This is a genomic window from Oceanibaculum pacificum (genome assembly GCF_001618175.1).
Lineage (GTDB): Bacteria > Pseudomonadota > Alphaproteobacteria > Oceanibaculales > Oceanibaculaceae > Oceanibaculum > Oceanibaculum pacificum.
Window position 1 is genome coordinate 1 of the sequence record NZ_LPXN01000002.1, and the last position, 57,671, is coordinate 57,671.

General features: G+C 65.6%; 46 protein-coding genes and 1 tRNA gene (1 of these 47 running past the window's edge). 25 read left to right on the top strand and 22 right to left on the bottom strand.

The genetic code is table 11. The features are described 5' to 3' along the window. Positions 1-55 precede the first annotated feature (55 nt). From AUP43_RS00920 to AUP43_RS00940, 5 genes are all read right to left on the bottom strand, one after another. Positions 56-1,720: an ABC transporter substrate-binding protein gene (locus tag AUP43_RS00920; protein WP_067551323.1), complete on the bottom strand. Its 1,665-nt coding sequence runs from the start codon at positions 1,718-1,720 to the stop codon at positions 56-58. A 375-nt stretch (positions 1,721-2,095) separates the two neighbouring features. Next, the gene (locus tag AUP43_RS00925; protein ID WP_067551326.1) at positions 2,096-2,602 is read right to left on the bottom strand and encodes a hypothetical protein; all 507 of its coding nucleotides are present in this window, start codon (positions 2,600-2,602) and stop codon (positions 2,096-2,098) included. A gap of 154 nt (positions 2,603-2,756) precedes the next feature. Then, on the bottom strand, positions 2,757-3,785 hold the full coding sequence (locus AUP43_RS00930; RefSeq protein ID WP_067551329.1) for an MBL fold metallo-hydrolase: 1,029 nt from the start codon (positions 3,783-3,785) through the stop codon (positions 2,757-2,759). Positions 3,786-3,886: 101 nt separating this feature from the next. Beyond that, positions 3,887-6,304, bottom strand: a complete 2,418-nt coding sequence (locus AUP43_RS00935; protein WP_067551332.1) for a DUF1217 domain-containing protein — start codon at positions 6,302-6,304, stop codon at positions 3,887-3,889. A gap of 145 nt (positions 6,305-6,449) precedes the next feature. Further along, positions 6,450-7,235 carry a competence/damage-inducible protein A gene (locus AUP43_RS00940; protein ID WP_067551335.1) on the bottom strand — a complete coding sequence of 262 codons (786 nt, stop codon included), beginning with the start codon at positions 7,233-7,235 and terminating at the stop codon, positions 6,450-6,452. Between the two features lie 87 nt (positions 7,236-7,322). Here AUP43_RS00940 and AUP43_RS00945 point away from each other — a divergent pair, with 87 nt between their 5' ends. The 14 genes from AUP43_RS00945 to AUP43_RS01010 all read left to right on the top strand — a co-directional run bounded on the left by AUP43_RS00945 (position 7,323) and on the right by AUP43_RS01010 (position 23,666). Beyond that, positions 7,323-7,868 carry a PAS domain-containing protein gene (locus AUP43_RS00945; RefSeq protein ID WP_067551338.1) on the top strand — a complete coding sequence of 182 codons (546 nt, stop codon included), beginning with the start codon at positions 7,323-7,325 and terminating at the stop codon, positions 7,866-7,868. Positions 7,869-8,029: 161 nt separating this feature from the next. Next, a complete protein-coding gene (gene map / locus AUP43_RS00950; protein ID WP_067551434.1) occupies positions 8,030-8,833 on the top strand; it encodes a type I methionyl aminopeptidase in 804 nt (267 codons plus the stop codon). A gap of 79 nt (positions 8,834-8,912) precedes the next feature. Beyond that, positions 8,913-9,656 carry an amidase family protein gene (locus AUP43_RS00955; RefSeq protein WP_232314842.1) on the top strand — a complete coding sequence of 248 codons (744 nt, stop codon included), beginning with the start codon at positions 8,913-8,915 and terminating at the stop codon, positions 9,654-9,656. A gap of 50 nt (positions 9,657-9,706) precedes the next feature. Then, positions 9,707-10,723: a flagellar motor switch protein FliG gene (fliG, locus tag AUP43_RS00960; RefSeq protein WP_067551341.1), complete on the top strand. Its 1,017-nt coding sequence runs from the start codon at positions 9,707-9,709 to the stop codon at positions 10,721-10,723. A gap of 23 nt (positions 10,724-10,746) precedes the next feature. Further along, positions 10,747-11,484, top strand: coding sequence for a FliH/SctL family protein (locus AUP43_RS00965; RefSeq protein WP_157089172.1), 738 nt, complete (start codon positions 10,747-10,749; stop codon positions 11,482-11,484). 19 nt (positions 11,485-11,503) lie between these two features. Further along, positions 11,504-11,854 carry a flagellar motor switch protein FliN gene (gene fliN / locus AUP43_RS00970; RefSeq protein ID WP_067551347.1) on the top strand — a complete coding sequence of 117 codons (351 nt, stop codon included), beginning with the start codon at positions 11,504-11,506 and terminating at the stop codon, positions 11,852-11,854. Positions 11,855-11,880: 26 nt separating this feature from the next. Continuing rightward, positions 11,881-12,759, top strand: a complete 879-nt coding sequence (locus AUP43_RS00975; RefSeq protein WP_084462390.1) for a motility protein A — start codon at positions 11,881-11,883, stop codon at positions 12,757-12,759. A 37-nt stretch (positions 12,760-12,796) separates the two neighbouring features. Next, complete coding sequence (flbD, locus tag AUP43_RS00980; protein ID WP_067551350.1) at positions 12,797-14,146, top strand: sigma-54-dependent transcriptional regulator FlbD; 1,350 nt, start codon at positions 12,797-12,799, stop codon at positions 14,144-14,146. 17 nt (positions 14,147-14,163) lie between these two features. Beyond that, positions 14,164-16,284, top strand: a complete 2,121-nt coding sequence (gene flhA / locus AUP43_RS00985) for a flagellar biosynthesis protein FlhA (protein ID WP_067551353.1) — start codon at positions 14,164-14,166, stop codon at positions 16,282-16,284. Between the two features lie 52 nt (positions 16,285-16,336). Then, entirely contained in the window at positions 16,337-17,320 is a 984-nt protein-coding gene (locus tag AUP43_RS00990; RefSeq protein ID WP_067551356.1) for a flagellar biosynthesis protein FlhF, read from the top strand. Further along, positions 17,317-18,132 carry a MinD/ParA family protein gene (locus tag AUP43_RS00995; RefSeq protein WP_084462392.1) on the top strand — a complete coding sequence of 272 codons (816 nt, stop codon included), beginning with the start codon at positions 17,317-17,319 and terminating at the stop codon, positions 18,130-18,132. Before AUP43_RS00990 ends, AUP43_RS00995 begins: the two co-directional genes overlap by 4 nt. Further along, positions 18,129-20,126 (top strand): RAD23 family protein, encoded by a 1,998-nt coding sequence (locus AUP43_RS18815; RefSeq protein ID WP_157089173.1) that lies wholly within the window; start codon positions 18,129-18,131, stop codon positions 20,124-20,126. The genes AUP43_RS00995 and AUP43_RS18815 overlap by 4 nt, the downstream gene beginning before the upstream one ends. 107 nt (positions 20,127-20,233) lie before the next feature. Continuing rightward, on the top strand, positions 20,234-22,624 hold the full coding sequence (locus AUP43_RS01005; protein WP_067551364.1) for a transketolase-like TK C-terminal-containing protein: 2,391 nt from the start codon (positions 20,234-20,236) through the stop codon (positions 22,622-22,624). 124 nt (positions 22,625-22,748) lie between these two features. Then, complete coding sequence (locus AUP43_RS01010) at positions 22,749-23,666, top strand: DMT family transporter (RefSeq protein WP_232314843.1); 918 nt, start codon at positions 22,749-22,751, stop codon at positions 23,664-23,666. A gap of 7 nt (positions 23,667-23,673) precedes the next feature. Here AUP43_RS01010 and AUP43_RS01015 read toward each other — a convergent pair whose 3' ends face one another. Then, complete coding sequence (locus AUP43_RS01015) at positions 23,674-24,630, bottom strand: M14 family metallopeptidase (protein WP_067551367.1); 957 nt, start codon at positions 24,628-24,630, stop codon at positions 23,674-23,676. Positions 24,631-25,036: 406 nt separating this feature from the next. On the opposite strand from AUP43_RS01015, the gene AUP43_RS01020 reads away from it, so the two are divergent. Genes AUP43_RS01020 through AUP43_RS01040 form a run of 5 tightly spaced genes read left to right on the top strand, consistent with a single transcriptional unit; the run spans position 25,037 to position 29,608 of the window. After that, on the top strand, positions 25,037-25,795 hold the full coding sequence (locus AUP43_RS01020) for an ABC transporter ATP-binding protein (protein WP_067551370.1): 759 nt from the start codon (positions 25,037-25,039) through the stop codon (positions 25,793-25,795). Beyond that, positions 25,788-26,492 carry an ABC transporter ATP-binding protein gene (locus AUP43_RS01025; RefSeq protein ID WP_067551373.1) on the top strand — a complete coding sequence of 235 codons (705 nt, stop codon included), beginning with the start codon at positions 25,788-25,790 and terminating at the stop codon, positions 26,490-26,492. The genes AUP43_RS01020 and AUP43_RS01025 overlap by 8 nt, the downstream gene beginning before the upstream one ends. 18 nt (positions 26,493-26,510) lie before the next feature. Then, positions 26,511-27,722 carry an ABC transporter substrate-binding protein gene (locus tag AUP43_RS01030; protein ID WP_067551375.1) on the top strand — a complete coding sequence of 404 codons (1,212 nt, stop codon included), beginning with the start codon at positions 26,511-26,513 and terminating at the stop codon, positions 27,720-27,722. Positions 27,723-27,759: 37 nt separating this feature from the next. Then, the gene (locus AUP43_RS01035; RefSeq protein ID WP_067551378.1) at positions 27,760-28,647 is read left to right on the top strand and encodes a branched-chain amino acid ABC transporter permease; all 888 of its coding nucleotides are present in this window, start codon (positions 27,760-27,762) and stop codon (positions 28,645-28,647) included. Positions 28,648-28,660: 13 nt separating this feature from the next. Then, the gene (locus AUP43_RS01040) at positions 28,661-29,608 is read left to right on the top strand and encodes a branched-chain amino acid ABC transporter permease (protein ID WP_067551381.1); all 948 of its coding nucleotides are present in this window, start codon (positions 28,661-28,663) and stop codon (positions 29,606-29,608) included. A 71-nt stretch (positions 29,609-29,679) separates the two neighbouring features. On the opposite strand, the gene AUP43_RS01045 is transcribed toward AUP43_RS01040, so the two are convergent. Continuing rightward, positions 29,680-30,048, bottom strand: a complete 369-nt coding sequence (locus AUP43_RS01045) for a hypothetical protein (RefSeq protein ID WP_067551384.1) — start codon at positions 30,046-30,048, stop codon at positions 29,680-29,682. 189 nt (positions 30,049-30,237) lie between these two features. Between AUP43_RS01045 and AUP43_RS01050 the strand changes: the two genes are divergently transcribed. Continuing rightward, positions 30,238-30,432 carry a hypothetical protein gene (locus tag AUP43_RS01050; RefSeq protein ID WP_067551387.1) on the top strand — a complete coding sequence of 65 codons (195 nt, stop codon included), beginning with the start codon at positions 30,238-30,240 and terminating at the stop codon, positions 30,430-30,432. Here AUP43_RS01050 and AUP43_RS01055 read toward each other — a convergent pair. The 10 genes from AUP43_RS01055 to AUP43_RS01100 all read right to left on the bottom strand — a co-directional run bounded on the left by AUP43_RS01055 (position 30,429) and on the right by AUP43_RS01100 (position 49,187). Then, positions 30,429-30,761 carry a DUF2934 domain-containing protein gene (locus tag AUP43_RS01055; RefSeq protein ID WP_067551442.1) on the bottom strand — a complete coding sequence of 111 codons (333 nt, stop codon included), beginning with the start codon at positions 30,759-30,761 and terminating at the stop codon, positions 30,429-30,431. The genes AUP43_RS01050 and AUP43_RS01055 overlap by 4 nt on opposite strands. 35 nt (positions 30,762-30,796) lie before the next feature. Then, complete coding sequence (gene treY / locus AUP43_RS01060; protein ID WP_067551391.1) at positions 30,797-33,298, bottom strand: malto-oligosyltrehalose synthase; 2,502 nt, start codon at positions 33,296-33,298, stop codon at positions 30,797-30,799. Further along, on the bottom strand, positions 33,295-35,115 hold the full coding sequence (gene malQ, locus AUP43_RS01065; protein ID WP_067551394.1) for a 4-alpha-glucanotransferase: 1,821 nt from the start codon (positions 35,113-35,115) through the stop codon (positions 33,295-33,297). The genes treY and malQ overlap by 4 nt, the downstream gene beginning before the upstream one ends. After that, positions 35,112-36,932, bottom strand: coding sequence for a malto-oligosyltrehalose trehalohydrolase (treZ, locus tag AUP43_RS01070; protein WP_067551397.1), 1,821 nt, complete (start codon positions 36,930-36,932; stop codon positions 35,112-35,114). The genes malQ and treZ overlap by 4 nt, the downstream gene beginning before the upstream one ends. Then, positions 36,929-39,019: a glycogen debranching protein GlgX gene (glgX, locus tag AUP43_RS01075; RefSeq protein WP_067551400.1), complete on the bottom strand. Its 2,091-nt coding sequence runs from the start codon at positions 39,017-39,019 to the stop codon at positions 36,929-36,931. Before glgX ends, treZ begins: the two co-directional genes overlap by 4 nt. Positions 39,020-39,038: 19 nt before the next feature. Next, the gene (glgB, locus tag AUP43_RS01080) at positions 39,039-41,243 is read right to left on the bottom strand and encodes a 1,4-alpha-glucan branching protein GlgB (RefSeq protein WP_067551403.1); all 2,205 of its coding nucleotides are present in this window, start codon (positions 41,241-41,243) and stop codon (positions 39,039-39,041) included. Continuing rightward, the gene (gene treS / locus AUP43_RS01085) at positions 41,240-44,584 is read right to left on the bottom strand and encodes a maltose alpha-D-glucosyltransferase (protein ID WP_084462394.1); all 3,345 of its coding nucleotides are present in this window, start codon (positions 44,582-44,584) and stop codon (positions 41,240-41,242) included. Before treS ends, glgB begins: the two co-directional genes overlap by 4 nt. Continuing rightward, positions 44,581-46,575, bottom strand: coding sequence for an alpha-1,4-glucan--maltose-1-phosphate maltosyltransferase (locus tag AUP43_RS01090; protein WP_067551406.1), 1,995 nt, complete (start codon positions 46,573-46,575; stop codon positions 44,581-44,583). Before AUP43_RS01090 ends, treS begins: the two co-directional genes overlap by 4 nt. 70 nt (positions 46,576-46,645) lie before the next feature. Next, on the bottom strand, positions 46,646-48,127 hold the full coding sequence (otsA, locus tag AUP43_RS01095; RefSeq protein ID WP_084462396.1) for an alpha,alpha-trehalose-phosphate synthase (UDP-forming): 1,482 nt from the start codon (positions 48,125-48,127) through the stop codon (positions 46,646-46,648). Positions 48,128-48,335: 208 nt separating this feature from the next. Then, positions 48,336-49,187: an SDR family oxidoreductase gene (locus tag AUP43_RS01100; RefSeq protein ID WP_067551409.1), complete on the bottom strand. Its 852-nt coding sequence runs from the start codon at positions 49,185-49,187 to the stop codon at positions 48,336-48,338. A 139-nt stretch (positions 49,188-49,326) separates the two neighbouring features. Between AUP43_RS01100 and AUP43_RS18820 the strand changes: the two genes are divergently transcribed. Beyond that, positions 49,327-49,518 carry a hypothetical protein gene (locus AUP43_RS18820; protein ID WP_157089175.1) on the top strand — a complete coding sequence of 64 codons (192 nt, stop codon included), beginning with the start codon at positions 49,327-49,329 and terminating at the stop codon, positions 49,516-49,518. 97 nt (positions 49,519-49,615) lie between these two features. Further along, the gene (locus AUP43_RS01105; protein WP_067551412.1) at positions 49,616-51,085 is read left to right on the top strand and encodes a phospholipase D-like domain-containing protein; all 1,470 of its coding nucleotides are present in this window, start codon (positions 49,616-49,618) and stop codon (positions 51,083-51,085) included. On the opposite strand, the gene AUP43_RS01110 is transcribed toward AUP43_RS01105, so the two are convergent. Then, positions 51,082-52,038, bottom strand: coding sequence for a lysylphosphatidylglycerol synthase domain-containing protein (locus AUP43_RS01110; RefSeq protein WP_198154774.1), 957 nt, complete (start codon positions 52,036-52,038; stop codon positions 51,082-51,084). The two genes, AUP43_RS01105 and AUP43_RS01110, sit on opposite strands and share 4 nt — an antisense overlap. A gap of 121 nt (positions 52,039-52,159) precedes the next feature. Beyond that, positions 52,160-52,234 (bottom strand) — tRNA-Val (locus tag AUP43_RS01115). A gap of 146 nt (positions 52,235-52,380) precedes the next feature. Between AUP43_RS01115 and AUP43_RS01120 the strand changes: the two genes are divergently transcribed. From AUP43_RS01120 to AUP43_RS01130, 3 genes are all read left to right on the top strand, one after another. After that, a complete protein-coding gene (locus tag AUP43_RS01120; RefSeq protein ID WP_084462398.1) occupies positions 52,381-53,331 on the top strand; it encodes an N-formylglutamate amidohydrolase in 951 nt (316 codons plus the stop codon). Next, positions 53,328-53,861, top strand: coding sequence for a GNAT family N-acetyltransferase (locus AUP43_RS01125; RefSeq protein WP_067551418.1), 534 nt, complete (start codon positions 53,328-53,330; stop codon positions 53,859-53,861). The genes AUP43_RS01120 and AUP43_RS01125 overlap by 4 nt, the downstream gene beginning before the upstream one ends. A 602-nt stretch (positions 53,862-54,463) precedes the next feature. Then, positions 54,464-55,624, top strand: coding sequence for a sensor histidine kinase (locus AUP43_RS01130; RefSeq protein ID WP_198154775.1), 1,161 nt, complete (start codon positions 54,464-54,466; stop codon positions 55,622-55,624). Here the strand turns inward: AUP43_RS01130 and AUP43_RS01135 are convergent. The 3 genes in view from AUP43_RS01135 to AUP43_RS01145 are tightly spaced (each overlapping or abutting the next) and all read right to left on the bottom strand, a layout consistent with a single transcriptional unit that may run on beyond the window. Next, positions 55,621-56,475: an FAS1-like dehydratase domain-containing protein gene (locus AUP43_RS01135; protein WP_067551424.1), complete on the bottom strand. Its 855-nt coding sequence runs from the start codon at positions 56,473-56,475 to the stop codon at positions 55,621-55,623. The genes AUP43_RS01130 and AUP43_RS01135 overlap by 4 nt on opposite strands. Continuing rightward, positions 56,472-57,587 (bottom strand): CaiB/BaiF CoA transferase family protein, encoded by a 1,116-nt coding sequence (locus AUP43_RS01140; protein WP_067551427.1) that lies wholly within the window; start codon positions 57,585-57,587, stop codon positions 56,472-56,474. The genes AUP43_RS01135 and AUP43_RS01140 overlap by 4 nt, the downstream gene beginning before the upstream one ends. Continuing rightward, positions 57,587-57,671: the final stretch of an acyl-CoA dehydrogenase family protein gene (locus AUP43_RS01145; protein WP_067551430.1), read on the bottom strand. The gene runs 1,076 nt beyond the window's last position; 85 of the gene's 1,161 nt are visible here — the last part of the coding sequence; its start codon lies off the right edge, out of view — the gene reads right to left on this strand; the stop codon is at positions 57,587-57,589. The genes AUP43_RS01140 and AUP43_RS01145 overlap by 1 nt, the downstream gene beginning before the upstream one ends.

The following is a 57,671-nucleotide window of genomic DNA, read 5'->3' on the forward strand; positions in this document are numbered from 1 at the left end:
CTCCCCCTTGAGGGGGGAGGGTTGGGGTGGGGGTGGCACACCGGCCTTTGCCCGATCAAGCGTCGAGCCAGACCTTGTTCAGGTGCATCTCCTCGGCGGGCTGGATTTGGAAACCCTGCACCTTCTTGCTGGCGGCGGTAAAGACCGAGCGCCAGTAAGGCTGGATGATGACGGCGTCCTGCTGCAGCAGCTTTTCCACCGGCACCATCTTTTCCTTGCGCTTGGCCGGGTCGAGCACGCCCATCGCCGCGTCCAGCAGCTTGTCGAACTCCGGATTGGCATAGGAGCTTTCGTTCCAGGCCACGCCGGAGCGATAGGCCAGGTTCAGCACCTGCACGCCCAGCGGGCGATGGGTCCAGGAGGTGAAGCCGAAGGGCGTCGTCGTCCAGCGGTCCCAATAGGTGCCGCCGGGCAGGATGTTGACCTTCAGGTTGATGCCGGCCGGCTTCAGCATCTCGGCCAGCGCCAGGCAGGTATTGGCCTCCCAGGCCGGCTGCGTCACGCAGTCGATGGCGATGTCCAGGCCATTGCCGTGGCCGGCTTCGGCCAGCAGCTTCTTGGCCTTGGCGTAATCCTGCTTCAGCTTCGGGATTTCCGCATATTCCGGATGCACCGGGCTGACATGATGATCCTCGCCCGGCACGCCGAGGCCCTGATAGGCCACGTCGAGCAGACGCTGATGATCGATGCAGGCCTGGATCGCCTGACGCACGCGGATATCGTCGAACGGCTTTTCGGTCACCTTCATCCGGGCCACGCCGGTCTGGCCGGTGACGGTCTCGAACATTTGCAGATGCGGCATCTGCTTGATGGCCGGCACGTTCTGCGCGATCAGGCGGTACAACAAATCGACCTGGTTGGACGCCAGCGCCGACAGCCAGGCGGAGTGATCGTCGCCATGGTCGATATAGGTGATGCCGTCCAGATAGACGTCGCCGCCCCAATAAGCGCCCTCGCGGCGCTCGAACACCGCCGTCTCACCGACGCGGAACTGCTTCAGCGCGAAGGGGCTGGTGCCGACCGGGCTCTCGGCCAGATTGCCGCCCTGCTTGGTGAAGCCGCGATGCACGATCAGCGCCGGATAATCGCCCATCGATTCCGGCAGCGCGATATCGGCGGTCTGCAAATTGAAGCGCACGGTGTGGGCGTCGACCTTCTCGATGGCGTTCGGCGCCATCTTCTTCTTCCCGCCCTCCTCGACCGTCATCGAGCTGAAGCGGCCGAGATTGGACGAACCGGTGGCGGGGTCGAGCCAGCGCTCGAAATTGAAGATCACGTCATCGGCGATGAAATCGTCGCCATTCGACCATTTCACGCCCTTGCGCAGGCGGAAGGTCCAGGTCTTCAGATCGTCGGAGGCCTCCCAGCTTTCCGCCAGATGCGGGCGGGTGACATTGTCCGAGCCGACCTGGGTCAGGGATTCGACGATGTGCCGGCCGATATTGCCCTTCTCCGACCAATCGTAAATGGCGGGATCGCTGATCTCCTTCACATTCATCGAAACCCGCAGCGTGCCGCCCTTCTTCGGGGTGGCGGTCTGCGCCAGCGCGGCGGACGAGGTGCCCATGATCTTGTCGGCCATGCCATAGGCGACAGTGGCGGAGACGCCCAGCAGGCCGGCGGTGCGCAGGAAATCGCGCCGGCCGACACGGCCCTCGCCCAGCTGCTTGGCCAGCGTCGGAATATACGGATGCATGTCCTTGCGTGACTTATCGCTCATAGTCGGTTCCCCCGGATTTACGGTGAGACGAAGCGCGGTGGCATAAAGTCAATTTTTACACTCAATACCAAGCAAGCAATTTTGCTGTAACGCGACGCCAATACAGAAGAGTCAAAGCTGCCATTGGCGCGTGTAATCACGGCACAAGACAGAAAAATCCTCATTCTTAGTTGATTCGGCAAAGCCCCTAATCTTCGGGGCAACTCCCGCAGGTGAGCGATAATGATTATGGCGAATGGCCCGCGTGTCAACCGCTAAGCCGCAACACTATACATATACTATTGAAATTAAAGAAAAACTGCTGAAAAGAAAACGGGCGCGACCGCCGAAGCGACCGCACCCGCAAGGCTGGGCACCAGGGAAAACGGGAAAAGGCTACGGACGATCCATGCCGGGAATGGCGATCTCGCCATTGTTGAGGGCGAGCTTCAGCTCGTCGATGCCGCGCATCGCCTCCTCATACATTTCGCGGCAGCGCTGAATTTCCTTCATCTGGGTCTCGCTGACCGCGACGCGGCCATGCCCGGCGGCGTCCAGCAGCTTGGCGAGATAGCGCCCGCGCAGCTTGGCGGCCAGGGCGACGACGCCCTCCACCTCGCGCGAGGACACGTCCATCACGATCTTGCGGGTCTCGGTGGAGAATTGCTGGCGCTGAAAGCTGTCCAGTTCGCGCAGATATTGCGGCACGCTGACGCCGGCCTTCGGCAGGCTGCTGGGGGCCAGCCAGGCGGCCTGCTGCGGGCCCTTGGTGGAATGCGGCGTGGCGACAGGCGCGTCGGGGATGGCACGCAGCACCGGGCGGCGCGGGGCCGCCGCCGCGGGTTCCTCGGCAATCGGCTTGTCCTTCTTCGGCGCGAAGCGCGTAACGGTCATCAGCGACATATCTGCCTCCCGGCATGGGTGTTGAGCCATGCCGGGAGAAGAGCAATCGCCGTGCCAGTCGGAAAATCCAGCAAATCCGCCATTTCCAGAATCCCGCCCGGCCGCTTGGGCAGGATTTGCCGGGCGCGATCGGCCACCCGGCAGAAATGGCTCCTCAGGCCAGCGTGTAGCGGTCGACGCCGTCGGGGCCGAGAGTGCGCGCCAGCGTGCCGCGCCGCCACAGCAGGTTCAGATGCGCCAGCGCCTCGCCGATGGCGAAGCCCAGTTGCAGCGAATCCAGCTCGCGCGTGAACATCGCCTGCATGACCGACAGGCCGGTCTGCGGCGCGCCAGCGCAGGCCTCCAGGATCAGGTCCAGCCGGTGCTTGTGATGCTCCCGCAGATTGTCGATGCGGGCATGCAGGCCGGTGAAGGGCGTGTCGTGCGAGGGCAGCACCAGCGTATCTTCCGGCAGATGGCCGAACCGGCCGAGGCAGTCCAGATAGCGGCTGAGCGGGTCGCCATCCGGCTCCTGCGGGAACAGCGAGATATTCGGGCTGATGCGCGGCAGCACGATGTCGCCGCTGATCAACAGCTTATCCTCCGGGCAGGCCAGGCAGGCATGTTCCGGGCAATGCCCCTCGCCGATGATGACCTGCCAGTTCCGCGTGCCGATGCGGATTTCCTCGCCGCCGAAGATGCGGCGATAGCTGGCGGGCACCGGCTCCACCCCTTCGCGGTAGCGCCCGAAGCGCTGCAGCAGCGCCGGCAACTGCGCCTCCGGCACGCCGGCGCGGCGGTAGAACGCCTGGCCCGCCTCCATGCGGCCGGCCAGATCCTTGGAATGCTGATGGCGGGCATAGAGCCATTCCGCCTGGGTCATCCAGATCGGCGCGTTCCAGCGGCCGGTCAGCCAGCCGGCCTGGCCCATATGGTCGGGATGGAAATGGGTGACCAGGATGCGGGTGATCGGCCGGCCAGCCAGCGTGCCCTCGAACACCTGCTCCCACAGCGCGCGCACCTTCTCGCCGCCGATGCCGGTATCGACCATGGTCCAGCCATCGCCATCCTCCAGCAGCCACAGATTGATGTGGTTCAGCGCAAAGGGCAGCGGCATGCGCACCCAATAGACTCCGTCGGCCACGCGCATGGCGCTGCCATCGCCCGGCAGATCGGCAAATGTGTAGGTGACCTCAGGCTTCATACGCCGCTTCCTCCTGGATTGATGCCCAGGAGCCTACACGAGGCCAGGCGCGCGAAACCAGCCAAAGAGGCGCATGGCAGGCCAGCCGGGCGGCTGGACGCTCAGACGTCGAAGTTGAAATTGATCGGCTGGACCAGGTTCAGCACATAGGCGTTCTTGGCGTTGCTAAGGCCGAGATTGGTGCTGATCGCCTCGGAATCCTTCAGCGTCAGATAGCGCTTCACGAAGTCGATGGCCGATTGGGAGATGTTGGCATAGGGATCGGCGAATTCCCGCTCCGCCACCACCGATTCCTGCTGGGCGATGAAGCCGTCCACGACCTTCTTTTCCGAGTTCTGCGCGATCAGATCGTTGTTCAGCTCGCCACGGAGGCGGTTGATCGAGAAAAGCGCGGTATCCAGCGCCGCGATGGCGCCGGACGAATCGCCGCCGTCGCTGGGCAGGCCGGCGACCGCGTCGCGCAGGATGGCGCCGAACGCGCCATCGAGGTCGATGGCGTCGATGGTCAAGTTCCGGCCCGTCGTCTCCACCCGGTAGCGTACATCGCTCTGGCTGGCGGACAAAAGGTTGCGGTCGCCCACGGCGGCCGCGCCGATGATGTCCTCCAGGGTCGAGGCCAGGCGGGAATAGGCGCTGTCGACGCCGGAACGCGGGTCCAGCTTCTCCGAGGCCAGGTTGAACACGCTGGCGTCGGTGGCGATTTCGCGGAAGGCGTCGCCGGTGGCCGTGCCGATCTCCTTGTCCAGCGCGCCCAGCAATTCCTGCGCATTGCCCAGCGAGGAGACGTCCCGGCCGGCCAGTTCCCCCAGAATGCTGGCGTTGAAATCGCGGCCGCGCGCCTCAAGGTTGAAGCCGTCGAGCAATTCATAGCTCTGGTTGCCGCCAGCCAGCAGATTGGCCAGCCCCGGCGTGCCAGTCGTGTTGATGACATCGGACAGGCGGTTGACGATGTCGTCATACTGCGTCTGCAGCGCGCTGCGGTCGGCATCGACGGCCAGGCCGGTCGACTTCGTCGCGACCACGCGCAGCTCGCCCAGCAGGATGTTCACTTGCGTCAGCCGGCTGCCGGCGTCGCGCACCGCTTCCGCGCCGGGATAGAGCGCGGCGGAATTCAGCGAGGCGGCGAACTGCTCGACCGAATCGATGCCGGCCTTCAGCTCGTTCAGGTCGGTCTGCACCTCCAGCCGGACGGTGTTCAGCTCGGTCTTGTTCTCCGCCAGCGCGCCCCGCGCGGTCGACAGGTTGGCGGCGTCGTCCGCGTCGCTGACATTCTGGAACGACGCGTTGGCCTGGGCGATGCCGGACAGGAAGCCGGTCAAATCCTGGCCGCGGGCGGTCAGGATATCGCCGCCGGAGGTGTATTCGACGGCGATGTTGCCCAGCGTGCCGTCCAGCAAATTCTCAAGCGTGCCGGCCGCATCCGGGTCGCCATCGTCATAGCTGTAGGTGGCCTGGCCGACGGCGGCGGTGATCTTGTCGGTCAGCTCCGCGAATTCGGTCTTGTAGCTGTCCAGCTTGTTGGCGTTGGCGGGATCGGCGGCGAGATCGACCAGCGCCTGCTGCCGCGCCACATAGCCATTGAGGCGGCCCAGCGATTCGCGTGCCGCCTCCAGCAGACCCTGCTGGCGCAGCAGGCCGGGAATCGCCTGCTCCTGCACCGGGATTTCGTCCTGATATTCGCCGGCCGGGTCCTGCACCGCGTCCAGCGCGCCATAGCCGGCCTTCAGCAGCTCGATCTGCTCGATGATCGAATCGACCTGCTTCAGCGCCTTGGTCGACAGCGCGACGCCCTCGGTCAACAGCTTCTGGTCGTTGCGCGCGTCGTTCACCCGCACATTGCCGCCATTGGCGCCGGAGATCGTGTCGTTCTGGTCGGCCGATTTATATTTGCTGATGTCGAAGCGGGCGTCGATCAGCCGCGCCTGGGTCTCGACCGATTGCACCGCGATCTGCGTCGGCAGACCCAGCGTATAGGTCACGACCGAGCGCAGCACCGGGTCGCCCAGCACATCGTAGGCCGTGCTGGCATTGCCAATGTTGCGCAGGAAATAGGTCGCCTCGCGCAGCGCCGGATTGTTCTGGCCGAGTGTCTTTTCGAACTCGTTCAGAATGTATTTCTGCGCCACATCCTCCAGGAAGGCCGGGTCGCTGAGCTTATCCATCCCCTCGTCGCCGAAGGCGAAAGCCTGGGAAATCTCCCGATAGCGCGGGTCGGCCAGCCGGTTGGCCAGCGCCGCCGGGTCGTCCTTGGGGCTCTCCAGCACTTTCTGCAGGCGGGCGGGATACTGGATTTCCTCATCCAGCCCGAAGGCGGACAAGGCGAAGGTGACGAGCCGGCGATCCTTCATGAAATCGTCGACGTTGGTGATCTTGGCGGCTGCTTTTTTGAAGTACTCGACTTCACGCACGATCTGCGCGGTTTTCGCGAATTGATCGAGTTGCTGCACAGGATTCTGTTGCAGCATATTGAAAGTCGTCAGCCCTGGCAGGCCCGACATGAAGGCGACATTCGCTACCATGACGTTTCTGTCACTTCATCCAGTCAAAACCACCCGGCAGACATTTTGCCCGCCTGATAGCAGTTACAAATCACATTAGCACATGCTGCGCCAACAATCCAACAGGCGTTTATCGCCCGGATCGACACGCAGGGATCGTGCCAAGCTATGCCGCCGGCTGGGGCGCATCGCGCTGCGGCTCGCCCTCCAGCGGTTCGCCGCCGAGATCGCGGATCAGCGCGCGCACCTCGTCCGCCGCCTGTTGCAGCCGGTCGGTGTCGGTGCCGCGCAGCACCAGCGACACGCCGAAGCCGCCGGCGACGAAATAGGGATAGCTGCCGATGTCGATATCGGCGTAGCGTTGCTGCACAGCACCCAGCCCGGCGGCCAGCGTGCCCTCCCCCAGCCGGCACGAGACGGTGCGCGATTCGATCGGCGCACCCTTCGTCAGCTCGTGCCGGATGCTCTCGAACATCGCCTGCATGACGCGCGGAATGCCGGCGAAAACATAGACATTGGCGATGCGGAAGCCCGGCGCCTTGGAGACCGGGTTGTCAACCAGGACAGCGCCTTCCGGCACCTCGGCCATCTTCTTGCGCGCGTCGTTGAACTCCGCCCCGCTGGCGGCGTAATGCGCGGCCAGCACGCGCATCGCCTCGGGATGGCGGATCAGCCTGACGTCGAACGCCTTGGCGATGCAGGCGGCGGTGATGTCGTCATGCGTCGGCCCGATGCCGCCGGTGGTGAAGACATAGGTGTAGCGCGCGCTGAGCGCCTTCACCGCCTCGATGATCCGGTCCTCGATATCGGGAACGATTCGGACTTCCATCATGCGGATGCCCATCTCCGCCAACTGCGCGCCAAGATAGGCAAGATTTGCATCCTTGGTGCGACCCGAGAGCACCTCGTTGCCGATAATGACCAGGGATGCGCTGACGGGTATTGCTTCCATCGCAGATGCCTCTAATTCTCATTCAATGTGTCGGGAAGATAGTTCGCTTACGGGCTTTCCGACAGTGCTAGTTAGAAGGTTGGACTCGTGGCCGAAACAAGCGCCGCCATCAAGCCGCGCCCCATGACGATCCGCAATGTGAAGTTGCAGCGGCTCTATGCCCTGTGGCTGAAGGCGAGCGACGATTATCGCATGCCGGATCCCGGCTGGATCAGCCCGATCGACCTGACCGAGTATCTGCATCATATGATGCATGTCGAGATCGAACGCGACCCCCAGCGTTTCCGCTATCGCAAGATCGGGGTGGAATTGCAGCGGCTGTACGGCAAAAACCCGGAAGGCGCCTATATCGACGAGATGCCGAACCCGCTGTTCCGGCGCGTCGCCTCGGCCGCTTATCGCGAGGTGGTGGACAGCCGCGCGCCGACCTGCAGCACCCAGCGCTTCTATATGGGACTCTGGTTCGCCTCCTACGAAAGGCTGCTGCTGCCGCTGTCGGCGGACGGCACGCATGTGACCTCCATCATCGGCTGCATCATGCCGCGTATCGGCCGGTTGAAGGGCGATAAGGAAGAAGCGCTGCTGGACGGCGATCTGCGGGTGATCCCGGGGGGCAGCGAGCGACGCTGGTAGCCTGGGCGCGGCCTATCGTCGCCTGATGCGCCACAGGCCGGCGAAGTGTGCTATAGTGCTCGAATCACAAGCGTCTAAGCTGGATAGGCTGGACAGATAATGGCCGAAGGCTTATAGCCCGGCCGCCGGCATAGGCGTTTCCGATGGACGACGAGGCGAATATGGAAGACTTCCGGCGCGAAGAGCGCAGCATCAAGATTTACGATTCGGCAGGCTTCGAGGGCATGCGCCGGGCCGGCCGCCTGGCCGCCGAGGTGCTGGATTTCATCGCCCCACATGTCGTCCCCGGCGTCACGACGGGCGCGCTGGACAAGCTGTGCCATGATTACATCGTCGAGCATGGCGCCGTTCCCGCGCCGCTGAATTATCGCGGCTTCCCGAAATCGATCTGCACCTCGGTCAATCATGTCGTGTGCCACGGCATTCCCGGCGACAAGAAGCTGATCGAGGGCGACGCGCTGAACATCGACATCACCGTCATCCTGGATGGCTGGTATGGCGACACCAGCCGCATGTTCTATGTCGGCAAGGTCGGCGTGAAGGCGCAGAAGCTGACCGAGGTGACCTACGAGGCGATGATGCGCGGCATCCAGGCGGTGAAGCCGGGCGCCACGCTGGGCGATATCGGCCATGCGATCCAGAGCTACGCCGAGAGCCACCGCTTCTCCGTGGTGCGCGATTTCTGCGGCCACGGGCTGGGCCGGGTGTTCCATGACGCGCCGTCGGTGCTGCATTACGGCAAGCCGGGCCATGGCATCAAGCTGCGGCCGGGCATGTTCTTCACCGTCGAGCCGATGATCAATGCCGGCCGCTACGACGTGAAGGTGCTGGCCGATGGCTGGACCGCCGTGACCAAGGACAAGTCGCTGTCGGCCCAGTTCGAGCATTCCATCGGCGTGACCGAGACCGGCTACGAAATCTTCACCCTGTCGCCCAAGGGATGGGACAAGCCGCCCTATGGCTGACAGGCGTGTAAGCGCCGCCCTCTGGTCAAACCGCCTCCAGCTTCGCTAAGGTCGCCCTGAACGGAACAGGGTAAGACCGATGACAAGCAAGCACGCCGATCTCTGCTACCTCTCCGCCACGGAGCTGCTGCGCCATTATCAGCGCAAGACGCTGTCACCGGTCGAGGTGACCAAGGCGGTGCTGGCGCGCATCGAGGCGGTGGATCGGCATGTGAACGCCTTCTGCCTGGTCGACCATGACGCCGCCATCGCCGCCGCCCGCACCTCAGAGGCGCGCTGGATGCAGCGCGAGCCGCGCGGCATGGTCGACGGCATTCCCGCCACCGTGAAAGACCTGCTGCTCAGCGATGGCTGGCCCACCCTGCGCGGCAGCAAGACCGTCGACCGCAACCGGAAATGGAGCGAGGACGCCCCCGCCGTCGCCCGCCTGCGCGAGGAAGGGGCGGTCCTGCTCGGCAAGACCACGACGCCGGAATATGGCTGGAAGGGCGTGACCGACAGCCCGGTCACCGGCATCACCCGCAACCCCTGGGATACGTCGAAGACGCCTGGCGGCTCCTCCGGCGGCGCCGCCGCGGCGGCGGCGCTGGCCGGCCCCGGCATGCCGGGTATGCCAGGCATGGCGCCCGGCCTTGAAGGCATGGCGGCCCTGGCCCCGCCGGAGGAGGAAGAGGACGATATCCTGGACACGATGATCGACATCACCCGCGTTGAGGGCCGCGTCCGCGCTTCCTCGCTGCGCAAGATCGGCGAAATCGTGGACAAGCACCCGGAAGAGGCGGTGTCGATCCTGCGCAACTGGATGTACCAGGACCAGGGCTGAGCCGAAATTCTGACGTGAAGCGCCGTCCACAGGACGGATGAGGTGGCGAAATGCGCGTGAGAGAAGATTATCGCTCGCTGGGGGGGCCGGAAAAGGCCGCCATCCTGCTGATGAGTCTGGGCGAGGAGCATGCCCAGAAGATTTTCGCGCTGATGGATGACGAGGAGATCAAGGAAGTCTCTCAGGTCATGGCCAATTTGGGCACCGTCAGCTCGAACATCGTGGAGCGGCTGTTCGTCGAATTCGCCGAGCAGATTTCCTCCACAGGTTCGCTGGTCGGCAGCTTCGATTCGACCGAGCGGCTACTGTCCAAGGTGCTCGACCCTGACCGGGTCGGCGACATCATGGAGGAGATTCGCGGTCCGGCCGGTCGCACCATGTGGGACAAGTTGGGCAATGTGAACGAAATCGTTCTGGCCAATTATCTGAAGAACGAATATCCGCAGACCGTGGCCGTGGTGATGTCGAAGATCAACCCGGCCCATGCCGCCAAGGTGCTGGCGCTGCTGCCGGAGAATTTCGCCATGGAAGTCGTCATGCGCATGCTGCGCATGGAGGCCGTGCAGAAGGATATTCTGAACGATGTGGAGCGCGTGCTGCGCACCGAGTTCATGAGCAATCTGGCGCGGTCCAACCGCCGCGACGCGCATGAGATGATGGCCGATATCTTCAACAGCCTGGACCGCGCGACGGAGACCCGCTTCGTCACCGCGCTGGAGGAGCGCAACCGCGATTCGGCGGAGAAGATCAAGGCGCTGATGTTCACCTTCGAGGATCTGGGTCGGCTCGACCCCGGCGGCGTGCAGACCCTGCTGCGCACGGTGGAGAAGGACAAGCTGGCGATCGCGTTGAAGGGCTCGACGGAAGAGCTGCGCGACCTGTTCTTCTCCAACATGTCCGAACGCGCGGCCAAGCTGATGCGCGAGGATATGGCCTCGCTGGGCCCGGTCCGCCTGAAGGATGTGGAAGACGCCCAGATGGCCATGGTGCAGACTGCGAAGGATCTGTCGAACCGCGGCGAGATCGTGATCTCCGAAGGCAAGGGCGACGATCAGCTTGTCTATTAATCCGACGCAGCGGGGGTAGGCCCATGTCCCGGGCGATGAAACCTTTCCTGTTCGAACGGGACTTCGACGTCGACCCGGCGCAGATTCGCCGTCGTCGCGAGGCCGAGGCGAAGGCGCGCGAGACGGCCGAGGCCGAGGCCGCCGCCATCGCCGCCGCGCCGCCGCCGCCCAGCTACAGCCAGGAAGAGCTGGACCAGGTGGCGGAAGAATCGTTCCAGCGCGGCATCGCCCAGGGCCGGGCCGAGGCGATGACCGGCATCGAGCAGCGCCAGGCCGATACCTGCCAGGCGGTCGGCGACCGGATCGACGGGTTGCTGCGCGGCCAGCGCGCCGCCTTCGATGAGATGGCCGGCGAGATGCTGGAACTGACCTATACGCTGCTGCGCCGCCTGTCGCCGGAACTGGCCCGCCGGGGCGGGTTGACGGAGATCGAGGCGGTGATCGCCGAGATATTCCATAATCTGCGCGACGAGCCGAAAGTGATTGCGCGGGTGCATCCCGATATGCTGGTGGGCATCGCGCCACGGCTGGATGAGGCGGCGGCGCGCAATGGCTTCGAGGGGCAACTGGTGCTGCGCGGCGACGAATCGCTGGCGGAAGGCGATTGTCGGCTGGAATGGGCCGATGGCGGCGCGGAACGGGTGTCGCGGGAGCTGTGGCGCCGCATCGATGCGGCGCTGGAACGGCTGATCGGCCATACGCCGCAAATTCGCGATAGGATGCCCGAAGGCAACGAGATGACGCCGGCGACGGCAGAGTAACGAAACAAAGGAGAACAGCATGGCGCCCGATAATGACGATCTGGAGCTGTCCGAACTGGAAGGCCAGGAACAGCCTTTCGGCGCCGATGACGGCGCGGCCGAGGACGAGACCCAGCGCAGCGCGCGCGACCTGGAGGCGGTGTACGACATTCCCGTCCAGGTCTCGGCGGTGCTGGGCAAGGCCACCATGCAGGTCAGCCAGCTCTTGAAGCTGGGTCGCGGCGCGGTGGTGGAACTGGACCGCAAGGTCGGCGAGGCGATCGATATCTATGTGAACAACCGCCTGGTCGCGCGCGGCGAGGTGGTGATCGTGGATGAACGCCTGGGCGTCACCATGACAGAAATCATCAAGTCCGACCGCGCGACCTGATCGCGCTATCCGGGGGGCAGAAGGGGATGTCGGACGCTTTCAGCAAGGCGGGGGCCAGTCGCGCCGGTGCCGCGCCAGAACCGGCGCGCGTGGTCGCCAGCCAGGTGGATATCGTGCCGCCCGGCTCGCGCACCGTGCTCGATGTGGCGACGCTGCTCGGCCTGATCGGCGGCTTCGCGCTGATCGGTACCGCGATGTCGCTCAGCGGCTCGGCCGGCTCCTTCGTCGATATTCCCTCGGTGCTGATCGTGCTGGGCGGCACGCTGGCGGTGGTGCTGATCTGCTATTCGCTGCAGGAGGTGATGCAGACCCGGGACGTGCTGTACCGCACGCTGTTCCGCGTGGCGCGCGATCCGCGGACCGCGGCGACCTGGATGCTGCACCTGTCGGAAACCGCGCGCGCCCAGGGCGTGCTGGCGCTGGAGCGCTATCTGGCCGATATGCAGCGCGAGCCCTTCCTGCACCGCGCGGTGCAGATGGTGGTCGACGGCTCCCCGGCGGAGGAGGTGGATCGCAGCCTGCGGCAGGAGATGGCGGCCAATGTCGCGCGCCAGACCAAGACGGCAAGCGTGCTGCGCAAGGCGGCCGAGATCGCCCCGGCGATGGGGCTGATCGGCACGCTGGTCGGCCTGGTGCAGATGCTGGGCAATCTGAACGATCCCACCAGCATCGGCCCGGCGATGGCGATAGCGCTGCTGACGACCTTCTATGGCGCGGTGCTGGCCTACATGATTTTCGCCCCCCTGGCGTCCAAGCTGGAGCGCAATCTGGGCGAGGAGCAGATGGTCGGGCAGATCTACCTGCTGGGGGCGCTCTCCATCGCCCGGCAGGAACATCCGCGCCGGCTGGAGATGCAGGTGAACACCATCCTGCCGCCCGCCGGGCGGGTGAGTTTTTTCGACTGAGCGGCGCCGGATGATCGGGGCTTGACGGAGAGTTATAATGCGGTTGCTTATCCTCGGCACGCTTGAAGGGCACTTGACCGCCGCCAGCCAGATCGCGCTGGCGCGTGGGGCCAAGGTCAGCCATGCCGACACCATCGAAAAAGGCTTGCAGGCGCTGCGCGCCGGGCAGGGCGCCGATCTGGTGATGATCGACGCCAAGCTGCCGATCGCCCGGCTGATGGAAAGCCTGAAGGCCGAGCGCATCACCATTCCGGTGGTTGCCTGCGGCACCGGCACCGATGCCGAGACGGCGGTTCGCGCGATCAAGGCCGGGGCCAAGGAATATGTGCCCCTGCCGCCCGACGCGGAGCTGATCGCCGCCGTGCTGCAAGCGGTCGCCGAGGAATCCAACGCCCTCATCTTCAAGGATGTGGTGATGGCCCAGGTGATCAAGCTGGCCGACCAGATAGCACCGTCCGACGCCAGCATCCTGGTCACCGGGGAGTCCGGCACCGGCAAGGAGGTGATGGCCCGTTACATCCACGCCAAGAGCCGCCGGGCGAACCAGAAATTCGTCGCCGTCAATTGTGCCGCGATCCCGGAGAATTTGCTGGAATCCGAGCTGTTCGGGCATGAGAAGGGGGCCTTCACCGGGGCTGTCGCCCGCCGCATCGGCAAGTTCGAGGAAGCCAATGGCGGTACGCTGCTGCTGGACGAGATCAGCGAGATGGACCCGCGCCTGCAAGCCAAGCTGCTGCGCGTGATCCAGGAACGCGAGATCGACCGGGTTGGCGGAACCACGCCGGTGAAGGTGAATGTCCGCCTCGTCGCCACCTCCAACCGCAATCTGGACGAGGAGGTGAAGAACGGCAATTTCCGCGAGGATCTGTATTTCCGGCTGAACGTCTTCAACCTGGCGCTGCCGCCCTTGCGCAAGCGCCCGCAGGATGTGAAGGCGCTGGCCGAGCATTTCGTGAAGAAATATTCCGAGGCCAATGGCGTGGCACAACGGCCGATCGCCGCCGAGGCGCTGGCGCGGCTGCAGGCGCATCACTGGAAGGGCAATGTGCGCGAGCTGGAGAACACCCTGCATCGCGCAGTGCTGCTGGCCAGCGGCGACGAAATCGGGCCGGAGGCGATCATGCTGACCGGCGAGGCGGCGGCGGAAACACCGGGTGCCGTGGCCGACGCGGCGGCCGATGCGCTGGGCCTCGGCTCCCTGGTCGGCCGCACCGTGGCCGATGTGGAGCGCGACCTGATCATCGACACGCTGAAGCATTGCCTGGGCAATCGCACCCACGCCGCGAACATCCTCGGCATCTCGATCCGCACGCTGCGCAACAAGCTGCGCCAGTATACGGACGAGGGCATCCCGGTGCCGATGCCGGGTGAGGCGGAGCCGGCTTAGGCATGATAGGCTAGCGGATGGCGGATACCTCGCAACAGGGCAGCCCAGGCGGCGGCGGATCGTTCAACGATCTGCTCGGCCGCTATGGCGGCATGTTCAACCGTCCGGATATCGCCGTCGCCCTGGGCATGGTGGGTATCCTGTCGGTGCTGATCCTGCCGATGCCGACCTGGCTGCTGGATATCGCGCTGGCCCTGTCGCTGACCTTCTCGGTGCTGATCCTGATGACGGTGATGTTCATTCACCGGCCGATGGATTTCAACGCCTTCCCCACCGTGCTGCTGATCGCCACCATGCTGCGGCTGGCGCTGAACCTGGCCTCGACGCGGCTGATCCTGTCGGAGGGCCATACCGGGCCACAGGCGGCGGGCGATGTCATCGCCTCCTTCGGCTCCTTCATGATGGGCGGTAATTACGTCATTGGCGCCATCGTCTTCGCCATCCTGGTGATCGTGAACTTCATCGTCATCACCAAGGGCGCGGGGCGTATCGCGGAAGTCGGCGCGCGCTTCAGCCTGGACGCCATGCCGGGCAAGCAGATGGCGATCGACGCCGACCTGTCCTCCGGCCTGATCACCGAGGACGAGGCGCGCACCAGGCGCAAGGAGCTGGAGGAGGAGAGCACCTTCTACGGCGCGATGGACGGTGCGTCCAAATTCGTGCGCGGCGACGCGGTGGCCGGCCTGCTGATCACCTTCATCAACGTGATCGGCGGCATGATCATCGGCGTGGCCCAGCAGGGCATGGGCTTTGGCGACGCGGCGCGCACCTACACGCTGCTGACCGTCGGCGATGGGCTGGTCAGCCAGATTCCGGCACTGATCGTCTCCACCGCCGCCGGCCTGCTGGTCTCGAAGTCCGGCGCGCCGGGCACGGCCGACAAGCAGCTCATCAGGCAGTTGGGCGGCTATCCCACCGCGCTGGGCCTGTCCTCCTTCCTGATGCTGACCTTGGGCGTGCTGCCGGGCCTGCCTTTCACGCCGTTCTTCCTGCTGGCGGTGATCACGGGGGCGGCTGCCTATTTCATGGCGCGCCAGCAGCGGAAGGAGGTGGTGCGCAAGGCCGAGGCCATCGCCATCGATTCCGCCCCCGCTCCGGCGGCGGAGGAGCCGATCTCGACCGCGCTGCATATCGATTTGATCCGGCTGGAGCTGGGCTATGGCCTGCTGCCGCTGATCAACAGCACCGACGGCCAGCGGCTGACCGACCAGATCAAGGCGCTGCGCCGGCAATTGGCGACCGAGCTGGGCTTCATCATGCCGTCGGTGCGCATCCAGGATAATCTGCAACTGCCGCCCAACACCTATCTGCTGCGCATCAAGGAGATCGAGAGCGGGCGCGGCGATATCCGCCCCAACATGCTGCTGGTGATGGACCCGCGCGGCCAGAAGATCGATCTGCCGGGCGAGCCGACGCGCGAGCCGACCTTTGGCCTTCCCGCCATGTGGATCAATCCCAGCCACCGGGAGGAGGCGCTGTTCCGCGGCTATACGGTGGTCGATCCGCCGACCGTGGTGACCACGCACCTGACCGAGATTGTACGCGACAACATGTCGGACCTGCTGTCCTACACCGAGACGCAGAAGCTGCTGGACGAATTGTCGGGCACGCATCAGAAGCTGGTCGCCGACGTGGTGCCGACGCATATCTCGGTCGGCGGGCTACAGCGCATTTTGCAGAATCTGCTGGGCGAGCGGATTTCGATCCGCGATCTGCCGACCATCCTGGAAGGCATTTCCGAGGCCAGCACCTATACCCGCAACGTGACCACCATCACCGAGCATGTGCGCGCCCGCCTGGCCCGCCAGCTCAGCGAGCAATACACCAACGAGGAAGGCCATATTCCCATGGTCACCCTGTCGCCGGACTGGGAGCAGGCCTTCGCCGATTCCATCGTCGGGCAGGGCGAAGAGAAGCAATTGTCCATGCAGCCCACCAAGCTGCAGCAATTTATCGGCTCCGTGCGGCAGACCTTCGAGCAGATGGCGGCGCTGGGCGAAGCGCCTGTTCTGTTGACCAGCCCGGCAATTAGGCCTTATGTGCGTTCCATCATCGAGCGGTTCCGCCCGTCCACGGTCGTGCTCTCGCAGAACGAGATCCACCCGAAGGCGAAGATCAAGACCCTGGGGCAGGTCTGATCGACCGGAAAGGCGACATCGATCATGGATGCAGGGGAAGCTGGGGCCATAGATGCGGCTTAAGACATTCAACGCCCCCACAATGGCGGAGGCCATGCGGATGATCCGCGAACAGCTCGGCGACGATGCCATCATCGTCTCGACCCAGAAGGGCGAGAGCGGCGGTGTGCGCGTGACCGCAGCGCTGGATATGGTGGACGAGCTGGACGATCCGGTGATGGATCATCGCCACGGCCCCGTCGCCGCCGATCTCACCGATATTCTGACCGAGGCGCTGGAACGGCATAATGTGCCGGGTCGCCTGACCGACCGGCTGCTGCGCACCGCCAACAGCCTGCATGCCGCCGATCCGGTGCTGGCGCTGGCCGGTGCGCTGGACGCGCATTTCCACTTCGCGACCTTGTCGGACACTGATTTTCGTCGCCCGGTCATGCTGATCGGCCCGCCCGGCGCCGGCAAGACCGTGGCCGTGGCCAAACTGGCGACCCGCGCGGTGCTGGCCCGCCGGCCGGTCAGCGTCATCACCACAGACGTTATCAAGGCGGGCGGGGTGGAGCAGTTGCAGGCGCTGACCGCGGTGCTGAAGCTGCGGCTGCTGACCGCGGAAACCCCGGCCGATCTGAAGCGGCTGTGCGCCGGCCGGACGGACCGCTTGCAACTGATCGACACCGCCGGCATCAACCCCTATGACCGCGACGACGTCGCCGCGCTGAAAGCGATGATCGACGCGGTAGGGGCGGAACCCATGCTGGTGCTCCCGGCCGGCTGCGATCCGGGCGAGGCGGCAGAAATTGCCGACTCGCTGAAGTCGCTGTCGATCACCAGGCTGATGGCGACACGGCTCGACATGGCCCGGCGGCTGGGCTTCATGCTGGTGGCGGCGGAGGTTGGCGGGCTACGGTTTTCTTATGTCTGCACATCGCCGCAGGTGGCGGAGGGGTTGGCCCCGCTCAACCCGGTTTCCCTGGCACGCTTGTTGCTTCCTGCTGAGGCAGGAGTCAAGTCCTCCCACTATGGCGATATGGCCTTCGGATGAGCAACGCAGTTCCACCCTCTAGCTATTCCGGCACGCCGCCGGCCCGTTTGCCCCATGCGGTGGGGCAGGCGACCAACATCATCGCCGTCGCCTCCGGCAAGGGCGGCGTCGGCAAGACCTGGCTATCGGTCACGCTGACCCACGCGCTGGCGCGCATGGGCCGCCGCACCCTGCTGTTCGACGGCGATCTGGGGCTGGCGAACATCGATGTGCAACTCGGCCTCATGCCGAAGCGCGATCTGGGCGGCTTCATCGAGGGCAAGTTGCTGCTGGAGCAAGCCATTACCCCGCATCCCGAATTCGGCTTCGACGTGATCGCCGGCCGCTCCGGTTCCGGCAATCTCGCCATGCTGCCGCCGCAGCGGCTGGTGGGGTTGGGCGATGAGCTGCTGAAGCTGGCGCGCGGCTATGACCGGGTGATCCTCGATCTCGGGGCTGGCATCGACCGCACGGTGCGCACGCTGTCCAGCTGGGCCGGCACCAGCCTGGTGGTGGCGACCGCCGACCCGACCTCGCTGACCGACGCCTACGCCTTCATCAAGCTGACCGCGCAGGCCGACCCCAAGGCCGATATCCGCATCGTCGTCAACATGGTCGACAGCGTGTCGGAAGGGCAGCGCACCTACCAGACGCTGCTCAAGGCGTGCCAGGGCTTCCTGAAAGTCTCGCCGCCGCTGGCTGGCATCATCAGGCGCGACCGCAAGGTGGCGGACGCGATCCGCCACCAGACGTCGCTGCTGACCCGCTCGCCCAATTGCGAGGCCGCGCGGGATATCGAAAAGCTGTTGGAAAACCTGCTGGAACCACAATGAGCTCGGTCCCGCCGACACCGCCTGTCACGGGCGCCGTCCAGGCGCCCTCGGCGGCGGTCGGCACCGCGATCGACCCGCCGACCTCGCTGCGCAACGCCGATCCGGGCACGGTGGTTAAGGGCACAGTGGAAGGCCGCGACCGCCAGGGCAATCTGGTGATCCGCACCGACCAGGGCGCGGTCGCGGTGAAGACGCCCAACTATATCCGCCCCGGCACCCCGGTCACGCTGGAAGTGCGCGCCACCGGGGACAGCCTCCAGGTCATCATCCTGTCCGCCGGGCGCGGCCAGGGCGCAACCCCTCCCGCCGGGCCGGCGCCCTTGCCGCAACCTTCCGCGCCGCCTCCAGCGGCCGGTCAGCCGGCACCTGTGCCGGGTCAAGCCGTGGCGCAGCCTGCGCCGGGACAGCCGGTCCCGACAGGCCAGGCGCCCGCTGCCACGCCCGCGCCTACACCGGCAGCCACGCCGGCGCCCGGCGCGGCGATCCCGGCTCCCCCTTCCATACCGCCCGCTGTTACCGTTGCCGGCTCCCCGGCCCTGGCGACCGCGACCCAGCCGCTCCAGCCCTTGCAGGCCGGGCAGACCGCGCAGCTGATCCTGCTGCAAACCGCCGCCTTGGCCCCGTCGACCCCCGCCGCGCCTGGAGCCCCGGCTGCGGCAGCGCCGGCCACGCCCACCCCCGTTACGCCCACCCCCGTTACCGCCCCGGCATCCACCGCAACGCCGTCGCCGGCGATACCTGGCCAAGCGCCGCCGGCCGCTGCCGCGCCAGCGGGAACGACACCGCCACAAGCGACACCGCCGCAAGGGACACCAGTTCCTCCCCAGCCGGGACAGGCATCCGCCCCTCAATTGAGTATCGGCCAAACCCCGGCCAGCCAGATTGCCGCGGGGCCGCCCGCTGCCGGGCCGATGCCGGCGGTGTTCACGCCGCCATCGGCATCGCCGCAAGGGGCGCTCACGGTGGCGGCAAGCCCGACGCAGATTCTCCAGGCGCTGCCGACCGGCGCGCAGATTCAGGCCAGCGTGACCGGCATCCAGCCGCCGCCCGCCGCCGGCCAGCCGCCCTTGCCGATGGGCCTGCAACCCTTGCCGGGCGGCGGGGTGGCGATACAGGCCAGCGTCGTCGGCCGGACGGCGGCGGGCCAACCGTTGCTGCAGACCCCGGCTGGGCTGGTGACGGTGCAGGGCGCGCAGGGCCTGCCGTTGGGCAGCGGCGTGACGCTGGGCCTGTCGCCTGAGGCGCTGCGCGGGCTGGAGGCGCTGGCGCGCGGCGGCCAGCCCACGGCGCTGCCGCAGGCGGCGACGGTCCCCGGCGGCCTGGGGCGGCAATGGCCCGCCTTGCAGGAGGCGCTGGCGCAATTGGCGCAGGTGAATCCGGCGCTGGCGCAGAGCGTGCTGCAATCCGCCATTCCGCAGCCCGGCCCTCAGCTTGCCGGTGCGCTGCTGTTCGTCATGGCGGCGATGCGGGGCGGCGATCTGCGCGGCTTGCTGGGCGACAGCGCGGTGCGCACGCTGGGCGGACGCGACGGCCGCACGCCGCTGATCGGCCGGCTTAGCGACGATATGGGCCGGATGAGCCGCGATGCCCCGGATTCCAGCGGCCAGGAATGGCGTGGCTATTACCTGCCGATGTTCGACGGCCAGCAATTGCAGCAGATAAGGCTGTTCATGCGTGGCCCGAACGATGAGGGCGAGGGCGGGGAGGAGGGCGGCGGCCAGGGCCACCGCTTCCTCATCGACCTGGATTTAAGCCGCCTGGGGGCCTTGCAGCTCGACGGGCTGGCCCGCAAGGACAGGCTGGATCTGATCGTGCGCACCCACCGCCGCCTGCCGATGGAGGTGCGGCGCGACATCGACACACTGTTCATCGAAACGGCCGAGCAGGTCGGGCTGAAGGGGCAGGTCAGCTTTCAATCCACGCCGCATTTCCCGCCGCTGCCCTTCGTCGACAAATCCGAGACTATCGAGATTCACGGCGAGGTTGAGGCGTAGGCGTGTAATAAAATTGCGCAACCCCCCGTTGCTTGCGTCATGTCTGGCAATCTCTTGTCGGTTTCGCCATATTGCCGGGTATATCCAATACCTTTGGGAGATATCCAATGGCCGGCAAGGCGGAACTGACGCTGATCTCCAACGGTTCGCAGGATGAGCCGGCGGACAAGCTGGCCTATCTGAAGGCGCTGGAACGGCGGGTTCTATGGCTGTCCCATTGGATGATCCATAACGCCAACCATATCCGCCCCTCGCGCGACGGCTTGAAGGTTGGCGGCCACCAGGCCTCTTCCGCCTCGGTCGCCACCTTGATGACGGCGCTGTATTTCGACGTGCTGCGGCCGGAGGACCGGGTTGCGGTGAAGCCGCACGCCAGCCCGATCTATCATGCCATCCAGTATCTGATGGGCCGCCAGGACCGTGACGCGCTGGAGAATTTCCGCGCGCTGGGCGGCGCACAATCCTACCCGTCGCGCACCAAGGACAAGGACGAGGTGGATTTCTCCACCGGCTCGGTTGGCCTCGGCGTGGCGATGACCCTGTTCGGCTCGATCACCCAGGATTACGTGCGCCAGCACTTCCCGGAGAAGGATAGCGGCAAGGCCGGCCGGATGATCGCCATCATGGGCGACGCCGAGCTGGACGAGGGCAATATCTACGAGGCGCTGCTGGAAGGCTGGAAATACGACATCCGCAACACCTGGTGGGTGATCGATTATAACCGCCAGAGCCTGGACGGCGTGGTGAACGACCAGCTGTTCCAGAAGATCAAGGGCTTCTTCGCCGCCGTTGGCTGGAAGGTCGTGATGATCAAGTACGGCAAGCTGCAGGAGGAGGCGTTCAAGAAGCCCGGCGGCGAGGCGCTGCGCACCTGGATCGACGATTGCCCGAACGACCTTTACTCCGCCCTGGTGTTCAAGGGCCAGAACGGCGCGCCGGGCGGCTGGCGCAAGCGCATCCTGGCCGATCTGGCGGGCCATAACGGCATCCCGCAACTGCTGGCGGAATATGACGATGAAGGCCTGCACCAGTTGATGACCAATCTGGGCGGCAACGACATGGAAGCCGTGCGCGAGGGCTTCGCGCAGGCCGAAGACGACATGCCGCATTGCTTCATCGCCTACACCATCAAGGGCGCGCAAACGCCGCAGGCCGGCCATAAGGATAATCACGCCGGGCTGATGAGCGTCGAGCAGATGGAGAGCTTCAAGAAGCAGATGGGCATCGCCGACGGGGCCGAATGGGACCCGCTGGACGATCGCGACATGCCCGTCGCCAGCCTGCGCGAATTCATCGCCCAGGCTCCGTTCAACCAGCAGGGCAGCCGTATCAAGGACAGCGCACCGGTGCCGGTGCCGGCTGACTTCCCGACCGTCACGGCGGACAAGATATCCACCCAGGCCGCCTTCGGCACGATCCTGAACGCGCTGGGCAAGGGGCAGAGCGAGCTGGCCGGGCGCATCGTCTCGACCTCGCCGGACGTGACCGTCTCCACTAATCTCGGTCCCTGGGTGAACCAGCGCGGCCTGTTCAGCCGCCGCGCCCGCGACGACATCTTCCGCACGGAAAAGGTTGTCTCGGCGCAGAAATGGGCGCGCTCGCTCGCCGGCCAGCATATCGAGCTGGGCATCGCCGAGAATAACCTGTTCATCATGCTGGCGGCGCTGGGCCTGGCCGGGCCGCTGTTCGGCGAGAAGCTGCTGCCGGTCGGCACGCTGTACGATCCCTTTATCTCGCGCGGGCTGGATGCGTTGAACTATGCCTGCTACCAGGATGCCCGCTTCATGCTGGTCTCCACCCCGTCGGGCATCACGCTGGCGCCGGAGGGCGGGGCGCACCAGTCGATCTCCACGCCGCTGATCGGCATGGGCCAGCCGGGCCTGACCTATTACGAGCCGGCCTATGCCGACGAATTGGCGGCGATCATGCGCTGGGGCTTCGGCCACATGCAGGCGGCCGATGGCGGCTCGCTCTATCTGCGCCTCTCCACGCGGGCGCTGGAGCAGCCGCAGCGTGACGCCACGGAGGATTTCGCCGGGCAAGTCGTGGCCGGGGCCTATTGGCTGGTCGAGCCGGCGGCGGACTCCGAGGTGGCGCTGGTCTATTGCGGCGCCATCGCGCCGGAGGTTATGGAGGCGCACGCCGCGCTGGCCGAGGACATGCCGGGCCTGGGCATCCTGGCCGTCACCTCGCCGGACCGGCTCTATACCGATTGGAACAGGCAGACCGAAGCCCGCCGCAAGGGCCAGTCGATAGCGCCGACGCATCTCGATCGGCTGCTGGCGCAGGCCCCGGCGGCCTCGCTGGTCACGGTGCATGACAGCCATCCGGCGTCGCTGTCCTGGATCGGCGCGGCGGCGGGACGCCCGGTGCAGTCGCTCGGCGTCACCAAGTTCGGCCAGTCCGCCGACCTGCAGGATCTCTATCGCGCCTACGGGCTGGATGCCGACGCGATCATCGATTCCGTCGCCGCCGCCTGCCTTGGCCGGCTGAATTGATCCGCTCTTCGCTGGCGGTTCTGGAAGGGCCGGAAAGGCAGCCCTGCGCGGTTAACGCTTGTCTCCCAACCCGGAAGGGCGGAGTAAAGCAGGCTTAAGGGCTCCGCCTTCCAAGAGGGCTTCAGTGGAATTGCAAACCTCGACCAAGGGCGCCGGGCTGTTGTTCGGCAATGCCTACCTGCTGCTCGTGCTGACCACGCTGATGTGGGGCGGCAATGCCGTGGCGGGGCGGATTGCCGTTGGCGAGATCTCGCCGATGCTGCTGACCGGCATTCGCTGGATTGGGGTGGTGATCCTGCTGGCGATTTTCGCCCGCCGCACGGTGATCGCCGAATGGCCGGTGCTGCGCCGGCATCTGCCGTTCCTGATGGCGATGGGGGCGCTGGGCTTCACCGGCTTCAACGCGCTGTTCTATCTGTCGGCCTATACGACCAGCGCGATCAATATCGGCATCATCCAGGGGGCTATTCCGATATTCGTGCTGATTGGCGCCTATATCGCCTATCGCACGCCGGTCACGCTGGTGCAGGTCATCGGCGCGGCGCTGACCATGATCGGCGTGGCGCTGGTGGCGACGCGCGGCGAGATCGCCCATGCCCAGGCGCTGCGCATCAATGAGGGCGACTTGCTGATGGTGATCGCCTGCGCGCTCTATGCCGGCTACACGGTGGCGTTGCGCAAGCGGCCGGCGGTGTCCGGCTTGGCGATGTTCTCGGTGATGGCGGTGGCGGCGCTGCTGACCTCGCTGCCGCTGGTGGCGATCGAGGCGGCGATGGGCGATTTCCGCGCGCCCACCCCGACTGGCTGGGCCGTGCTGGCCTTCGTGGTGCTGTTCCCGTCCTTCCTGTCGCAGATATTCTTCCTGCGCAGCGTGCAACTGGTCGGGCCGGGACGGGCCGGCCTGTTCGTCAATCTGGTGCCGATCTTCGCCGCCATCCTGGCGGTGCTGGTGCTGGGCGAGCTGTTCCAGCTCTACCACGCCCTGGCGCTGGGGCTAGTGCTGGGCGGCATCTGGCTGGCAGAGCGCCGCCGCAGCGCTTGAAGCGGCGTCAGCCGATCCGCTTGCACAGCCGCAGCTTGCGGGTGCCGACCCCCTGCTTGTAGCTGGGCATCATCAGCAGGCAATCGTCATGCGGCGTCACGATGGTCTCGTCGCCATCCCGGGCGATGGGAGTGCCGGCCTTGGCGATGACCTCCATGCCGATATATTCCTCGGCGAACTGGAAATCGTCGGTCTTGGCGGTGATGCCGCCGGTTACTTCCCACATCGCCGCCTTGGGCGGGTTCTTGGCTTCCGGCGACAGGTTGCGGTCAATGACCGAGGGGTCGACCGCGCCGGTCACCCGCAGGAAATGCATCGCCGTATCCATCGCCACCCGGCCGCTGGAGGCGGCCCAATGCTGGCCGCATTCCACCAGCAGCGCCACCTTGTCGTTCTTCGGGTCGTTGAAGGGGGTATATTCGATGATGCGTCGGCCGACGATATGGCCGGAGCCGCACATGATGTAGGCCGGGAAATTCACCTGGGCGGCGAAATCGCGCTCCTTCTCCAACCCGTGGCAGATCATCAGCGGCTCGGAATAGGTGCTGAGCGAGTGGATATCGAGCAGTAAATCGACCGAATCGAAGAATGGCCGCAATTCCCGCGCCCGGCGCAGCTCCACCGTATTCTCCGGCCCGTCCAGTCGTTCCTCGACCCAGACGCGGTTGAAGTCCTCTTCCACGAAGCGCGAATCGTTCGGCTTGGCCGGGTCGAACCGGCCGAACGCCGCATGGTTCACGAAGGCGAAGCTGAGCTTGCCCTTGACCGGCCGCACGCCCTGCTTCAACAGCGCGTCCAGCGCGATGGCCCCGCAAATCTCGTTGCCGTGGGTCAGCGCATTGATCGCCACATGCGGGCCCGGCACGCCGCTGTCGAAGCTGGTGACGAACTCGATGCCGGTATTGCCCTTGCGATAGGGTTCGATATCCGGGGCGGTCAGCTCGACCGGGTAGCTCTGGGCCATGGGGCGATCCTCAGCAGGCGGAAAGTTGAGAGACGGAAAAACAACTTTGCCGGTTATAGACGCCCAGCCCCGCCTCCGCCAACCCGGCTTTCCGATAAGAATTCTGCATAAGGGCTTTCTTATGCGCGCCTTGCGTCTTGTGCAGGGCTGCCATCTTGGATAGGGTCTATGCAGAAAAAGAATGCGAACGGGGAATTCACGTCGTCAGATCCCGGAAAACCGGGACATCCCAGCAGGCTGAAGCAGGACGAACCCGCTTGTGCGGGCAGTCTCCCTACATCCTGGCCGGGCAGCGTGCGTTTTCCGTTCGAAGAAGCAAGAGCCGGTCTTTCCTAAAGCCGTGGAACCAACCGCGGCGCCCCGAATCGTGCGGGCGGAAGGGCGGCGTGTCAGGGAGCGGAACGGTATGGCGTCTGGCGAATTCGTCCTGGAGACGGAAGGCCTCAGCAAGGAATTCAAGGGTTTCTTCGCGGTGCGCGACGTCAGCTTGCGCGTGCGCAAGGGCGATATCCACGCCCTGATAGGCCCCAATGGCGCGGGCAAGACCACGGTCTTCAACCTGCTGACCAAATTCCTGACCCCGACGGCCGGGCGCATTCTCTACAAGGGCGAGGAGATCACCAAGACCGGCCCGGCGGATATTGCGCGCAAGGGCATGGTGCGCTCGTTCCAGATCTCGGCGGTCTTCCCGCATCTGTCGCTGCTGGAGAATGTGCGCATCGCCCTGCAGCGCGAATTGGGCACCTCCTTCCATTTCTGGAAATCGGACGACAGCCTGTCGGCGCTGAACGACCGGGCGATGGCGCTGCTGGAGGCGGTGGGCCTGACAGAGTTTCGCAACCATACCGCCGGCGACCTGCCCTATGGCCGCAAGCGGGCGCTGGAGATCGCCATGGCGCTGGCCTGCGAGCCGCGCCTGCTGCTGCTCGACGAGCCGACGGCCGGCATGACGCATGAGGATATCGTGCGCATCACCGACCTGATCGGCCGGGTGTCGGAAAACCGCACCGTGCTGATGGTCGAGCATAATCTCAGCGTCGTCTCCAACCTGTCGAATGTCATCACCGTCTTGCAGCGCGGCGAGATATTGGCCGAGGGGCCCTATGAAGAGGTATCGAAAATGCCCGAGGTGATCAGCGCCTATCTGGGGACCGGTCATGGCTGAGGCGCTTCTGAAGGTCGCCGGCCTGCACGCCTTCTACGGCGAATCGCATATTCTGCACGGCATGGATTTCGAGATTCGCCAGGGCGAGGTGGCCACGCTGCTGGGCCGCAATGGCGCCGGCAAGACGACGACGCTGCGCGCCATCATGGGCATTGTCGGTCAGCGACAGGGTTCGGTTTCCTTCGAGGGGACGGAAACCATCGGCCTGACCTCGAACAAGATCGCCAAGATGGGCATCGCCTATTGCCCGGAGGAACGCGGCATCTTCGCCAGCCTCAACGTCGAGGAGAATCTGCTGCTGCCGCCGGTGGTGAAGCCGGGCGGCATGCCGGTCGAGGAAATCTTCGAGCTGTTTCCGAATTTGAAGACCCGGCTGTACAGCCAGGGCACCAAGCTGTCCGGCGGCGAGCAGCAGATGCTGGCGATTGGCCGCATCCTGCGCACCGGAGCCAATCTGCTGCTGCTGGACGAGCCGACCGAGGGCTTGGCCCCGGTGATCGTGCAGCAAATCGGCGCGGTGATCCGCAAGCTGAAGGAGAAGGGGCTGACGATCCTGCTGGTGGAACAGAATTTCCACTTCGCGGCGACCGTCGCCGACCGGCACTACATCGTCGAACATGGCAGGGTGATCGACATGATCCCGAATGCCGAAGCCGAGGCAAACCTCGGCAAATTGCACACCTATCTAGGTGTTTGATAACAAAGGGAGGTTACCATGAAGCAGAGTACAGCGTTGCTTGCAGGCGTCGCCGTGTTGGCGCTTTCGACCGGCTCGGCCCTGGCGCAGGTGTCCGACGATGTGGTGAAGATCGGCGTGCTGAACGACCAGTCCGGCACCTATGCCGACCTGGCCGGCCCCGGCTCCACCCTGGCCGCGCAGATGGCGGTCGATGATTTCGGCGGCACCGTGCTCGGCAAGAAGATCCAGGTGGTCTTCGCCGACCATCAGAACAAGCCGGATGTCGGCGCCAGCATCGTCAATCGCTGGATCGACGCCGAGCAGGTCGATGTCGTGGTCGACGTGCCGACCTCCTCTGTGGCGCTGGCGGTGCAGGAGATCACCAACAAGAAGGGCAAGGTGCATCTGAACTCCACCGCCGCCACCTCCGACCTGACGGGCAAGGCCTGCTCGCCGACCGGCATCCACTGGACCTACTCCACCACGGCGCTGGCCAACGGCACCGGCAAGGCGGTCGTGGCCCAGGGCGGCAAGAGCTGGTTCTTCCTGACCGCCGACTATGCCTTCGGCCATGCGCTGGAGCGCGACGTCTCCAAGGTGGTGAAGGAGGCCGGCGGCGAGGTGAAGGGCGTGGTGCGCCATCCCTTCCCGAACCAGGATTTCTCCTCCTTCCTGCTGCAGGCGCAGGCCTCTGGCGCGCAGGTCATCGGCCTCGCCAATGCGGGCGCCGACACCATCAACTCGATCAAGCAGGCGTCGGAGTTCGGCATCACCCAGGCCGGGCAGAAGCTCGCCGGCCTGCTGGTCTTCCTGTCGGACATCCACAGCCTGGGCCTGCAGACCGCGCAGGGCCTGCAGCTGACCACCGGCTTCTATTGGGACATGGACGAGGAGACCCGCGCCTGGTCGAAGAAGTTCGCCGCCAAGCATAATGGCGCCATGCCCACCATGGCCCAGGCCGGCGTCTATTCCGCCGTCGCGCATTATCTGAAGGCGATCAAGGAAGCCGGCACCGACGATGGCAAGAAGGTCGTGGACAAGATGAAGGAGCTGCCGGTGAAGGATTTCTTCGCCCGCAATGCCAAGATCCGTGCCGATGGCCGCATGGTGCACGACATGTATCTGGTCGAGGTGAAGAAGCCGTCCGAGTCGAAGGGCCCCTACGATTACTACAAGGTGCTGCGCACCATCCCGGGCGACGAGGCCTATGGGCCGTTGAGCACCGACTGCCCGAGCGCCAAGGGCTAACCAGGTCTTTGTGACCGGATCGACGGGGATTTAGGGGATGTTCGAACTGCTCGGCATACCGCCGCAGGTTCTGTTCGGCCAGCTGTTGCTGGGGCTCATCAACGGGGCGTTCTACGCCACGTTGAGCTTGGGCCTGGCGCTTATTTTCGGCCTGCTGAACATCATCAACTTCACGCATGGGGCGCAGTACATGATGGGCGCGTTCGTCGCCTATCTGCTGCTCAACCTGCTGGGCATCGGCTATTGGCCGTCGCTGTTCCTAGCCCCAATCCTCGTCGGTCTCGTCGGCATCGTTCTGGAAAAGACGATGCTCAGCCGGCTCTACAAGCTGGACCATTTGTACGGGCTGCTGCTGACCTTCGGCCTCGCGCTGCTGATCGAAGGCGCGTTCCGGCAGATGTACGGCGTATCCGGGCTGCCCTATCCGATCCCGGATGTGTTGAAGGGCGGGCAGAATCTGGGCTTCATGTTCCTGCCGAACTACCGGGCCTGGGTCGTGGTTGCCTCGCTGCTCATCTGTTTCGCCACCTGGTTCCTGATCGAACGCACCAAGCTCGGCTCCTACCTGCGGGCGGCGACCGAAAATCCGGCGCTGGTCCAGGCTTTCGGCATCAATGTGCCGCGCATGATCACGCTGACCTACGGCTTCGGCGTGGCGCTGGCGGGCTTCGCCGGCGTGCTGGCCGCGCCGATCTATTCGGTGAACCCGCTGATGGGTTCGAACCTCATCGTCGTCGTCTTCGCGGTGGTGGTGATCGGCGGCATGGGCTCGATCCTGGGGGCGATCCTCACCGGCTTCGGGCTGGGGTTGGTCGAGGGGTTGACCAAGGTGTTCTATCCGGAAGCCTCGAACACGGTGATCTTCATCATCATGGCGATCGTGCTGGTATTGAAGCCGGCCGGCCTGTTCGGCCGGGCGCGCTGAGGGGGATGGCAGCATGATCCGTATCATTAGCCTCGTCGCCCTGATTATCATCGCCCTGGTGGCGCCGTTCTTCTTCTATCCCGTATTCCTGATGAAGGCGCTGTGTTTCGCGCTGTTCGCCTGCGCCTTCAATCTGCTCTTGGGCTATGTCGGACTGCTGTCCTTCGGGCATGCCGCCTTCCTGGGCTCGGCCGCCTATGTCACCGGCCATTCGATGAAGGTGCTGGGCCTGCCGCCGGAGCTGAGCATCCTGGCCGGCACCGGGGCCGCGGCCCTGCTGGGCCTGGGCTTCGGCTGGCTGGCCATCCGCCGTCAGGGCATCTATTTCGCCATGATCACGCTGGCGCTGTCGCAGATGGTGTTCTTCTTTGCCCTGCAGGCGCCCTTCACCGGCGGCGAGGACGGCATCCAGGCAATCCCGCGCGGCTATCTGCTGGGCTTCATCGATCTGAACAACCAGCTCACCCTGTATTATTTCGTGCTGGCGATGTTCGTGTTCGGCTGGCTGGTGATCTATCGCACCATTCATTCGCCCTTCGGCCAGGTGTTGAAGGCGATCCGCGAGAACGAGCCGCGCGCCATCTCTCTGGGCTACCGCACCGACCAGTACAAGCTGATGGCCTTCGTGCTGTCGGCCGCGCTGTCGGGCATGGCGGGGGCAACCAAGACCCTGGTGTTCCAGCTCGCCTCGCTGACCGATGTGCATTGGCACATGTCGGGCGAGGTGGTGCTGATGACGCTGCTGGGCGGCATGGGGACGGTGTTCGGACCGGTGGTCGGCGCGTTCCTGGTGGTGACGATCCAGAATTATCTGGCGCAACTCGGCTCCTGGGTCACCATCATCCAGGGCGGCATCTTCGTGGTCTGCGTGCTGCTGTTCCGCCGCGGCATCGTCGGCGAGGCAATGGCGCTGGCGCGCAAGCTGCGCAAGAAGCCGGAGAAGGAAGACGCCGTCTCCTGAGGCGTCCCACCGTAGCGGACAAGAAAAAGCCCCGGCCGTCTGGCCGGGGCTTTCCTGTTGCCGGGCGCCGCTTACTTGGTGCGGCTGCTTGGCTGGCTGGGCTTCGGATCGATATTCTTACCGCTATCCGGGGCCGGATTGGCGGCGCTGTTCGGGTTGGTGCTCTTCGGCGCGCCATCGCTGACGCCGCCGGTGGTGCCCGGAGTGCTGGTATCCGGAACGCTGCCGGTGGAGCGGTTCATCGTACCGCTACTGCCGCTATTCGAGGTTGCCCCCGTGCTGGTGTTCTGATCCGGCTTGGCATCGCTGGTGCCGCCGCTCTGGGTCGGCAATTTGCTGTCGGCATGCGCCATGCCGATACCGCCGATGCCGAGGGTGAGAACGCCAGCCACCAAAGCGGCGGGCAGGAAACCAGTCTTGGTCCAATTCCTCATGATCATCGGTTTATCCTTTCCTTGTTGTCCAACTGACTTTGTTAAGTCGGTGTCACATAGGTAGAACAAAAAGGCAGGATAACTGTTCCGTCATGAATTTATCTCATTGATCGATTGGTCTTTGATTATAGATAGCCGAGGAACAGAACCACGCCCTCCTTGTTATATTTTATCTTTCCGTGAAGGAGGCGGCGAATGTTCGATTCTTTTCCCTGGGGCATTGTCACGATCGGCGGCCCGATCCTGCTGGGGCTGATCTTGGCCTATAGCATGTTCCGCTATCGCAAGCGTGACCGTCGGCTGGACGCGCAGACCGAGCGGGCCACCACCGAGCTCTACAAGCAGACCGAACGCGAGGCCCCCGATGGCGGGGAACCGCGCCCCCGCTAAATATTTTCCGGCTTTTTCCGGCCATCTCGCCGGGGGGTGCGCCGGGGAGCGCGTTGGGGCGGGCGGCTTTCCTCGCCCTGATCGGCCAAGCCCGGAAAGTCGCCCTGGTTTTCCAGCGCCTCGGGCGGCTCGACCGGCTGTGCGCGCTTCGCCCGCGTGCCGGCGGGGCGCGGCTTGGTGGCGGTGTGCTGATTATCCTCGATGGCGGCTAATTCACGCGCCTGCTCCCAATGCGCCTCGGCCCGGCCTTCGGGGCGGCCTTCCGCTTCCCATAGCCGGTAGGCATGCTCGCGGATGCGGCGTTCCGTGTCTTCGCTCTGCTGTGCCATGATCCCTCCAATGGCGATGCGGATGAAATCGAACCTCACCCTGTCGGCTTTGTTCCCCCCGGCTCTGTCGCCAGCGTTTGCACCGGAAACTCTGCCAGTAACGGGCCCAGCGCCACCCGCGCCGGCAGCACTTTGCCGCCCAGGGTCACCAGCCCGGCCATCGGCAGTTCGATCTCCGTGCCGTCCAGCGCTTCCGGTCGCAGCAGCGGAACCGGCTGGCCACCCAGCAGCGATAGCGGCAGGCGTGGAACGATGGTGACGCAGCATTCGGCGCCCGCGCGCCGTGCGAAGGCGACGATATGCTCGGCCATCGGCCCCAGCGCGAAGAGAGGCTCGTAGCTGCCGTCGCGAAACAGCGCCTCCTGGCGGCGACGCAGATCGAGCAGCCGGGCAAGCAGCCGGAATTTCGGCAGCCCCTGCCGCCACTGCGCAATCGTCAGTTCGCCCGGTTCGGCCAGCAGGGCGGCGCGCTGGTCGAAATCGACCGGCCGCCGGTTATCTGGATCGACCAGGCTAAGATCAGGCAGTTCGGTGCCCTGATAGATGTCCGGCACGCCCGGCAGGGTCAGCTTCAGCGCGGTCTGCGCCAGGCTGTTCACGAAGCCGCCGGCCAGCACCGGCTGGAAGCAGCGTTCCAGGTCGCGCAGCAAATCCTGGCGCTGCACCGCCAGGATGCCGCGCACGAAGCCGCCAACCGATTCCTCGAACGCGTGGTTCGGCGCGGTCCAGCTTGTGCGCTGCTTGGCCTCGCGCAGCGCCTTCACGATGAACTCTTCCAGCCGTTCGGCAAGGTCCGACAGCGCGCTGGCATCGCGTACATCCAGATCGGCGGGCCAGATGCCGAGCAGCGACTGGTAGAGCAGCCATTCCACATCCGCCCCGGGGCTTTCGCCATCGGGCAGCGCGCGGCGTAAGTCGGCGGTGGCTTCGTGCCAGCGCGCCACGTCGGCGCGCCAGAGTGTCGGCATCTCGCTCAACACCGCGATGCGGGCGCGGGTATCCTCGCCGCGCTTGGTGTCATGGGTGGAGGTGGCGGACAGAGCGTGCGGCCAAGCCGCCCGGCGCTGCCGCAGGGCGGCGTGGAAATCGGCGACCGAGATGCCGAAGCGGCTTGGCTCCGCCCCCACCTCGTTCAACGCCAGCAGCCGGTTGAAGCGGTAGAACACGGTATCCTCCACCGCCTTCGCCATGACCGGGCCGGTCGCCTGCTGAAAGCGGCGGATGAAGCCGGTGCGATCCGCGCTGTCGGCGGGGGAATCCAGCAGCAGACCGGCGATGAAATCCAGCACGCGGCCATCCTCCGCCTCGCGCGCCGTCTTGGCCTGGCGCACCGCCTGGTCGATCAGCGCCCGGTCGCCGGGAGAGGCACCGTGGGCATCGACATAGGTGCGGTAGACCGGCAGATGGGCGGCAATTTCGATGATCGCCCGGCGCAGCGCGTCGCGGCCGAAATCGCGGCTGGCCACATCGGCTTCCGCCAGCCGGGCGGCCAGGGCGATCAACCCGCGCAGTTCGCCGGCCAGGTTGACGGTGAAAATCCGTCTCTTGGCCTCCACCACATGCTGGCGATAGGCGGTTCGGTCGCCGGCGAAACCGCGCCAGGCCTGGTCCAGCACCGCGCGGTTGCGGCTGTCGATCTGCAAGGCGGTCAGCAGGAAGCCGATCTCGTAGCCGGTGGTGCCGTCCGTCGCCCAGTCGGCGGGCAGTTCCTCCTCCTCGCCCAGTATTTTCTCGATCACGACATAGGGGCGGCGGGGGGCGGCCGTGGCGCGCAGCGTGTCGAGATAGGCCTTGGGGTCGGCCAGCCCGTCGACATGATCGATGCGCAACCCGTCGACCGTGCCGTCGGCCACCAGTTGCAGCGCCAGCCGGTGCACGGCGTCGAACACCGGCCTGTCCTCGACACGCACGCCGACCAGTTCGGATATTTCGAAGAAGCGGCGATAGGTCAGCGCCTCACGCGCCAGCCGCCAATAGGCCAGCCGCCAATGCTGCGCCTCATGTATGTCATGCACCCCGCCCAGCGCCTCTGTGCCGGGGGCGAGCGGGAGGGCGGTGTCGTAATACAGCAGCACCGGCTGGCCGTCGCGTTCGCCCAGGGTCAGCTTGCCCTCGGCGACGGCCTCGCCATAGGGCTCTCCCAGGATCGGCAGCAGCAGCTTGTCGGCGGCCCAGTCGATATCGAAATGTCGCGCATAAGCGCTGTCGCGGCCGTGCCGCAGCACATCGCGCCACCAGGGATTCTGCACCGAGGCGGCCATATGGTTCGGCACGATGTCGAGCAGCAGGCCGATGCCGTGGCGCTTAAGCGCGGCCGACAGCGCGGTAAAGCCGTCCTCGCCCCCCAGCACCGCATCGAAGCGGCCATGGTCGGTGACGTCGTAGCCATGCGTCGATCCCTCCGTCGCCGCGAAGATCGGCGAGGCATAGAGATGGCTGACGCCCAAATCGGCGAGGTAAGGCGCCAGCCGCGCCGCGCGGTGGAAATCCATGCCGTCGCGAAATTGCAGGCGGTAGGTGGCGCGCGGTGTGGTCATGAATGACGCGGCCTTTCATGGGCGATGGCGTCGGTCGCGGTGCGGAAGATCGGGTGTTCGCCCAACGCCTCCAGCGTGACCGGCAGGCGGCGTTGCCAGTTCGGATATTCGCGTACCGTGCCCGGCAGGTTCACCTGCTCCACCACGCCAAGAAGGTCTTCCATCTGGGCGACGAACAGCCGGCTCGGCGTGCGCGCCATGAGACGGTGGAAGGCGGTGGCCAGCACGGTGCCGTCATCCTCCGGCGGGATGTCGGGCAGGCCCTCGGCTGCCAGCAGGCTCTGCGCCTCCTGGCGGTGGCGCGCCCGCTCCTGCCGTGTCGCTTCCGCCGCCTCGGCGCTCAGATGGCCCAGAATTTCGCGCCGGTCGATGTCGCAGCCATTCCACCAGCCGGGCAAGGTGGCGGTGTCGTGGCTGCCGATGCAGGCCAGCGATTCACGCGGATAGCGGGCGGGCGGCACAAAGCCCTGCCCGTCGCGTTCGAAATAGAAGACACGGTATCCCAGGATGTTCGCCTGGCTCATCAAGGTGCGGAAGCCTTCCGGTACGATGCCCAGATCCTCGCCGATGACGATGGATTTGCAGGCCTGGGAGGCGGTCGCCAGGGTCCGCACCAGCGCCTCCATCGGGTAGAGCGCATAGACGCCGTCGTCGGCGCTGCGGCCGGTCGGCACCCAGAACAGCCGGTGCAGGCTCATCGCATGGTCGATGCGCAGCGCGCCGGCATGCTGGAAGGCCGCCTCGTAGGCCCGCTGCAACGGCACGAAGTCGCGCCGCGCCAGCTCCGCTGGAGATAGTGGGGCGAGGCCCCATTTCTGGCCATGCGCATTGAACATGTCCGGCGGGGAGCCGATCTCCGCCCCGACCACGGTGAGCGTTGGATCGGCCCAAGTGGCCGAGCCGTCCGGCGCGATGCCGACGGCGTAATCGAGATACAGGCCGATGCGCATGCCTGCCGCTTCCGCCCGGCTGGCGGCGTCGCGAAGCTGGCGGTCGGCGATCCATTGCAGCCACAGCTCGAAATCCACCTCGCGCGCCCGGTCGCGCCGGAAGGCGGCGACGGTGAGGCTGTCGGGACTGCGATACTCCTCCGGCCAGCCATGCCAGCCGGCGCCGTGCCCTTGGCTCGCCATCGCCAGGCTCAGCGCCTGGAACAGCGCATGGGCCTCCAGTGCCGCGCCGTGGAACGCGCGAAAGCGATCCAGGTCCGGATCGTCCGGCCTGCGCTCGAACAGCCGGCGCAGGATGGCGCGCTTGGCGGGCACAAGGGCGGTATAATCGATCATCTCGCCCGCGCGCAGGCGCTCCAGCAGGGCGGCATCGGCATCCTCCGGCCGGAAGCCGGGAACCCGGTCGATGGCGATATAGGCGGAATTCAGGAAGCGCCGATGCGCGGGATAGAACGGGCTCTGCCGGCCGGGATCGGCGGCGAACAGGTCGTGCAGCGGGTTCACTCCCAGGAAATCCGCGCCCAGCGGCCCCAGCAATTCAGCCAACCGGGCCAGATCCTCGAAATCGCCGATGCCACAATTGCGCGCCGAGCGCAGCGCATAGAGCTGGCAGGAGACGCCCCAGCAGCGCCCGTCGCGCAGGAAGTCCGGCAGATAGCAGGCAATGTCGCTCGGCACCCGCATCGCCAGCGCGTCGAGATGCGGCAGGTGCGAGAGTTCCCCGGGGTCGGCGGGATCGACGCCCAGCGCCCGCAACAGCTCGATCACCGCCGCGTCGGGGGCGACCACCGGCTGGCCGTGAAAATCGATATAGCGGCGCTGCAGCCCGTGGGCGGCGGCCAGCCGGTCGAGCGGGCCGCCGGTCATGCCGGCGCCTTGCGCAGAGTGACGGCGAGGCTATAGCCGGGCAGGCTACCCCCCAGGATCGATGTCAGCACCCCGTCGCCGCTGCCATAGAGCAGGGTGGCGCCTTCCTCCGCCAGCGGACAGGAAATCGAGCGTTCCCCCAGATTGGCGAGCAGGCGCAGCAAAGCGCCGTCTCCCAACTGCCAGGTCACCTCGAAGGCGCGCTCGCCCAGGCGCTGGCCGGTCGCCCGCATCGCCAGCATGTCGGTCAGGCGCGGGGCGATGTGATGGTGGCGCAGCGCCAGCAGCCGGCTGTAAAAATTCTGCCGCGCCTCGCCTGCCGCGCTATCGGCCAGCCCCCAGTCCAGGCGGCAGGAGTCGAAGGTGGACAGGGCGTTGGGATCGGGAATTTCGTCGCGGGAGAAAGCGGTGAAGGCGGCGAATTCCCGTCGTCGCCCCTCGCGCACCGCGTCCGCCAGCGGGCCATGAAAATCGGTGAAGAACAGGAAGGGGCGGGTCTCGCCATACTCCTCGCCCATATAGAGCAAGGGCACCTGCGGATTCAGCAGGTGGATGGCGGCCAGGATATCCAGCAGTCGCGGATCGCTCAGCAGTGTCAGCCGCTCGCCAAAGGCGCGGTTGCCGATCTGGTCGTGATTCTGCAGGAAGGTCACGAAGGCGGTCGGCGGCTGGCCATTGCTGGCCACGCCGCGCGGCTTGCCGTCCCAGGGGCCGTAGGGTTCGCCCTGGAAGGCGAAGCCCTCGGTCAACGCGCGCAGCAGATGGCCCACCGGATCGGCCGCGAAATCGCTGTAATAGCCCTGTTCCTCGCCGCTCGCGGTGACATGGGCGGCATGGTGGAAATCATCATTCCACTCGGCGGTGAACAGCACCGGCCGGTTCTCGGCGTCGCGCGGATGCAGGCGCACGATGTTTCGCTCATCCTCCGTCGCCAGATGGATGTGGCGGTTGGGAAAGGTCTGGCGGATCGACGCCGCCATCTCCTCCAGGATCAGGATATCGGCCTGATCGGCGATCTGGTCGATGGCGTCGAAGCGCAGCCCATCCAGCCGGTATTCCTCCAGCCAATAGAGCGGATTTTCAACGAAGAAGGAGCGCACGGCCGGCTGCTCGAAGCGGATCGTCGGGCCCCAGGGCGTGTGCTGCTTGGGGTCGAAGAAAGCAGGCGCGTAGCTGTGGATATAATTCCCGTCCGGCCCGAAATGATTATAGACCACGTCCAGGAACACCATCATCCCGCGCTCATGCGCGGCATCGACCAGGCGCTTCAGCCCTTCCATGCCGCCATAGGCGCGGTGCGGGCAATAGAGCAGCACCCCATCATAGCCCCAGCCGCGTTCGCCGGAGAATTGCGCGACCGGCATCAGCTCCACGGCCGTGACGCCGAGGCGCGCCAGATAATCCAGCCGGCGCTGCACGCCGTCGAAATCGCCGGTCTGGCTGAACGCGCCGACATGCAGCTCGTAGATCACCGTCTCCTCCCACGGCCGGCCGCGCCAGTCCGGGGTGCGCCAGCGATAGGCGGTGGGATCGACCAGCCGGCTCATGCCATGCACGTCGCCAGCCTGGGCGCGGGCGGCGGGGTCGGGCACGCAGGTGCCGTCCGGCAGCACGAAGCCATATTCCATGCCGGCCGTCAGACCGTCCGCCTGCACCTCGAACCAGCCCATTTCTGTGCGCTGCATCGGCAAATCCGCGCCGCCGCTGAGGCGCAGTGACAGACGCTCGGCATCCGGCGCCCAAAGGCGGAAACGCGCGCCGCCATCGGCGAACAGCTCGGCGCCCCAGCTCTTGCGAAAGGCAAAGCCGCCGCTCATGCCGGCTCGCCCTCCAGCAGCAGCAGCGCGCGGCCCGGCAAAGGCAGCATCGCCCCCGGCGGCAGCGGCTCCTCGGCCGGGGCCTCGTCGGGGTCGGTATTCATGAGCAGCCGCCAGCGGGCGGCGGTCTTTTCGTGCGGTAGCTGGAAATCCACCGCTTCGTGAAAGGCGTTCAGCAGGATCAGCATGGCGCTGCCCTCGGCGTCGCATTGCAGCAGCCCCAGCACCTTCACAATGGGGTCGAGCCAGTCGGCATCGGTCATCTCGTTGCCGTCGGGTTTCAGCCACACCACCTCGCGATTACCCTGGTCGCCAATCTCGTGGCCATGCAGGAAATGCGGCCGCCGCAGATGCGGGTAGCGCTTGCGCAGCGCCACGGCCATATGGGCGAATTCCAGGAATTTGGTCTCGGCCGGGTCCAGCCCTTCCCATTGCAGCCAGTTCATCTCGGAATCCTGGCAGTAGGAATTATTGTTGCCGCCCTGGCTGCGGCCGATCTCGTCGCCCATCAGGATCATCGGCGTGCCTTGCGAGAACAGCAGCGTGGCCAGCGCGTTGCGCCGCATGCGGGCGCGCAGCTCCAGGATTTCGGGATCGTCAGTCGGCCCCTCGACGCCGCAATTCCAGCTTCGGTTATCGTCGTGGCCGTCGCGATTCTCCTCGCCATTCGCCTCATTGTGCTTGCTGTCGTAAGCGTACAGGTCAGCCAGGGTGAAGCCGTCATGCGCGGTAATGAAATTCACGCTGGCCCAGGGCCGCCGGCCGGCATGCTCGAACATCTCGGCCCAGCCCAACAGGCCGCGCGCCATGTCGGGCGCGGTGCCGTCGATGCCGCGCCAGAACGAGCGCACCGTGTCGCGATAGGCGCCGTTCCATTCCGCCCAACCTGGCGGAAACTGGCCCAGCCGGTAGCCGTCCGGCCCGATGTCCCAGGGCTCGGCGATCAGTTTCACGCGTGACAGGACGGGATCCTGGCGGATCGCGTCGAAAAAGACGGAGTTGCGGTCGAACTGGTCGCGCTCCCGCCCCAGCGCGGTGGCGAGGTCGAAGCGGAAGCCGTCGACATGGCAGGCCTCGACCCAGTAGCGCAGCGAATCCATGACCATCTGCAACACCCGACCATTGCGCAGATTCAGCGTGTTGCCGCAGCCGGTGGTGTCGAAATAATAGCGCGGATCGTCGCCCAGAATGTAGTAGCTGGCATTGTCGATGCCGCGGAAGGACAGGGTGGGGCCGTCCTGATTGCCCTCGGCGGTGTGGTTGTAGACCACGTCCAGCAGCACCTCGATGCCGGCCGCGTGCAGCTTGCGGACCATCAGCTTGAATTCGTGAATGTCGCTGCCGGGCGAGATATAGCGCGTGGCCGGGGCGAAGAAGCCGATGGTGTTGTAGCCCCAGTAATTGGTGAGATTCTTCTCGACCAGATAGCGGTCGTCGTAGAAAGCCTGCACCGGCAGCAGCTCGATCGCGGTGACGCCCAGCTTCACCAGATGGTCGATGGCGCGCGGGTCGGCCAGGCCGGCGAAACTGCCGCGCAGCTGCTCCGGCACGTCGGGATGGCGCGCGGTCATGCCCTTTACATGCGCCTCATAGACGATGGTCTTGGCCCAGGGCGTGCGCGGCGCAATATCCTTGCCCCAGGTGAAGGCAGGATCGACCACCATGCATTTCGGCATGACCGACGCGGAATCCCGCCGGTCGAACGACAAATCGCCGCGCGACGAACCGATGCGATAGCCGAAACAGGCATCGTGCCAGCGCAGATCGCCATGCAGCGCCTTGGCGTAGGGGTCGATCAGCAGCTTGTTCGGATTGAAGCGGTGGCCGGCCTTGGGCTCATAAGGGCCGTATACCCGGTAGCCATAGAGCTGCCCCGGCCGGATATCCGGGAAATAGCCGTGCCAGACCTCATGCGTGTTCTCCGGCAAGGCGACCCGCCGCACCTCGCGCTTTCCCTTGGGATCGAACAGGCACAGCTCCACCTTTTCGGCATGGGCGCTGAACAGGGCGAAATTCACCCCCGCCCCATCCCAGGTGGCGCCGAGCGGGTAGGGCAGGCCGGGCTTTATCGACAGGTCGGACATCATGGTCTCTCTGGCGTGAGGCCTAGCGCTCGGGAGCGAGCACCAGGGTGGCGAGCGGCGGCAGGGTCAGCGCGACGGAATGCGGACGGCCGTGCCAGGGCGTGGGCTCGGCGGTCAGCGCGCCATTGCCGACGCCGGAGCCGCCATAGACGCCATCGTCGGTATTCAGCCTTTCCACCCAGCGGCCGCCCTGCGGCAGTCCGATGCGGTAGTCGCGCCGCACCGTGGGGGTGAAGTTGCAGACGACCACGACTGGCGGATCGCCCGGCCGGCCATTGCGCTGATAGATGAAGATGCTGGATTGGGCGTCGGCGGCGTCGATCCACGCGAAGCCTTCGGGCTGGCAATCCAGCGCGTGCAGCGCCGGCTCGCCCCGATACAGATGGTTCAGCGTGCGGATCAGGTCGCGCATGCCGGCATGGAAGGGATCGGCCAGCAGGTGCCAGTCCAGCGGCAGGTCGTGGTTCCATTCGTGCGGCTGCGCGAATTCCCCGCCCATGAACAGCAGCTTCTTGCCCGGATGAGTCCACATGAAGCCGAAATAGGCGCGCAGATTGGCGAATTTCTGCCATTGGTCGCCCGGCATGCGGCCGATCAGCGAGCCCTTGCCATGCACCACTTCGTCATGGCTGAGCGGCAGGATGAAATTCTCGGAAAAGGCGTAGATCAACCCGAAGGTGAGCTGGTCGTGATGGTGCTGGCGATGGATCGGATCGCGCCCGACATAGTCGAGCGTGTCGTGCATCCAGCCCATGTTCCATTTATAGCCGAAGCCCAGCCCGCCGCTGTGCCCGTCCGCGCCCACCGGTTGCGAGACGCCGGGCCAGGCGGTCGATTCCTCGGCGATGGAGATCGCCCCCGGATGATCGCCATACAGCTCCACATTCAGCATGCGCAGAAACTCGACCGCGTCAAGGTTCTCCCGGCCGCCCTGGGCATTCGGCACCCATTCACCAGCCTCGCGGCTATAATCGAGATAGAGCATGGAAGCGACCGCATCCACGCGCAGCGCGTCGACATGGTACTGCTCCAGCCAGAACAGCGCATTGGCGCGCAGGAAGTTCGCCACCTCGCGCCGGCCGAAATTATAGATCAGCGTGTTCCAGTCGCGGTGCAGCCCCTGGCGTGGGTCGGCATGCTCGTACAGCGCCGTGCCGTCGAAGCGGGCAAGGCCGTGCGCGTCGGACGGGAAATGGGCGGGCACCCAGTCGACGATCACGCCGATGCCGGCCTGGTGGCAGCGATCGACCAGATAGGCGAAGCCCTCGGGCGGGCCGAACCGGCGGGTCGGGGCGAACAACCCGATCGGCTGGTAGCCCCAGGAGCCGGTGAACGGATGCTCGCTGATCGGCAGCAGCTCGATATGGGTGAAGCCGAGATCGCCGGCATAGGCGATCAGCGCGTCCGCCGCTTCCTCATAGGACATCAGCCCGCCATCGGCGCGCCGCCGCCAGGAGCCGAGATGCACCTCGTAAATCGAGATCGGCGCGGTGCGGTCCTGCCGCTCGTGGCGCGCTTCCATCCAGGCCTGGTCGCCCCATTCGTAGCGCGGCAGGCCATGCACGACGGAGGCGGTCGCCGGCGGCATCTGGGCGGCGAAACCCACCGGGTCGGCCTTCAGCGGCAGCATTTCGCCATTCGGGCCAAGCAGCTCGTATTTATACAGCGCGCCCTCCCCGACGCCAGGGACGAACAAGTCCCAGACGCCAATGCTGGGGTGCCGGCGCATCGGATGGCGGCGGCCGTCCCAATCGTTGAAGTCGCCGACCACGCTGACCCGCGTGGCGTTGGGCGCCCAGACCGCGAAATGCGTGCCCTCCACCCCGTCAAGAAGGGTGGGGTGCGCGCCTAGCCGCTCATAGAGCCGGCGATGGCGGCCCTCGGCCAGCAGGTGCCGGTCCAGATCGCCGAAGCGGCTGGGAAAGCGATAGACATCCTCTTCCTGCCAGTCGGCCGGACCGGCGGTGAAACGCAGCCGGTAGGGTGTCTCCTCCGGCAGCAGCCCCTCGAAGAAGCCGCCTTCGTGCCGACGCAGCAGGCTGGCGAGCGGCGCGCCGGTGGTGGGGTCGAAGGCTTCCGCCGTCTCCGCGCCGGGGCGGATGACGCGCAAGGCGATGCCGCGCTCGGTGCGATGCGGCCCCAATATCGCGAAGGGATCGGGGTGACGCGCCTGCATCAGCGCCGTTACGGCCGTGTCGTCCAGCCGCCAGCCCTGGGCGGCGCTCATGACCCGCCCTCCTGCAGCAGGTCGAGCGCGCCTTGCAGCGGGATCGATATCCAATCCGGCCGGTTGGCGGCCTCATAGCCGATCTCGTAGAATGCCTTTTGCAGCAGGAACAGCGTCAGCAGGGCTTTCCGGTCCTGCTCGGTGTCCGGTTGGTTGGACGCATCGGCGAGGCCGGCGCGATAGCCGTCCAGGAAGTCGGCGACCGCCTTGGCGCGCCATTCCAGCGCCAGCTTGTCGACCGGGCTGTCGCTTCCATCTCCCGTTCCGGTCAGATCAGGAAAGCGCTCGCGAAGACGGGCGCTGACGGTGCGCGCCAGATAATCGAAGGAGCGCAGCATGCCGGCCACATCGCGCAGGGGAGAGGATTTCGCGCGCCGCTCCTCCAGGCCGCGGCGCGGCTCGCCCTCGAAATCGATGATGAACACATCCTGCTGCACGATCAGCGTTTGGCCCAGATGGTAATCGCCATGCAGCCGGGACTTCATGCCGCTGGGTTGCAGGGCGCGGATCGCGTCCAGCTTCAGCTCCACGGCCGGACGAAAATCGACCAGCCGGTCGATCATCGCCTGCACCGCCGGGGGCTGGCCTGGGCGCAGCCGTTCCAGCGCTTCCAGCGCGCCGTCGAATTGGCGCTGCGCATCGGCTGCCCAATCGGCGATATCCCCGGCGGTCAGCGGCTCGCAGCGGAAGGCGGGGTCGTCTGTCTCGGCGGCGAAGGCGCGATGCATCTCGCCAGTGCGCAGGCCCAGCGTACGGGCAAGGTCGAGCGGATAAGCGAAGGTCTCCGGGCCATCGACCGGCTGCGCTTCCCAGGCCCCAGCCAGGGCGCGATCCTCCAGCGTGCGCATCAAGGCATCGAGGAAAGCGCCCCACAGATCACCCTGATTCTGCACATAGGCGAAGGCGGTGGCCAGCACCGTCTCTTCCTCGCCATCGTGCCAGCTAACCTGGCCCAGATAAGCGGGGGTATTGGCAAAGCCGGCCTGCTCGCTGAGGAAGCGGGCGACCTCGACCTCCGGCTGATTGCCGGCGCGCAGGCGGCGGTAGAGCTTCAGCAGCGCCTTGTCGCCCAACGCCACCGAGACGTTGCTCTGCTCCAGCAGCAAGGGCCGTACCGGCTCCAACGTCTCGATCGCCGCCAGCGCGGCACTGCCCTTAAAGCGCAGCGATCCGCTCTCCAGCGTCACCGTGTCGCCGGCGCGCATGCGCTGCGCCAGCGAGAGGGCGAAACGCTCGTCAAAGGCGGCGTCGACCAGCGCGCCCAGCACCCGGCCGCGCCGCACGCGGGCCAGGGTATAGGACAGCTTCGGCGCGCCGAACTGCACATTCTCCTCGCCCCACAAGGCGGTAAGCGGCAGCAGATAGCGGGCATCGCCAAGCTGCACCAGGGCGAGCAAGGTTTCCTCATCCAGCGTCGCCAGGGGCGCGATGGTCACCGTGTCCACGGGCGCGTCCTTGCCGCCGAACCAGCGTTGGCGTTGCAGGAACTGGGGCAGAACATCGCGCTCAAGCTGACGCTGCTCGCGCCCGCGCAGCACATTGGCAAGGCCATCCGGGGCGGTGAGGGTGATGAATTCCGGCAGCGGATCGGGCGGCAGCACATGCCAGGACGGCACTTCCTGTTCCGACGCCAGCAGGAACCAGAAGAAGCCGTGCGCCGGCAGGGTCAGCAGATAGGGCAGGTCGCCGACTGGTGGGAAAGGTTGCTGGCCTAGCAGCTCGATCGGCACGCAGCCGCGATAGGCCGACAGATCCAGCTCCACCGCCTGGGCCGAGCGCGAGAGGTTCGCCACGCACAGGATGGTCTCCCCCTCATGCTGGCGCACATAGGCCAGCACCCGGCGGTTGCGCGGATAGAGCAAAGTGAAGCTGCCGCGCCCGAAGGAATCGTGCTGCTTGCGCACCGCGATCATCCGGCGCACCCAGTTCAGCAGCGAGGAGGGCTCGGCCTGCTGCGCCTCCACATTCACGGTCTGGTAGCCATAGACCGGGTCCATGATGGCGGGCAGATAGAGCTGTTGCGGGTTGGCGCGCGAGAAGCCGCCATTGCGGTCGGCCGACCATTGCATCGGCGTGCGCACGCCGTCGCGGTCGCCGAGATAGAAATTATCGCCCATGCCCAGCTCGTCGCCGTAATACAGCACCGGCGTGCCGGGCATGGAGAGCAGCAGCCCGTTCATCAGCTCGATCTTGCGCCGGTCATTCTGCATCAGCGGCGCGAGCCGTCGGCGGATGCCCAGATTGATGCGCGCGCGCGTGTCGGCGGCATAGGTGTTCCAGAGATAGTCCCGCTCCCGGTCGGTCACCATCTCCAGCGTCAGCTCGTCATGGTTACGCAGGAAGATCGCCCATTGGCAATTTTCGGGAATCTCCGGCGTCTGGCGCATGATGTCGGTGATGGGGTGCCGGTCCTCCTGCGCCACCGCCATGTACATGCGCGGCATCAGGGGAAAGTGGAACGCCATGTGGCATTCGTCGCCCTCGCCGAAATAGGGCGCGGTGTCCTCCGGCCACTGGTTGGCCTCGGCCAGCAGCAGCCGGTCGCCATAGCCATCGTCCAGCGCCGCCCGGATCTTCTTCAGGATGTCGTGGGTCTCGGGCAAATTCTCGTTATTCGTGCCCTCGCGCTCGGCGAGATAGGGGATGGCGTCCAGGCGCAGCCCGTCCACCCCCATCTCCAGCCAGAAGCGCATGACGCGGATTACCTCCTCCAGCACGCGCGGATTGGCGAAATTCAGGTCCGGCTGGTGCGAATAGAAGCGGTGCCAGAAGAATTGCCCGGCCTCCGGATCCCAGGTCCAGTTCGACTTCTCGGTGTCCAGGAAGATGATTCGGGTGCCGCTGTAGCGCGCATCCGAATCGCTCCAGACATAGAAATCCCGCGCCGCCGAACCCGGCTTCGCCTTGCGGGCGCGCTGGAACCAGGGGTGCTGGTCGGATGTGTGGTTGATCACCAGCTCGGTGATGACGCTGATCCCGCGCCGGTGCGCCTCGGCAATGAAGCGCTTCACGTCGCGCATCTCGCCATAGGAGGGGTTGATACGACGATAGTCGGAAATGTCGTAGCCATCGTCGCGCAATGGCGAAGGGTAGAAGGGCAGCAGCCAGATCGCGGTGACGCCAAGCTGCTCGACATAATCCAGCCGGCTCATCAGCCCGGCGAAGTCGCCGACGCCGTCGCCGCTGGCGTCCTGGAACGCCTTGATGTGGAGCTGGTAGACGATGGCGTCCTTGTACCAATCGTGCCGATGCAGCCGGGCCGGACCGCCGCGCGGCTGCGAGCGCTGATCTTCCTGGCGCTCTGCGGCATTGGGAAGGACGGCATTGGGGAGGATCGTCATCGTGCCGCTCCGATCAGGCGCCAGGCCATATAGGGGCGCTGTTGGGGGTCGATATGCATGTGCTGGATTTTGCCGTTCCAGGCGAAGCGCTCGCCGGTAACAAGGTCTTCCACCGCGATGCTGGCCTCGTCGGGCAGGCCGAATTCCCACAAGGGCACCTCGAAATGGCCGGCTTGCGGATTGACCGGGTCGAGATTCACCGCGAAGAGCAGGAAATTGGACAGATCGTCCGTGCGCTTGCCGTAATAGAGGATCGAATCGTTCCAGACATTGTAGAATTCCAGCCCGGTCAGGCGCTGCAAGGCGGGGTTTGCCTGCCGCAGCGCGTTGACGAAAGCGATGTCGGCGCGGATATGCCCCGGCTGCTCCCAATCCCACGCCCGGATCTCGTATTTCTCCGAATTTAGATATTCTTCCTTGCCGGGCATGGGTTCCGCCTCGCACAGCTCGAAGCCGTTATACAGGCCGTAGCTGGCACCCAGCGTGGCGGCCAGGAACAGCCGCGTCTGGAAGCCGGGCCGCCCGCTGGTCTGCAGGTAGCGCGGGTTGATGTCCGGCGTGTTGGCGAAGAAGTTCGGTCGCATATAGTGGCGGCATTCCTCGCGCGTCAGCTCGGTCAGATACTCCGTCAGCTCGCGCTTGGTGTTGCGCCAGGTGAAGTAGGAATAGGATTGCGTGAAGCCGGCCTTGGCCAGCCGCTTCATCATCTTCGGCCGGGTGAACGCCTCCGACAGGAAGATGGCTTCCGGGTGCTGCCGGCGCACATCGGCGATCATCCATTCCCAGAAGGGCAGCGGCTTGGTGTGCGGATTGTCGACCCGGAAGATCGACACGCCATGGCCGATCCAGAACAGCACCACGTCGCGCAGCGCGTACCACAGCTCCGGGAACGCCCCGCCGTAGAAATGGACATTGACGATATCCTCGTACTTCTTCGGCGGGTTTTCGGCATATTTTATGGTGCCGTCGGGCCGCCAGTCGAACCATTCCGGGTGCTGCTTGATCCAGGGATGGTCCGGCGCGCATTGGATGGCGAAATCCAGCGCGATCTCCAGCCCATGCCGTTTCGCCGCCGTGACCAGCCGGTGGAAATCCTTGAAGCTGCCCAGCTCCGGATGGATTGCATCATGCCCGCCCTCGGCCGCGCCGATGGCGTAGGGGCTGCCCGGATCGTCGGGGGCGGGCGTCAGGCTGTTGTTGCGGCCCTTGCGGTTCTTCCGGCCGATCGGGTGGATCGGCGGGAAGTACAGCACATCGAAGCCCAGCGACTGCACATAGGGCAGGCGCTCGATCACATCGTCGAAGGTGCCGTGGCGGGCCGGATCGCCGGATTGCGAGCGCGGCATCAACTCGTACCATGCGCCGAAGGCTGCCCGGACGCGCTCAACCTCGACGATCAGCACCTTCTCGTAGGTTGTGGGATGCCCGCGCAGGCCGCAGCGTGCCATCAGCGCGGCCAGTTCGTCGCTCATCAGCACCGCGAGCAAATCACCCTCGGCCGGGGTCTCGCCCAGCTCCGCCAGCAGCGCGCGCAGGCGGGTCTTATCCGCGGCGGTCGCACGGTCGGATTCATCATGGGTGCGGCGGAGTAGGTCATGGCCCTCGGCCAAGTCGACGGCGACGGACTGGCCGGCCTCGCGCTTCCGGCCGGTATCGCGCCGCCAGCCGGCGAACAAATCGCGCCAGCCGACCAGGGTAAATTCGTGCGGCCCCACCGCCTCGAAGCGGATGCGGCCGCGCCAGCGATCATTGTCGAACAGCCGCATCGGCGTCTGTTGCCAGCGGCGCGCACCCTGGGGCCGATAGAGCAGGGCGGCATCCAGCGGGTCATGACCGTCGCTGAAAATATCCGCTTCCACCACGAAGCTTTCCGGGAGGGTGATCTTGGCCGGGAAGCGTCCGCCATCGATTTCCGGGTCGACCCCTTCGATGGCGATGCGGTCCAGGGCGTGGCGTTTCAGCCATGGATCTTGCACGTTTCGCGCTGTCATCACTCTCCCGCTGGTTCCGGATCGTCGTTCCCCCCAACAAGCCGGGAAGAAAAGGGTTCCTTCGGCGGCCTCAGGAGCCCTGATTGACCGGATTGTCCCGCGACAGCGGGGCCGGGCGGCGCAGGGCAATGCGGCGGAAGCTGTCTATCGTCGATTGCCGGCGAAAACTGCGGGTATCGGCGAGGGGCTTGGACAGCTCGGTCAGGAACAGATCGGCCCAATGGTAAATATCGTTCGCCTCCACGATGGGCAGCATCGCGGCAAGCCGCGCCTGGCGTTCGGCCAGCGGCATTTCCAGCGCCTGGGCGATGGCGGTCGCCATGGCGTCGCGGTCGAACGGGTTTACCAGCAGCGCGCCTTCGCCAAGCTCGGCGCTGGCGCCGGCGAAGCGGGACAGCACCAGCACCCCCGGATCGGCCGGGTCCTGCGCGGCGACGAACTCCTTCGCCACCAGGTTCATGCCGTCGCGCAAGGGGGTGACGAGGCCGACCCGCGCCAGCCGGTACAACCCGGCCAGGCTGGGCCGTGTATAGCTGCGATTAACGTAGCGCAGCGGCGTCCAGGCGACGCCGCCGAAGCGGCCGTTAATCTCGCCGATGCGCCGGCTGAGCTGATGGTCCATGTCCTGATATTCCGGCACGCTGGACCGGCTTTTCGGCGTTATCTGCAGATAGGTCGAGCGGCCATGCCATTCCGGATTGGCGGCCAGGAAATAATCGAACGCGTCGATGCGCTCCAGCAGGCCCTTGGTGTAATCCAGCCGCTCGACGCCAATCAGCAGGCTTTGATTGTCCATGCTTTTGCGCATCTCGCCGATCAACCGGGAGGTCGCGGCCTGCTGCGCATAGCGCTTGAAGGTCTCGGTCTCGATGCTGATCGGGAAGGCCCCGATGCGCACGCAGCGGCCCCCGATCTCAAAGCTTTCGCCATCCTCGGACATTGTGGCGTCCATGGATTGCAGATAGCCGGCGAAATTATTGCGGTCGCTGGCGGTCTGGAAGCCGACCAGATCGTACTGCGCCAGCGCGCCGATTATCTCCCGATGGTCGGGCAGGGCGCTGAGCACATCGACCGGCGGCAACGGGATATGCAGGAAGAAGCCGATGCGGTTCTTATGGCCGCGCGCCCGAAGGTATTTCGCCAGCGGGATCAGGTGGTAATCATGCACCCAAAGCACGTCGTCCGGCTCTAGCAGGGCAGAGATATTCTCCGCGAAATGCCGGTTTACCCTCAGATAACCTTCCATCTCGGGCCGGTCGAACTCCGCCAGATCGGCGCGGTAATGCAGGAACGGCCACAAGACCCGATTGGAAAACCCGTTATAATACTGGTCGATATCCTGCTGCGTCAGGTCCAGCAGGCCGAACTGGGTATTGCCGCGCTCCTCGAAACGGAAGCCGCCGGCGGTCTGGGCGATGTCGCCGCTCCAGCCCAGCCACAGGCCGGGCCGATCCTCGAACAGGCTGTTCACCGCTACGGCTAGGCCGCCCGCCATGATCTGGCCGGCCTTCGGAACTGCAACGCGATTGGATACGACGATGAGACGCGACAACCGACCCTCCTTCAATTGGAGACGATGAGCAGCAGAAGAAAGCTTGCCGGCCCGGCGCATCGAAATCGATCTAACCCGCAGACATCCCGAAGATGCCGGTACGGTCCAATGGCGCGGCGGAACGGCATGCTCTCCTCAATGGATGGATATGAAGGCGTAACCGCAGGGCAGGACATTTGTTCCGTGCGCCTAATTTATGCCTTGCCCGTTAAGAGCCGACGATGCTGCCGCCATTCGGATGCAGCACTTGGCCGCTCATGTAGGAGGCGTCGTCGCTGGCCAGAAAGACGTAGCAGGGGGCGACCTCGTTGGGCTGTCCCGGCCGCTCCATCGGGGCGCTGGCGCCATGCTCGGCAACCTTCTCGGGCTTGAAGGAGGCGGGAATCAGCGGCGTCCAGATCGGCCCCGGCGCAACCGCGTTGACCCGGATGCCACGCTCCATCAGGCGTTGCGACAGGCTGCGGGTGAAGCTGACGATGGCGCCACGCGTGGCGCTGTAATCCAGCAGCGTCTGGTGGCCGTTATAGGCGGTGATCGAAGTGGTGTTCACGATGGCGGCACCTTCCCCCAGGTGCGGCAAGGCGGCCTTGGTCATGAAGAAATAGCCGAATACATTGGTGCGGAAGGTGCGTTCCAGCTGTTCGGCGGTCAGCTCGGTCAAATCCGCGACCTCGTGCTGCTCGGCGGCGTTGTTCACCAGAATATCGAGCGTGCGGAACCGCTCGACCGTCTTGGCGACCACCTCCTTGCAGAAGGCCTCATCGCCGATGTCCCCGGCGAAGCTGATCGCTTCCCGGCCTTCCTCGGCGATCAGCTTTTCGGTTTCGGCCGCGTCTTCCGTCTCGTCCAGATAGACAAAGGCAATGTTAGCGCCCTCGCGCGCCATGGCGACAGCTACCGCGCGGCCGATGCCGCTGTCGCCGCCGGTGATCAGCGCCACCTTGCCGGCCAGCTTGTCGGCGCCGGGATGGCGGGGGATGTAGTCCGGGCGCGGCGCCATTTCCTTCTCGCTGCCGGGCTGGTGGTCCTGCGCCTGGGGCGGTTGCAGATGCTCTGCCATGACGATTCTCCTTGGTTTCGGTCTGCCCGCCTAACCAAGGCTATCGGCGCGATGTTCCGGTACGCTTTTGGAGACGGGCGGAACCAGCGCGTGGCGCAGCGGGTTGTAGGGGCAGCAACCCGCAAACGAGGTGAGGATAATGCGCAAGCTATTGTGCCTGGCGATGACGGCTGGAATCGTCGGATGTGTCGCGCTGCTGTTGAGCGAGAAGAAGCGGCTTCGTCCCCATATCGCTGGCGCGCTGGGAGCGCCCCGCGGCCGGAAATGGGACAAGGTCGACGAGGAATCCTACGACTCATTCCCTGCCAGCGACCCGCCCGGCAATTACTAATCCCAAGCCCTCGGTCCGAGGCGACAGCCGATCCGGAACCTTTCCGTATGGCTTCCGGTTAATAACGTGCTGCTATGGCTTGGACCGAGAGGGCCGGATGAATCATAACCGTAAATTGTCGCCGGCTGTCGTTTCGCTACAGCAAGGCCAGGAGGGGCTCTCCGCCGCGCCGCTTCTGAAGCCGGGACAAAATTGCTACCAGGTCGCGCGGGCCGATCGGGCCGCCGTGCTGCTCTCCGCCGCGGAGTATTTCGCGGCGCTGGAGCAGGCGCTGTTGCGGGCGCGCCGGTCGGTGATTCTGATCGGCTGGGATTTCGACGGTGAGATCACGCTGCGGGCGGATCGCGACTCGCCTTCTGTCGGCCCGTTGCTGCGCTCCCTGGTGGAAGCGCAGCCGGAGCTGGAGATTCGCCTGCTGATCTGGAGCACCGCCGTGCTGCATGGCCCCAGCGCCCCGATGCCGCTGCTGATGGGGGCGGACTGGCAGAAGCATCCGCGCATCCATCTGCATCTCGACACCGCCCATCCGATCTATGGCGCGCATCACCAGAAAATCGTGTGCATCGATGGCTGCCTCGGCTTTGCCGGCGGCATCGACCTAACCGTGGAACGCTGGGATTCCCGCCGCCACCGGAAGAATGATTCGCGCCGCCGCACGCCCGACGACAAGCCGTATGGCCCGGTGCACGATCTGCAAATGGCGGTCGATGGCGATGCCGCGCGGGCGCTGGAGCAGGTCGCGCGCGACCGCTGGCTGGCGGCGACCGGCGAGACGCTGGCCCCGGTGGAGCCCGCCAGCGAGTGCTGGCCATCGTCGCTGCGGCCGCATTTCAAGGCTTGCGATATCGGCGTCGCCCGCACCGCCCCGGCCCGTGCTGGCCGCCCGGCGGTGGGCGAGGTGAAGCGGCTGACGCTGGACGCATTGGCCGCCGCCCGCAACTGCATCTATATCGAGGCGCAATATTTCAGCCAGCGCCATGTCGGCGATGTGCTGGCGGAAAAACTGGCCGAACCCGACGGGCCTGAGATTGTCGTCATCACCACCCATACTTTCGAGGCGACGGTGGAGCGCCTGGCGATGGGCAGCAATCGAGACCGGCTGATCCGCCGTCTGCGCGAAAGCGACCGCGACGGCAGGCTGCGGGTCTATCACCCGGCAATCCGCGACAAGGATGAGGATTGCGAGGTGCTGATTCACGCCAAGCTGATCATCGTCGATAACAGCTTCCTGCGGGTCGGCTCCTCCAATCTGAACAACCGCTCCTTCGGGCTGGATACCGAATGCGATCTGGGGCTGGAAGGCGCGGACGCCGAGATCCAGGCCGCCATCGCCGGCATCCGCGACCGGCTGCTGGCCTGCCATCTGGGCATCGAGACCGAGCGTTTCACCGAGGCGCTGGCGGCCGAGGGGTCGATGATCGGCGCCATCGAGGCGCTGAACCATAATGCCCATTGCCTGCTGCCGTTCGAGGCGATGAGCGATACCGGCCCCACCCGGCCCATGCCGGGCACCGGGCTGATCGACCCGTCCGGCCCTTACAAGCTGCTGGATTTCCTGCGCCGCTAATCCCCGGCGGCGGCCGGCTGCGCCTGGCGGCGCAGCACCAGCTCCGACAGGGCCAGGGTCAGACCGCCCAGCATCAGCGGCGCCAGGTAATAGACGAAGCGGAACACCAGCAGCGCGCCCAATATGTTGGCCGAGGGCAGCAGGAAGATCAGGATCGATTCGATGACCCCCAGCCCGCCCGGCACATGGCTGACCAGCGCGCCGAAATTGGCGATCACATAGCCGGTCGCGGCGGTGACGTAGGGCACGTCGGCAATCGCCAGCAGCGCCTGATGCAGGCTGGCCGCGACCAGCGCGAAATTTACCGGGCCGACCACGAGTTGCAGGGCGGCGATCTTCCAATCCGGCATTTCGAACGACCAGCGCCACAGCGTCAGCGTGCCGGTCACGCGGACGGCGGCCAGCAGATACAGCGCCGGCAGCGCCAGGCAGCCGAGGCCCAGGGCGATGACCAGCGGCTGCGACAGCCGCGTCAACTCCGCCGCCAGCTTGGGGTTGATGAGCAGTGCGACGCCGCCCAGCGTGATCAGCCCCAGCCCAACGGTCATGCCGCAAAACAGCACCAGCTTGGCAACATCCTCGGTGGAAAAGCCCCAGCGCGAATAAAAACGATAGCGCAGCGCGCCGCTGCTGACCGCCGCCATGCCCAGCGTATGGCCGATCGACAGGCTGGTGAAGGAGGCCAGCGCGATCTTCGGATAGGCTAAATCCTTTCCCAGATAGCGCACCGCCAGCGTGTCGAAGCCGGTTAGCGCTACATAGCTGCCGGCCGCGAACAGCGCCGCCAGACCCAGCCGCCAGGCCGGCATGTCGCGCACCGACTGCGCCACCTCGGCGAAATCATACTGGCCGAGCGCGCGGTACAGCAGATAGCCGGCAATGGCCAGCAGCACGCAGACGATTAACGGGGCGAAGCGCTTCAACGGCGACGCTTTGGATTTTGCCTGCTGCAAACCGGTTTCCTGCCTGTGGTTCTGGGGTAATGACCTGACGGACAAGTAACCCTTCGGCCCGGCGCATTGTTCCTGGCCACGGCTGGCATAGGGATGTTCGCAGAAGTATTCGAGGGGGGAATGGTGGGCGCGACAGGGATTGAACCTGTGACCCCTACGATGTCAACGTAGTGCTCTCCCGCTGAGCTACGCGCCCATTCCATGCGGCGTTCGATGCGGGGTATCGAACGGAGCGAAGCGTTTAGCATCGCCGTTCGGGGAAGGCAAGCCCGTCCCGGAAGCGAAACGCGGTTTTTTCGCCAGGGGTGACAGCACCCCGCCCGCCGCCTATCATCGCAGGCGATGACGACGGAGCCGACGCCCCTTACCGACTTCGCTTCCGACGCCGCCGGGCCCGACCCCGTCGCGGAAGTGTCACCGCCTTTCGAGGTGCTGGCGCCGGCGCGGCAGACCCTGCCGCTGGTATTCGCCTCGCCGCATAGCGGGCGGGTTTATCCGGCCTCCCTGCTGGCCGCCTCGCGGCTCGACCCGTTGGCCTTGCGCAAATCCGAGGATTGCTTCGTCGACGAGATATTCGCCGCCGCGCCGGAATGCGGCGCGCCGCTGATCCGGGCGCATTTTCCGCGCGTCTATATCGACCCCAACCGCGAACCATTCGAGCTGGATCCGGCGATGTTCAGCGACGCGCTGCCGGACTATGTGAATATCCGCTCGCCGCGCGTCGCATCGGGGCTGGGCACCGTTGCGCGCATCGTCGCCGATGGCGAGCCGATCTATCGCGACCGGCTGCGCTTTGCCGAGGCGGCGCGGCGCATCGCCACCTGCTACCGGCCTTATCATGCCACGCTGGCCCGGCTGCTGCGCGAGACGCGGCAGCATTTCGGTTTCGCCATCCTTGTGGATTGCCATTCCATGCCGTCGGTCGGCCTGCCGGCGGCGCGCGGCGGCAAGCCGGTCCGTGGCGGGGCGGCGGCGGGCAAGGTCGATACGGTTCTGGGCGATTGCTTCGGCACCGCCTGCTCGCCGGCGGTGACGGAGCGCTGCGAGGCGCTGCTGCAGGGGTTCGGCTATAGCGTGGCGCGCAACCATCCTTATGCCGGGGGCTACACGACCCGGCATTACGGGCGGCCGCGCGATGGGGTGCACGCCATCCAGATCGAGATCAACCGCGCGCTCTACATGGATGAACGGCTGTATGAGCGCAGCGCGCATCTGCCGGTATTGGCGGCGGAGATGCGGCAGCTTATCCTCGGCATGGCTGATCTGGACCTGCTTCAACTGGCGGCGGAATGAACGACCTACCCGTGCTGCGAGACGCCGTCGAGGCGGATATTCCGGCGATTCTCGAAATCTACGCCCATCACGTGCTGCATGGCCTCGCCAGCTTCGAGGAGCAGCCGCCCGACACGGCGGAAATGCTGCGCCGCTTCCAGGCGCTACGCCAGGGCGGCTTTCCCTATCTGGCGGCGGAGTTGGGTGGGCAGCTCGTCGGTTATGCCTATGCCGGGCAGTACCGGCCGCGACCGGCCTATCGCCATTCGGTGGAGGATTCGGTCTATGTGCGCACGGGGCTGGCCGGGCGGGGAATCGGCCGGCTGCTGCTGGCCGCCCTGCTGGAACGCTGCACCGCACTCGGCTTCCGGCAGATGATCGCCATTATCGGCGATAGCGGCAATGCGGGCTCCATCGGCCTGCATGAGGCGATGGGGTTTCGGCGCGTCGGCACCATCCAATCGGTCGGCTTCAAACAGGGCCGGTGGGTCGATAGCGTACTGATGCAGCGCGCTTTGGGCGACGGCGACGCGAGCCTGCCCAGCCGCTGAAACCGAGGGCGCAGAAAAAAGGGCCGCGCACGAAGCGCGGCCCGAGTTTAGGGAGGAAACGCCCAAAAAGTGCGTACGACAGAGGACAAGGTCATGTCGCACTGCAAAATATGATCGGCACACCATCCCTTGTCAAACATTTTTTAAGTTGTTGATAAATAACAAATTATACACTTTTGAGTAATAAAATTTCGACTCATGGGTATTTTGCAGTGCAAAAATTTCGGAAATGAGTCGTCCTCATATTGTGCGTCGCAATATTTCATCATTCGCTCCCCCTGCGCATCGCTCTGAATGGCCGGGAAGGCGCTGTCGTGTTATGGTTTCGATAAGAGAGCGTCGCTTAATGAACGCTCCCAACCGCCGTCGGATCATGCAGAACAGCCCGGCGCGCGATCGCTCACAGAAGGTGCGGGGAAATGGGGACCCGCGGAAACCGGTCGGCAGTCATAATGCCTCCCGGAACCGATGCGGGTGGTACGAGATAGCGCCGCATGTCTTTCACTGGAAAATCAGGGGTTCCCCTGGCCGGTCTGTTAGATCGCGTTTGCCGGCTCTTTCGCCGTGAGGGCGCCCGGCGAGCGGTTGACCCGGCTGTATCCGTGGAACTGGGGACAGGGCAGATGGTGGCCGAGGCGCGCGACGGCCACGCCCTGCTGGCCGAAGCCATCGACACGCTGGATATCGGCCTGGTGCTGTATGGGCCAAACGATACGCTGGTGTTCTGTAATAAGGCGTTCAAGGAATTCTATCCTGGTTCCGGCCGTATCCTGACGGTTGGCCGGTCACGCGCGGACATACTGCGCGATATGATCGCCGCCGGGATCATGCCGCCGCCCTCGGACGATCTGGCCAGCGTGATGGGCAAGGCCCTGGGGTGCCAGGCGGGCGATTGGCCGCTGGTCGAGCAGCGGCTGTCGGACGGCCGGTTGATGCTGCCTACGGCCAAGCGCACGCCGTCGGGCGGCCTGGTTTTCGTCGATGTCGATGTCACCCAGACCCGCCGGCGCGAAATGGCGCTGCTGGAAGCCAAGGAGAAGGCGGAACAGGCAAGCCGGATCAAGGCCGAGTTCCTGTCCAACATGACGCATGAACTGCGCACGCCGCTGAACGCGATCCTGGGGTTTTCGGAGATGATCATGCGGGAGATGAGCGGGCCGCTGGGCGATCCGCGCTATCGCGATTACGCCGACCACATCCATGAAAGCGGCTGCTATCTGCTATCGATCATCAACGACATTCTCGATATGTCGAAGTTCAATGCCGGCCGTGTCGAATTGCGCGAACAGAAGGTCGATCTGGCGCAGGCGATCGATTCCGCCATTCGCATGACCCAGGAACGCGCCCGCGCCGGCCGACTGGCCCTGTCTGTCCGCCTGCCGCCCGGTGTGCCGCCCCTGCTGGCCGATGAACGGCAGATCGTGCAGATGGTGCTGAATCTGATCAGCAACGCGATCAAATTCACGCCGCCGGACGGGCGCATCGATATCGAGGGCGCGCTGACGGCGGAGGGCGGCTATTGCCTAAGCGTGTCGGATACCGGCATCGGCATTGCGGCGGAGGATATCCCGACGGCCCTGGAACCGTTCGGCCAGGTCGATTCCTCGATCAGTCGGCACCATGTCGGCACCGGGCTGGGCTTGCCGCTGGTGAAGTCGATGATCGAGGCGCATGGCGGCACGCTGGAGATCGCCAGCCAGCCGGCAAAGGGCACGCGGATCAGCCTGACCTTTCCGCCCGCCCGCGTGCTGCACGCCGCCTAGGCGAATTTCGCCTCGGCCTGCATGCCCAGATAATTGCCCGGCCCGGCGATCCACAACTCGGCTCCGCCATCCACCGGCTTGCCGTTCACCCAGAAAGGCGCGGTGTCGAACACCGGGCTCATGCCGCGAAAGCTGAAGCTGGTCAGCGTGGCGTCCGGCTTTTCCCGGCGCACCAAATCCAGCAGCAGCGTCGCCATCAGCGGGCCATGGACGATCAGGCCGGGATAGCCTTCCACCTGCGTCACATAGGGGTGGTCGTAATGGATGCGGTGACCGTTGAAGGTCAGCGCCGAATAGCGGAACAGCAGCGGCGGCGTGGGCACCACTTCGCGCGACCACGCGGCGTCCTCCACCGGCGGGGCGGCCGGCGGCTGCTTAGCCTTCTCCGCCTCGGTCGGCCAGCCGCGATAGACGATGTCGTGCTCCTCGACGATGGCGATTCCCGCACTTCCCGACAAGCTGTGCTTCACTGTCACGAAGATCAGCGGGCCGGTTCGGCCTTCCTTCACCTTGACCGACAGGATTTCCGATTGCTTGGTCACTACCTCGCCGATGCGCAGCGGTCGGGGGAAGCTCAGGCGGCCGCCGGCCCACATGCGGCGCGGCAACTCGACTGGGGGCAGGAAGCCGCCGCGCTGCGGGTGGCCATCCTCGCCCAGCCCGGACTGCCGGGCGGCGGGATTGAAGAATATCCAGTGCGCGCCCGGCGGCAGCGGGTCGCCATCCTGCGGCGCGGGACGGTCATAATCCAGCATGGCTTCCCATGCGCCGACCGGCCAGGCCGGGATGATCTGCTGCTGTTCCTCGCGCTTACCGACCCAGGCTTGCAGCTTTTCCGCGTCGATGGTCATGCGAACTCCTGGCGAAGGGCGGCCGAATGCTGGCCGATGGCGGGCACTGGGCGGAGGGAGGGGCTGGCGCCGTCCGTGATGGCGGCGGGCGCGATGATCTCGAAGATGCCTTCCGGCGTTTCCACCGGGGTCAGGCGCAGGGCCGGGTGGGTCTGCAAATCCGCCACTGTATTGACCGAGGCGAAGGCGATCTGCGCGGCTTTCAGCGTCTGTGTCACATGCGCGCGGGGCAGGGGGCGGAACACCGATTCGATGGCCTCGGTCAGCGCCGGCCGGTTGGCGCAGCGCGCGACATTGGTGATGAAGCGCGGGTCGCTCGCCAGCGCCGGCCGGCCCAGCACCTCGGCGCACAGCCGGCCCCATTCGCGCTCGTTCTGGATCGCCAGCATCACCTGACCGTCGGCGCAGCTATAGGCGCCATAGGGCTGGATGGTGGCATGGCCCAGGCCGATGCGCGCCGGGGCCTTGCCACCATAGGCATATTGCAGGTAGGGCACGTTCATCCAGTCGGCCAGACCGTCGAACAGCGAGATTTTGATGGCGCTGCCCTTGCCCGTCACGCCGCGCTTGATGAGCGCCTCCAGCACGGCGGCATAGGCGTTCAGGCCGGCGCCGATATCGCCGACCGACACGCCGACGCGGGCCATGCCCTCTGCCGTGCCGGTGACAGAGCATAGCCCGCTCTCCGCCTGCACCAACAGGTCGTAGGCCTTCATCTCCGCCAGCGGGCCGGTCTCGCCATAGCCGCTGATATCGACGGTGATCAGCCCCGGATGACTTGCCCGCAATTCGTCCGACCCGAAACCGGCGCGACCGGCGGCCCCCGGCAGCAGGTTCTGCACGAACACATCGGCCTTGGCCAGGATGCGGGTCAGCAGCGCCTTGTCGTCCGCATTCTTGATGTCAAGCGTCAGCGATTCCTTGCCCCGGTTCAGCCAGACGAAATAGCTCGCCTGGCCGCCGACGGCGGCATCGTAGCCACGCGCGAAATCGCCTTCGGCACGCTCGATCTTGATGACGCGCGCGCCGGCGTCGGCCAGCTTCGCGGTGCAGAGCGGGGCGGCGACGGCCTGTTCCAGCGCCACCACCAGCAATCCATCAAGAGCGCCCATCAGTAAGAGCGCGGCAGGCCCAGCACATGCTCGGCCAGGTAGGAATAGATCAGGTTCGTGGAGATCGGCGCGATCTGGTACAGG

What these genes read in the sequence shown, in the direction of transcription:
- AUP43_RS00920 (WP_067551323.1), bottom strand. Translation starts at nt 1,720, where the DNA reads ATGAGCGATAAGTCACGCAAGGACATGCATCCGTATATTCCGACGCTG.
- AUP43_RS00925 (WP_067551326.1), bottom strand. Translation starts at nt 2,602, where the DNA reads ATGTCGCTGATGACCGTTACGCGCTTCGCGCCGAAGAAGGACAAGCCG.
- AUP43_RS00930 (WP_067551329.1), bottom strand. Translation starts at nt 3,785, where the DNA reads ATGAAGCCTGAGGTCACCTACACATTTGCCGATCTGCCGGGCGATGGC.
- AUP43_RS00935 (WP_067551332.1), bottom strand. Translation starts at nt 6,304, where the DNA reads ATGGTAGCGAATGTCGCCTTCATGTCGGGCCTGCCAGGGCTGACGACT.
- AUP43_RS00940 (WP_067551335.1), bottom strand. Translation starts at nt 7,235, where the DNA reads ATGGAAGCAATACCCGTCAGCGCATCCCTGGTCATTATCGGCAACGAG.
- map (WP_067551434.1), top strand. Translation starts at nt 8,030, where the DNA reads ATGGAAGACTTCCGGCGCGAAGAGCGCAGCATCAAGATTTACGATTCG.
- AUP43_RS00955 (WP_232314842.1), top strand. Translation starts at nt 8,913, where the DNA reads ATGACAAGCAAGCACGCCGATCTCTGCTACCTCTCCGCCACGGAGCTG.
- fliG (WP_067551341.1), top strand. Translation starts at nt 9,707, where the DNA reads ATGCGCGTGAGAGAAGATTATCGCTCGCTGGGGGGGCCGGAAAAGGCC.
- AUP43_RS00965 (WP_157089172.1), top strand. Translation starts at nt 10,747, where the DNA reads ATGTCCCGGGCGATGAAACCTTTCCTGTTCGAACGGGACTTCGACGTC.
- fliN (WP_067551347.1), top strand. Translation starts at nt 11,504, where the DNA reads ATGGCGCCCGATAATGACGATCTGGAGCTGTCCGAACTGGAAGGCCAG.
- AUP43_RS00975 (WP_084462390.1), top strand. Translation starts at nt 11,881, where the DNA reads ATGTCGGACGCTTTCAGCAAGGCGGGGGCCAGTCGCGCCGGTGCCGCG.
- flbD (WP_067551350.1), top strand. Translation starts at nt 12,797, where the DNA reads ATGCGGTTGCTTATCCTCGGCACGCTTGAAGGGCACTTGACCGCCGCC.
- flhA (WP_067551353.1), top strand. Translation starts at nt 14,164, where the DNA reads ATGGCGGATACCTCGCAACAGGGCAGCCCAGGCGGCGGCGGATCGTTC.
- AUP43_RS00990 (WP_067551356.1), top strand. Translation starts at nt 16,337, where the DNA reads ATGCGGCTTAAGACATTCAACGCCCCCACAATGGCGGAGGCCATGCGG.
- AUP43_RS00995 (WP_084462392.1), top strand. Translation starts at nt 17,317, where the DNA reads ATGAGCAACGCAGTTCCACCCTCTAGCTATTCCGGCACGCCGCCGGCC.
- AUP43_RS18815 (WP_157089173.1), top strand. Translation starts at nt 18,129, where the DNA reads ATGAGCTCGGTCCCGCCGACACCGCCTGTCACGGGCGCCGTCCAGGCG.
- AUP43_RS01005 (WP_067551364.1), top strand. Translation starts at nt 20,234, where the DNA reads ATGGCCGGCAAGGCGGAACTGACGCTGATCTCCAACGGTTCGCAGGAT.
- AUP43_RS01015 (WP_067551367.1), bottom strand. Translation starts at nt 24,630, where the DNA reads ATGGCCCAGAGCTACCCGGTCGAGCTGACCGCCCCGGATATCGAACCC.
- AUP43_RS01020 (WP_067551370.1), top strand. Translation starts at nt 25,037, where the DNA reads ATGGCGTCTGGCGAATTCGTCCTGGAGACGGAAGGCCTCAGCAAGGAA.
- AUP43_RS01025 (WP_067551373.1), top strand. Translation starts at nt 25,788, where the DNA reads ATGGCTGAGGCGCTTCTGAAGGTCGCCGGCCTGCACGCCTTCTACGGC.
- AUP43_RS01030 (WP_067551375.1), top strand. Translation starts at nt 26,511, where the DNA reads ATGAAGCAGAGTACAGCGTTGCTTGCAGGCGTCGCCGTGTTGGCGCTT.
- AUP43_RS01035 (WP_067551378.1), top strand. Translation starts at nt 27,760, where the DNA reads ATGTTCGAACTGCTCGGCATACCGCCGCAGGTTCTGTTCGGCCAGCTG.
- AUP43_RS01040 (WP_067551381.1), top strand. Translation starts at nt 28,661, where the DNA reads ATGATCCGTATCATTAGCCTCGTCGCCCTGATTATCATCGCCCTGGTG.
- AUP43_RS01045 (WP_067551384.1), bottom strand. Translation starts at nt 30,048, where the DNA reads ATGATCATGAGGAATTGGACCAAGACTGGTTTCCTGCCCGCCGCTTTG.
- AUP43_RS01050 (WP_067551387.1), top strand. Translation starts at nt 30,238, where the DNA reads ATGTTCGATTCTTTTCCCTGGGGCATTGTCACGATCGGCGGCCCGATC.
- AUP43_RS01055 (WP_067551442.1), bottom strand. Translation starts at nt 30,761, where the DNA reads ATGGCACAGCAGAGCGAAGACACGGAACGCCGCATCCGCGAGCATGCC.
- treY (WP_067551391.1), bottom strand. Translation starts at nt 33,298, where the DNA reads ATGACCACACCGCGCGCCACCTACCGCCTGCAATTTCGCGACGGCATG.
- malQ (WP_067551394.1), bottom strand. Translation starts at nt 35,115, where the DNA reads ATGACCGGCGGCCCGCTCGACCGGCTGGCCGCCGCCCACGGGCTGCAG.
- treZ (WP_067551397.1), bottom strand. Translation starts at nt 36,932, where the DNA reads ATGAGCGGCGGCTTTGCCTTTCGCAAGAGCTGGGGCGCCGAGCTGTTC.
- glgX (WP_067551400.1), bottom strand. Translation starts at nt 39,019, where the DNA reads ATGATGTCCGACCTGTCGATAAAGCCCGGCCTGCCCTACCCGCTCGGC.
- glgB (WP_067551403.1), bottom strand. Translation starts at nt 41,243, where the DNA reads ATGAGCGCCGCCCAGGGCTGGCGGCTGGACGACACGGCCGTAACGGCG.
- treS (WP_084462394.1), bottom strand. Translation starts at nt 44,584, where the DNA reads ATGACGATCCTCCCCAATGCCGTCCTTCCCAATGCCGCAGAGCGCCAG.
- AUP43_RS01090 (WP_067551406.1), bottom strand. Translation starts at nt 46,575, where the DNA reads ATGACAGCGCGAAACGTGCAAGATCCATGGCTGAAACGCCACGCCCTG.
- AUP43_RS01100 (WP_067551409.1), bottom strand. Translation starts at nt 49,187, where the DNA reads ATGGCAGAGCATCTGCAACCGCCCCAGGCGCAGGACCACCAGCCCGGC.
- AUP43_RS18820 (WP_157089175.1), top strand. Translation starts at nt 49,327, where the DNA reads ATGCGCAAGCTATTGTGCCTGGCGATGACGGCTGGAATCGTCGGATGT.
- AUP43_RS01105 (WP_067551412.1), top strand. Translation starts at nt 49,616, where the DNA reads ATGAATCATAACCGTAAATTGTCGCCGGCTGTCGTTTCGCTACAGCAA.
- AUP43_RS01120 (WP_084462398.1), top strand. Translation starts at nt 52,381, where the DNA reads ATGACGACGGAGCCGACGCCCCTTACCGACTTCGCTTCCGACGCCGCC.
- AUP43_RS01125 (WP_067551418.1), top strand. Translation starts at nt 53,328, where the DNA reads ATGAACGACCTACCCGTGCTGCGAGACGCCGTCGAGGCGGATATTCCG.
- AUP43_RS01135 (WP_067551424.1), bottom strand. Translation starts at nt 56,475, where the DNA reads ATGACCATCGACGCGGAAAAGCTGCAAGCCTGGGTCGGTAAGCGCGAG.
- AUP43_RS01140 (WP_067551427.1), bottom strand. Translation starts at nt 57,587, where the DNA reads ATGGGCGCTCTTGATGGATTGCTGGTGGTGGCGCTGGAACAGGCCGTC.